Annotated in this window: 39 protein-coding genes and 9 pseudogenes; 26 read left to right on the top strand and 22 right to left on the bottom strand. The window is 68.4% G+C overall.

The features are described 5' to 3' along the window. The first annotated feature begins 29 nt into the window (after positions 1 to 29). The 4 genes from J7E97_RS29295 to J7E97_RS29280 all read left to right on the top strand — a co-directional run bounded on the left by J7E97_RS29295 (position 30) and on the right by J7E97_RS29280 (position 2,735). Positions 30 to 449, top strand: a complete 420-nt coding sequence (locus J7E97_RS29295) for a peptidoglycan-binding protein (RefSeq protein ID WP_215033575.1) — start codon at positions 30 to 32, stop codon at positions 447 to 449. Positions 450 to 513: 64 nt separating this feature from the next. Beyond that, positions 514 to 1,845, top strand: a complete 1,332-nt coding sequence (locus J7E97_RS29290) for a peptidoglycan-binding protein (protein ID WP_215033572.1) — start codon at positions 514 to 516, stop codon at positions 1,843 to 1,845. Positions 1,846 to 1,890: 45 nt separating this feature from the next. After that, positions 1,891 to 2,295 carry a peptidoglycan-binding protein gene (locus J7E97_RS29285; RefSeq protein WP_215033569.1) on the top strand — a complete coding sequence of 135 codons (405 nt, stop codon included), beginning with the start codon at positions 1,891 to 1,893 and terminating at the stop codon, positions 2,293 to 2,295. Between the two features lie 44 nt (positions 2,296 to 2,339). Beyond that, entirely contained in the window at positions 2,340 to 2,735 is a 396-nt protein-coding gene (locus tag J7E97_RS29280; protein ID WP_215033566.1) for a peptidoglycan-binding protein, read from the top strand. A gap of 382 nt (positions 2,736 to 3,117) precedes the next feature. On the opposite strand, the gene J7E97_RS36345 is transcribed toward J7E97_RS29280, so the two are convergent. Then, positions 3,118 to 3,414 carry a hypothetical protein gene (locus J7E97_RS36345; protein WP_251055336.1) on the bottom strand — a complete coding sequence of 99 codons (297 nt, stop codon included), beginning with the start codon at positions 3,412 to 3,414 and terminating at the stop codon, positions 3,118 to 3,120. Positions 3,415 to 4,105: 691 nt separating this feature from the next. Then, the gene (locus J7E97_RS29270; RefSeq protein ID WP_215033563.1) at positions 4,106 to 4,393 is read right to left on the bottom strand and encodes a hypothetical protein; all 288 of its coding nucleotides are present in this window, start codon (positions 4,391 to 4,393) and stop codon (positions 4,106 to 4,108) included. Positions 4,394 to 4,489: 96 nt separating this feature from the next. On the opposite strand from J7E97_RS29270, the pseudogene J7E97_RS29265 reads away from it, so the two are divergent. Continuing rightward, positions 4,490 to 5,748, top strand: a pseudogene (locus J7E97_RS29265) (IS256 family transposase). A gap of 48 nt (positions 5,749 to 5,796) precedes the next feature. Continuing rightward, positions 5,797 to 5,963 (top strand): annotated as a pseudogene (locus J7E97_RS36340) (transposase); the annotation flags it as partial. Positions 5,964 to 6,026: 63 nt separating this feature from the next. Here the strand turns inward: J7E97_RS36340 and J7E97_RS29260 are convergent. After that, complete coding sequence (locus J7E97_RS29260; RefSeq protein WP_215033560.1) at positions 6,027 to 7,007, bottom strand: methylglyoxal synthase; 981 nt, start codon at positions 7,005 to 7,007, stop codon at positions 6,027 to 6,029. A 425-nt stretch (positions 7,008 to 7,432) separates the two neighbouring features. Between J7E97_RS29260 and J7E97_RS29255 the strand changes: the two genes are divergently transcribed. From J7E97_RS29255 to J7E97_RS29240, 4 genes and pseudogenes are all read left to right on the top strand, one after another. Beyond that, the gene (locus J7E97_RS29255) at positions 7,433 to 7,597 is read left to right on the top strand and encodes a hypothetical protein (protein ID WP_215033557.1); all 165 of its coding nucleotides are present in this window, start codon (positions 7,433 to 7,435) and stop codon (positions 7,595 to 7,597) included. Positions 7,598 to 8,608: 1,011 nt separating this feature from the next. Beyond that, complete coding sequence (locus J7E97_RS29250; RefSeq protein WP_215033553.1) at positions 8,609 to 9,604, top strand: terpene synthase family protein; 996 nt, start codon at positions 8,609 to 8,611, stop codon at positions 9,602 to 9,604. 345 nt (positions 9,605 to 9,949) lie between these two features. Continuing rightward, positions 9,950 to 10,837, top strand: coding sequence for a hypothetical protein (locus J7E97_RS29245; RefSeq protein WP_215033550.1), 888 nt, complete (start codon positions 9,950 to 9,952; stop codon positions 10,835 to 10,837). 450 nt (positions 10,838 to 11,287) lie between these two features. Next, positions 11,288 to 11,908: pseudogene (locus J7E97_RS29240) on the top strand (helicase associated domain-containing protein); the annotation flags it as partial. A gap of 125 nt (positions 11,909 to 12,033) precedes the next feature. Here J7E97_RS29240 and J7E97_RS29235 read toward each other — a convergent pair. Further along, positions 12,034 to 12,579 (bottom strand): hypothetical protein, encoded by a 546-nt coding sequence (locus J7E97_RS29235; protein ID WP_215033544.1) that lies wholly within the window; start codon positions 12,577 to 12,579, stop codon positions 12,034 to 12,036. 136 nt (positions 12,580 to 12,715) lie between these two features. Further along, positions 12,716 to 13,441, bottom strand: coding sequence for a hypothetical protein (locus J7E97_RS36335; protein WP_251055335.1), 726 nt, complete (start codon positions 13,439 to 13,441; stop codon positions 12,716 to 12,718). Between the two features lie 143 nt (positions 13,442 to 13,584). Here J7E97_RS36335 and J7E97_RS29225 point away from each other — a divergent pair, with 143 nt between their 5' ends. The 5 genes and pseudogenes from J7E97_RS29225 (at position 13,585) to J7E97_RS29205 (ending at position 17,337) form a co-directional block, all read left to right on the top strand. After that, positions 13,585 to 13,719 (top strand): barstar family protein, encoded by a 135-nt coding sequence (locus tag J7E97_RS29225; protein WP_374224273.1) that lies wholly within the window; start codon positions 13,585 to 13,587, stop codon positions 13,717 to 13,719. Between the two features lie 12 nt (positions 13,720 to 13,731). Continuing rightward, positions 13,732 to 15,194, top strand: a pseudogene (locus J7E97_RS29220) (Helicase associated domain protein); the annotation flags it as partial. A gap of 989 nt (positions 15,195 to 16,183) precedes the next feature. After that, a complete protein-coding gene (locus J7E97_RS29215; protein ID WP_215033542.1) occupies positions 16,184 to 16,381 on the top strand; it encodes a hypothetical protein in 198 nt (65 codons plus the stop codon). Positions 16,382 to 16,639: 258 nt separating this feature from the next. Beyond that, positions 16,640 to 16,896 (top strand): annotated as a pseudogene (locus J7E97_RS29210) (leucine zipper domain-containing protein); the annotation flags it as partial. 147 nt (positions 16,897 to 17,043) lie between these two features. Beyond that, the gene (locus J7E97_RS29205; protein ID WP_215033539.1) at positions 17,044 to 17,337 is read left to right on the top strand and encodes a chaplin; all 294 of its coding nucleotides are present in this window, start codon (positions 17,044 to 17,046) and stop codon (positions 17,335 to 17,337) included. Positions 17,338 to 18,170: 833 nt separating this feature from the next. On the opposite strand, the pseudogene istB reads toward J7E97_RS29205, so the two are convergent. Together istB and J7E97_RS29195 are read right to left on the bottom strand one after the other, a co-directional pair. Then, a pseudogene (gene istB / locus J7E97_RS29200) lies at positions 18,171 to 18,958 on the bottom strand (IS21-like element helper ATPase IstB). Next, a pseudogene (locus J7E97_RS29195) lies at positions 18,958 to 20,316 on the bottom strand (IS21 family transposase). The pseudogenes istB and J7E97_RS29195 overlap by 1 nt, the downstream one beginning before the upstream one ends. A 563-nt stretch (positions 20,317 to 20,879) precedes the next feature. Here J7E97_RS29195 and J7E97_RS29190 point away from each other — a divergent pair. After that, positions 20,880 to 22,370: a dienelactone hydrolase family protein gene (locus tag J7E97_RS29190; protein WP_215033586.1), complete on the top strand. Its 1,491-nt coding sequence runs from the start codon at positions 20,880 to 20,882 to the stop codon at positions 22,368 to 22,370. 207 nt (positions 22,371 to 22,577) lie between these two features. On the opposite strand, the gene J7E97_RS36330 is transcribed toward J7E97_RS29190, so the two are convergent. The 8 genes and pseudogenes from J7E97_RS36330 to J7E97_RS29140 form a co-directional block, all read right to left on the bottom strand. Beyond that, positions 22,578 to 22,814, bottom strand: a complete 237-nt coding sequence (locus J7E97_RS36330) for a hypothetical protein (protein ID WP_251055334.1) — start codon at positions 22,812 to 22,814, stop codon at positions 22,578 to 22,580. A gap of 400 nt (positions 22,815 to 23,214) precedes the next feature. Further along, positions 23,215 to 24,753 (bottom strand): annotated as a pseudogene (locus J7E97_RS37125) (Mu transposase C-terminal domain-containing protein); the annotation flags it as partial. Positions 24,754 to 25,294: 541 nt separating this feature from the next. Further along, entirely contained in the window at positions 25,295 to 26,617 is a 1,323-nt protein-coding gene (locus tag J7E97_RS29165) for a PP2C family protein-serine/threonine phosphatase (RefSeq protein WP_215033526.1), read from the bottom strand. After that, positions 26,610 to 27,623, bottom strand: coding sequence for a SpoIIE family protein phosphatase (locus J7E97_RS29160; protein WP_308346838.1), 1,014 nt, complete (start codon positions 27,621 to 27,623; stop codon positions 26,610 to 26,612). Before J7E97_RS29160 ends, J7E97_RS29165 begins: the two co-directional genes overlap by 8 nt. Further along, positions 27,620 to 28,084 (bottom strand): ATP-binding protein, encoded by a 465-nt coding sequence (locus J7E97_RS29155; RefSeq protein WP_374224272.1) that lies wholly within the window; start codon positions 28,082 to 28,084, stop codon positions 27,620 to 27,622. Before J7E97_RS29155 ends, J7E97_RS29160 begins: the two co-directional genes overlap by 4 nt. Continuing rightward, positions 28,068 to 28,478: an STAS domain-containing protein gene (locus tag J7E97_RS29150; RefSeq protein ID WP_215033520.1), complete on the bottom strand. Its 411-nt coding sequence runs from the start codon at positions 28,476 to 28,478 to the stop codon at positions 28,068 to 28,070. The genes J7E97_RS29155 and J7E97_RS29150 overlap by 17 nt, the downstream gene beginning before the upstream one ends. Next, positions 28,475 to 29,353 (bottom strand): STAS domain-containing protein, encoded by an 879-nt coding sequence (locus tag J7E97_RS29145; RefSeq protein ID WP_215033517.1) that lies wholly within the window; start codon positions 29,351 to 29,353, stop codon positions 28,475 to 28,477. The genes J7E97_RS29150 and J7E97_RS29145 overlap by 4 nt, the downstream gene beginning before the upstream one ends. 421 nt (positions 29,354 to 29,774) lie before the next feature. Next, positions 29,775 to 30,275 (bottom strand): MarR family winged helix-turn-helix transcriptional regulator, encoded by a 501-nt coding sequence (locus J7E97_RS29140; protein ID WP_215033514.1) that lies wholly within the window; start codon positions 30,273 to 30,275, stop codon positions 29,775 to 29,777. A 94-nt stretch (positions 30,276 to 30,369) separates the two neighbouring features. Here J7E97_RS29140 and J7E97_RS29135 point away from each other — a divergent pair, with 94 nt between their 5' ends. The 5 genes from J7E97_RS29135 to J7E97_RS29115 all read left to right on the top strand — a co-directional run bounded on the left by J7E97_RS29135 (position 30,370) and on the right by J7E97_RS29115 (position 34,215). Continuing rightward, positions 30,370 to 31,539: a PP2C family protein-serine/threonine phosphatase gene (locus tag J7E97_RS29135; protein ID WP_215033511.1), complete on the top strand. Its 1,170-nt coding sequence runs from the start codon at positions 30,370 to 30,372 to the stop codon at positions 31,537 to 31,539. A gap of 116 nt (positions 31,540 to 31,655) precedes the next feature. Then, on the top strand, positions 31,656 to 32,081 hold the full coding sequence (locus J7E97_RS29130) for a DUF6003 family protein (RefSeq protein ID WP_215033508.1): 426 nt from the start codon (positions 31,656 to 31,658) through the stop codon (positions 32,079 to 32,081). A gap of 363 nt (positions 32,082 to 32,444) precedes the next feature. Further along, positions 32,445 to 32,852 (top strand): ATP-binding protein, encoded by a 408-nt coding sequence (locus J7E97_RS29125; RefSeq protein ID WP_374224271.1) that lies wholly within the window; start codon positions 32,445 to 32,447, stop codon positions 32,850 to 32,852. A gap of 319 nt (positions 32,853 to 33,171) precedes the next feature. Further along, complete coding sequence (locus J7E97_RS36735; RefSeq protein WP_285428834.1) at positions 33,172 to 33,306, top strand: hypothetical protein; 135 nt, start codon at positions 33,172 to 33,174, stop codon at positions 33,304 to 33,306. A 753-nt stretch (positions 33,307 to 34,059) separates the two neighbouring features. Next, on the top strand, positions 34,060 to 34,215 hold the full coding sequence (locus J7E97_RS29115; protein ID WP_215033505.1) for a hypothetical protein: 156 nt from the start codon (positions 34,060 to 34,062) through the stop codon (positions 34,213 to 34,215). An 8-nt stretch (positions 34,216 to 34,223) separates the two neighbouring features. On the opposite strand, the gene J7E97_RS29110 is transcribed toward J7E97_RS29115, so the two are convergent. Continuing rightward, on the bottom strand, positions 34,224 to 34,427 hold the full coding sequence (locus tag J7E97_RS29110; protein ID WP_215033502.1) for a hypothetical protein: 204 nt from the start codon (positions 34,425 to 34,427) through the stop codon (positions 34,224 to 34,226). Between the two features lie 222 nt (positions 34,428 to 34,649). After that, a complete protein-coding gene (locus J7E97_RS29105) occupies positions 34,650 to 34,925 on the bottom strand; it encodes an isoamylase early set domain-containing protein (RefSeq protein ID WP_215033499.1) in 276 nt (91 codons plus the stop codon). A 208-nt stretch (positions 34,926 to 35,133) separates the two neighbouring features. Between J7E97_RS29105 and J7E97_RS29100 the strand changes: the two genes are divergently transcribed. The 3 genes and pseudogenes from J7E97_RS29100 to J7E97_RS29090 all read left to right on the top strand — a co-directional run bounded on the left by J7E97_RS29100 (position 35,134) and on the right by J7E97_RS29090 (position 36,811). Continuing rightward, positions 35,134 to 35,334 (top strand): hypothetical protein, encoded by a 201-nt coding sequence (locus J7E97_RS29100; protein WP_215033496.1) that lies wholly within the window; start codon positions 35,134 to 35,136, stop codon positions 35,332 to 35,334. Between the two features lie 537 nt (positions 35,335 to 35,871). Continuing rightward, positions 35,872 to 36,115: pseudogene (locus J7E97_RS36325) on the top strand (helix-turn-helix domain-containing protein); the annotation flags it as partial. Positions 36,116 to 36,658: 543 nt separating this feature from the next. Then, positions 36,659 to 36,811 (top strand): hypothetical protein, encoded by a 153-nt coding sequence (locus J7E97_RS29090; protein ID WP_215033589.1) that lies wholly within the window; start codon positions 36,659 to 36,661, stop codon positions 36,809 to 36,811. Between the two features lie 21 nt (positions 36,812 to 36,832). Here J7E97_RS29090 and J7E97_RS29085 read toward each other — a convergent pair whose 3' ends face one another. Beyond that, entirely contained in the window at positions 36,833 to 37,048 is a 216-nt protein-coding gene (locus J7E97_RS29085) for a hypothetical protein (RefSeq protein ID WP_215033495.1), read from the bottom strand. A gap of 104 nt (positions 37,049 to 37,152) precedes the next feature. Next, positions 37,153 to 37,695 carry a ferrous iron transport protein A gene (locus tag J7E97_RS29080; RefSeq protein WP_215033492.1) on the bottom strand — a complete coding sequence of 181 codons (543 nt, stop codon included), beginning with the start codon at positions 37,693 to 37,695 and terminating at the stop codon, positions 37,153 to 37,155. A gap of 447 nt (positions 37,696 to 38,142) precedes the next feature. Between J7E97_RS29080 and J7E97_RS29075 the strand changes: the two genes are divergently transcribed. Further along, the gene (locus J7E97_RS29075; RefSeq protein ID WP_308346837.1) at positions 38,143 to 39,090 is read left to right on the top strand and encodes an ISL3 family transposase; all 948 of its coding nucleotides are present in this window, start codon (positions 38,143 to 38,145) and stop codon (positions 39,088 to 39,090) included. Positions 39,091 to 39,114: 24 nt separating this feature from the next. Here J7E97_RS29075 and J7E97_RS29070 read toward each other — a convergent pair whose 3' ends face one another. Then, the gene (locus tag J7E97_RS29070; protein ID WP_215033489.1) at positions 39,115 to 39,513 is read right to left on the bottom strand and encodes a M48 family metallopeptidase; all 399 of its coding nucleotides are present in this window, start codon (positions 39,511 to 39,513) and stop codon (positions 39,115 to 39,117) included. A 669-nt stretch (positions 39,514 to 40,182) separates the two neighbouring features. Between J7E97_RS29070 and J7E97_RS29065 the strand changes: the two genes are divergently transcribed. After that, complete coding sequence (locus J7E97_RS29065; RefSeq protein ID WP_251055333.1) at positions 40,183 to 40,965, top strand: IS5 family transposase; 783 nt, start codon at positions 40,183 to 40,185, stop codon at positions 40,963 to 40,965. Here J7E97_RS29065 and J7E97_RS29060 read toward each other — a convergent pair. Together J7E97_RS29060 and J7E97_RS29055 are read right to left on the bottom strand one after the other, a co-directional pair. Beyond that, entirely contained in the window at positions 40,931 to 41,422 is a 492-nt protein-coding gene (locus tag J7E97_RS29060) for a hypothetical protein (RefSeq protein ID WP_215033486.1), read from the bottom strand. The two genes, J7E97_RS29065 and J7E97_RS29060, sit on opposite strands and share 35 nt — an antisense overlap. A gap of 303 nt (positions 41,423 to 41,725) precedes the next feature. Next, positions 41,726 to 42,142, bottom strand: coding sequence for a CBS domain-containing protein (locus J7E97_RS29055; RefSeq protein WP_215033483.1), 417 nt, complete (start codon positions 42,140 to 42,142; stop codon positions 41,726 to 41,728). Between the last annotated feature and the right edge of the window lie 355 nt (positions 42,143 to 42,497).

The raw sequence follows: 42,497 nt of genomic DNA, 5'->3' as shown, positions 1-42,497 counted from the left end.
AGTCGGACTTAACACCCACTCATATCCACATGTCTTTCAAGAACCGCGCCGCCAAGAACCGCCCCGCCAGGGGTCTCACCGCCCTGGCGCTCGCCGCGGCCGCCGTCGGCTCCCTGCTGGTGTCGGCCTCCGCGGCCCACGCTGACGACTCCTACTACGCCGACTGCCTGTCGAGCGTCGGTTCGCGCACCTCTCCGAACGGCTACTGGACGATCCCCGCGCGGAACTTCTCCCAGGGCTCGTCCGGGGTGTGTGTGAAGTCGCTCCAGAGCAGACTCTCGTCGATCGGCATCGACGAGGCCGACTGGAGCGACGACTTCGTCGACGGACAGTTCGGCCCGATCACCGACCGCTACGTGCGTAGGTTCCAGCTGAGCGCGAGGCTGCAGGTCGACGGCATCGTCGGCCCCATGACCTGGGAGGCGCTGGTCGCCTCGACCAGGGGCTGAGAGCGCCGGAACCCGACCGCACGTTCCCCTCGACACCCCATCCAATGAAAGGGGTTCGGCAGTCATGCCCGAAACCACCCAACGGCCCGGGCCTGCGGCAGCCGCCACAGGCGCCGCATCCGGGCGCGGGTCCATCCACCTCATAGCGTTCACCCTCGCGTTCCTCACCCTGCTGACAGGCCTGATGCTCGGCCCGGCACAGACGGCGCATGCCGCGGACGTCCCCCTGCTCCAACGCGGCCTCGCGGGTCTCAGCTACCTGCCGATGAGCGGAGTGGACGGCGTCGCCGGTCCCCAAACGGCCGACTCCGTACGGCACTTCCAGCACGACAACGGCCTGGAAGTGGACGGCCAGGCGGGCCCCCTCACCATGGCCGCGCTCCTGGCCAAGGTCAAGAAGGTCCAGTCGGCGGCGAACACCGGCGCCGACGGGGACTACGGTCCCGCCACCCTCACCGCCGTACGGAACTACCAGACCGCCCACCACCTCGACGTGGACGGCATCGCCGGCCCGCAGACCATGGGCGCGATGAACATCGACCGCATCGTCTCCAGCGGTCAGGGCACCAGCCCGGACACCCGTCTCCTCCAGCGGAACCTCGCCGGCCTCGGCTACCTGCCCCTGAGCGGCGTCGACGGCGCCTACGGCCCGATCACCAAGAACGCCGTCCTGTCCTTCCAGAGCGACAACGACATAGAGGTGGACGGCATCGCGGGCCCGCAGACCAACGGCACTCTCGCCGCCAAGGTCAAGCAGGTCCAGTCGGCCGCGAACACCGGCGCCGACGGGGACTACGGCCCCGCCACCCTCACCGCCGTACGGAACTACCAGACCGCCCACCACCTCGACGTGGACGGCATCGCCGGCCCCCAGACCATGGCCGCGATGGGCATCACCCGCGAGATCGGCACCACCACCCCGGGCGGACAGCCCAGCGGCGGCACCCCCAGTCTCCCCCCGCTGTCGGGCAGCGTCCGCGAGAAGACCGTCCAGGCCGCACAGCACGAACTCGACCGGGGCGTGCACGAGTGGGGCAACAACTGCAACCCCTACGGCCCCTGCGAGGCGTGGTGCGCCCACTTCGCCAGCTGGACCTGGCAGCAGGCCGGGATCAAATACCACACCGCCTTCACCGGCGACTTCTACTACTACGGCCGTGACCACGGAACGCTCAGGACCGACGTCCGCAACTCCAACCCGCAGCCCGGCGACGTGGTCCTCTTCGGCACCGGCCCGGGGAGCACCAGCACGAGCACCCACGTCGGCGTCGTCGAACGCAACAACGGCGACGGCACCGTGACGACCATCGAGGGCAACTACCAGGACCGCGTCGCGCGCGTCCAGCGCCCCCTCGACGGCCGGATCTACGCGGTCGTCGCCCCGGCCGGCTCCTGACGTGCCGAGCACCGCTCTCCCCGAAGACACGAAAGGGCTCCACCCATGACGAAGACCCGCGCCACCGTGACGAGAACACTCGGAGCGCTCGCCGCGGCAGTGGCCATGTCGACCGTGCTCGCCGCCACCCCGGCCCACGCCGGACCCAACGACAACCGCCTGTACCAGTGCATAGAGGAGGTGGGCAGCAGCGACGGGGAATACACGCCCAACGTGGTGCTCGCCACCGGCTCGACCGGCATCTGCGTGGAGGAGCTGCAGTCGGACCTGCTGGCCCTCGGGGCCGTCCGTCAGCAGGACATCCCCGGCTTCGTCGACGGGGACTTCGGCCCCAAGACGTACGCGGCGGTCGTCACCTTCCAGCGCAGGGCGTCCGTAGCAGGCGGAGCCGACGGCATCGTCGGCCCCAACACCTGGAAGCGCCTCGTGAACGCGGCGTACTTCGATTGAGCACCCCGAGCGAGGGACGAGGCACAGTGAAGACGACAACCCGCATGCGCAGGTCTGCCGGCCGTACGGCTGCGGTCGCGGCCATGCTGCTCGCGGGGGTAGCCGCGGCCGTCCCCAGCGCGTCCGCGCAGGACGATCTGGGGACCTGCATGGCCCAGGAGGGCGTCCGGTATTCGTCGTGGAACGGCTGGGCGGTTCCTGACGTGATGTTGCGGCAGGGGTCCACCGGAGTCTGCGTCAGGGCCCTGCAGGAAGCCCTCATCACCGTGGGCTACGTGCACTCCTGGGACGTGGCCGGGTTCGTCGACGGCGACTTCGGTCCAAAGACCCTGGACGCGGTCCTGCGATGGCAGGCGTCGTACCCGACCGCCACGGGCGGGGCCGACGGCGTCGTCGGCGACAGGACCTGGGGCTACCTGCTGGCGAGCGCCCAGGGCTGAGGCCGGGCCCCCACCTGCCTGCGCCCGGCCCGGGGCGGCGCGGCAGGCTGGTGGGGGCCGGGGGCGCGAGCATCGCGCGGGCCCGGTGCCGGCGAAATGGCGCCGGGCCACAGTGCAGTTCACACCTCGGAGCCGGAGGGCCTCTCCACCTTCCGGGTGACGTTCACGCCCCCGCTCGCCAGGTAAGGGCCCGTCATGGCTGTTGTCGTCAAAGGTCCCTCGTGCAGCTGAAGCACTTGGAGGCCGACCCGGCGATGGCAAGGGGAGACGGCGGAGGCCGCCGCCGCTGCCACGGCCGGCCCGGGTCCCGGTCACTCCGCGGGGTGCTGTGAGGTCTACGGAGCCCGGTATGACGCCTCCAACTCGGGGACCATGAACGGGCTCATCGTGGGCCCGAGTGGTCCGTGGCGCACGTGACGCGATACGGCGGGGACACCAGCGCGAGGTGCTCGCCGACCTGCCGGGACACGTCCGGGCGCAGCGGTACGGTCCGGCCGACCGCGCGCAGCCGGCCGGCCGCGTCATAGCGGCCGAGGACGAGCAGTCCGGGACGGGTCAGGGTGCCGGTGACGGCGCCGATGATCGCCTCGGTGGTGTCCCGTCTCCGGATCTTGGTCCTTCTCTGCACCGACAGCGAGATCGAGGCCGTCATCGAAGCGCCGGCCGAAGACCTCATCACGTTCCGACAAGTCCTCACCCAGGTGCTCGGCTACGGACGTGCGGACGCCGTACCTACGCGTGCAGGCATCTGACCGGCCTCTCCTTGAGGCTCGGAAGCGCCCTGCCCAACGGGCCGGAGATGATGCAGTTGACACCCCAGGATCTCGCGGTTGGCCGGCCGCGCAGCCACACGGACCTCTACCACCCGCCCGCGCTTTCTATCTGTATCGCCAGCCACACGAACGGTACCGCTACCAGAACAATCAGCACCAGACAGCACGGTACCGGGGACGGCCCCTTGAGTGGCTCGGCTGCTACCTGCGGGGCCACTCGGCGCACGTCGTCGGCGTTATACCGCACCTTGCTGGCGTACCCCGTAGTGGTCGGCCAGCTCTCCGTTGCTATACCCACCCCATGGGCCACCGCATTCACATACACCGAGTGAGTACGGACGCCCGGCCACAAGTAGCTCACCTCGCGAGCCGTCAGCATGTCCTTCTCTTCGTGCGCCATATTCCGCCCTTCCCCCCGACAGCCGGTGACACGACATCATGAACTGTCCCATAACCAGGTGCAGTTCGTCTCTCCACCGCTTCCTCGGAGTTCCGACGCGGCGATCCGCTTCCGGGGCCCCGAACGCCTGGCGCGAGCGGGTTGGCCCTCGTCATCGAGAACGGGCGGTCAGGGTCTGACCGACGCCCCACCCCGAATCACGGCGCCGGGGCGTGAGCACCGTTAGTGCAGTCAACAAGCCACCCGCGATATCCCGTGAGATAGCGGCTGGTCAGGGACTTGATGACGATCCCCTCTACCCCGGACACATCGGTCCAGGACTGGAGCCAGTCCCGGGCCTTGGCCAGGTCCGTCGTCATCGGGCACAGCGTCCACGGGGCCGTAAGGGCGCGGGTGGTGAACAGTTCTTCCAGGAGTGCGCGCCGCTGCGCGTACGGGCGCGTCAGCAGCTCCTGACCGTCCAGCTGCAAGACGTCGAACGCCACGAATCCGAATGTGAGACAGAGCCAGACGTTCGGCGTAACTCCCGATCATGGAAGATGCATCGATGACCAGGAACAACGTGACCGAGGCCGAGACCGTTGAGCCGGTCTGAGGCGGCGCCGTCGAAGTCTGTGGACGACCGGCTGATTGATGAGCTGGTGGGCCGGGCTCAGGCTGAGGGCCTGCAGCTGACAGGCGAGGGCGGACTGCTCCACCAGCTCACCAAGCGGCTCCTGGAGTCCGCCCTCGAGAGCGAGATCACCGACCACCTCGGCTATGACAAGCACGATCCGGCCGGGAAGAACGCCGGCAACTCACGGAACGGCACCCGTGCCAAGACCGTACTGACAGACGTCGGCCCGGTCGAGATAGCCGTGCCCCGAGACCGTGACGGCTCGTTCGAACCGAAGATTGTCCGCAAGCGGCAGAAGCGCCTGTCCGGCGTGGACGAGATGGTCATCTCACTCTCCGCGAAGGGCCTGACCACTGGCGAGGTCCAGGCCCACCTGGCCGAGGTCTATGGCGCCGAAGTGTCCCGCCAGACGATCTCCACGATCACCGACAAGGTCCACGAGGTCATGGCCGAATGGCAGAACCGGCCACTTGACGCCGTCTACCCGGTCGTCTTCATCGACGCCATTCACGTGAAGATCCGCGACGGCGCGGTTGCCAACAGGCCCATCTACGTGGCCCTTGCGTCACGACCGAGGGGCGGCGGGACATCTTGGGCTTGTGGGCCGGCGACGGCGGCGAGGGCGCCAAGCACTGGATGCACATCCTCACCGAGATCAAGAACCGCGGCGTGAACGACGTCCTCATGCTCGTCTGCGACGGACTCAAGGGCCTGCCCGACGCGGTCGAGACCGTCTGGCCCCGCACCACCGTCCAGACCTGCGTGGTCCACCTGCTGCGGAACTCCTTCCGCTATGCCGCCCGCCAGGACTGGGACAAGATCGCGAAGGTACTCAAGCCCATCTACACCGCGGCGACCGAGGAAGCCGCGCTCGAGCGGTTCGCCGAGTTGGCCGCCGCCTGGGGCAAGAAGTACCCGGCGATCGTGCGGCTCTCGGAGAACGCCTGGGAGGAGTTCACGCCGTTCCTCCGCTTCGACACCGAGATCCGCCGCACCGTCTGCACCACGAACGCGATCGAGTCCGTGAACGCCAGGATCCGGCGGGCGGTCAAGGCCCGTAGGCACTTCCCCAATGAGCAGGCCGCCCTGAAATGCGTCTACATGGCCATCATGTCGCTCGATCCCACCGGCAAGGGCCAGGCCCGCTGGACCATGCGCTGGAAGACAGCCTTGAACGCCTTCAACATCACCTTCGACGGCCGTCTCTCCGCAGCCCGTCAGTAACTCCAAACACCTGAGTTACACCGCTCGTTTGACAGACCCCAACCCGGCATCCGGCGGGAAGCGTTCGCGGTGGCGTCACGCTTTCGGGACGATTTCTTCGACTGCCTGACCAGTCGCGGGGACACGCTGTTCGAGCTGACCGATGCGTCGGGCCGGTGACCACACCGGTGGACCTCACGCTGACGGCTGAGCAGCGACGCGGACACGGCGCGATGCAGTAGGGCCATTGACGCAGGCACGCACCACGCCCCACCACAGTGCCCCTGCTGGCGGCGTCGTCAGGCCCGCACTGCCACGGTGTCGGCCGGGCCGCCCTGGGCAGGCAGCACACCGCAGCTGCCGGTGAGGTGGGGTGAGTCGACGAGCCAGTCCGCGGTGGCTGCGTTCAGCGCGACGGGAATGTTGGCGAGGGTGGCCAGGCGTGTCAGGGCACGGATGTCATCGCCGTGCGGGTGGGAGGAGAGGGGGTCGGTGAAGAAGATCAGAAGGTCGATCTCTCCCTGGGTGACGAGGGCGCCGATCTGCTGATCGCCGCCGAGCGGCCCGCTGCGCAGCGCGGTGACGTCCAGGCCGATCTGGCGGGTGATGAGGGTGCCGGTGGTGCCGGTGCCGTAGAGGCGGTGGGGTTGGAGGGCGTCCGCGCGCCGGCGGGCCCAGGCCATCAGGTCGGCCTTGCGGGTGTCGTGGGCGACCAGGGCGATCCCGCGGGGCCCGGGGGTGGTGGGGATGTCGGTGGTGAGCCAGGTTGGGTCGGCCAGCGGGTAGAGGTGCAAGGCAGCCCGGCGTAGTTCCTGGCGGCTGATGCGGCCGTCGCCGTCGGCGTCCACCGCCGTGAAGGCCAGGGCGGCGGTGTCCTCGGACAGTCCCGTCGCGCCGAAGATCCGCCCGTACTCGGCGGCGTCGATGTGGCCGTCGCCGTCGCGGTCCAATGCGTCGGCGAGCGAGTCGACGGCGCGCAGGGTCGAGTCACGGAAGTGGGGGTCGGTGTCGAACGCGCCGCGGGCGGTCGCAGCGATGAACTCCTGCTCGCTGATCCGCCCGCCGCGGTCGGTGTCGGATACAGCCGCGAGCTGGGTCCACAACTCCAGATAGGCGTCGTAGAGGGCAGCGCGGCGCATGGTGTCACCGGGTGCCGTGAGTTGCTCGGCCAGGCGCCCCGCGTAGGCGATCAGATCCTCCCGGCCGAGCTGGCCGTCACCGTCGAGGTCGTACATGCGGAACATCGCCGTGATCCGGGGCAGCCACTGCTCATCGGTCATCTGGGGTCGTCCTCCCACTCCACGGCCCCATCCGGGTGAGGGGCCGTTGCTTCCAACGACCGGCCAGCAGAGGAGAAACGGCGGTAAGCGGTCTGCGCCCAGCAGACGACGAGCGTTCGCGTCGGCACGCTTCGGTGGCGGTCGGGCCCGGGTCGACCTTGAGGCGGAACCGGGCTATCGGCAGCGTGGTTGAGACGCGCTGAGCAACTGCCCAGCCGGGTAGAGCCGAAGATCCCGTGCCGCTCCAGTATGTCGCGCAGCGCCATCACCTCCCGCCGGATCGGCCCTACGTACGGACGAGCGCCTTGCTCCGACAAGCACAGCGGGCCAGACCGGAACGTTGCGGTTTGGAGGGTGGTAGGAAGCATGGATCTGCCAGGATTCGGCTGCACGCTTGACCAGTAACGCCTACCGGAGGAGAGCGTATGCTCGCGACCGAGCACTACCCCGAATTCCTTGACCGGCCTGACGGCAACTACCGGCACCCCACCAACCCCTCGAAAATGCTCTCGGTTGTAGGCCATGAGTACGTCTACGAGCAAGATCGCCCTGAGGGGATGCAGTTCGACGAAGACGGCGGCGAGATCTAGTCACGACCCACTCCGGCCTGATCCGGTGCAGGATCAGGCCGGGCCTCCGCCAAGGGCCGAAGCCCGGCAGCGACCTGCTGCTTCGTCTCGCCCTCCGCACAACCCAGCACGATCCGGCACCGCTGCGCCAATATCGAGTCCCCGGCCGTCGGCGCAGCGCGCGAATGTGCTGCTGGCCATCGGCCGCGAAGCAGAGGCCGACGCGGAGCAGCAGGCTGGGCGTGCCTCCTAGCCTCTGGGGGAGTCGGCCCAGGCTTTCGCCTGGGTGACCTCACCTTCACCGGCCCCGACAGTCCGCCGCGTGCTTGAACGCCGGGCTGACCAGGCGTCGTTGAATGATCGAGTCAAGAGCCGGGTCCAGTCGGTGAGTAGACCCGTCAGCAGCCGGCGATGGTACCGAAGAGGGTCGAGTCGTCAACCGGCGCGTGGAGTCCCAGGCGGAGGCGGGACGTAGTGAACCCTCAAGCATGACGATGAGCCCCGGGTTGGTAGTGGCTTGGGCAGCTCGGGCGCCTGCTGGTTCGCGGTCGTCGCGGCGGGTTCTGCCGCAAACCTCGACGCGCTCGTATTCATCGTATCGAGTGGAGGCCAGAAAGTTGCGGCGCCCGCGCGCGGTCACCAGCGGTTGAATGCGTCAACGGAGCCCCGAAGGCTCCGCGCTGTTCCGCCTCGTCTCCTGATGCTTCAGTCCGCTCGCCCGTTGATCCAGATAGAGACGTTCCCCAGTCCTTGTCCAGATCAGCTGGTCTGACCATGGTGTGGAAAAGGTCCCGAGCGGGCCGGCTGGCTGGTCCAAAGGATGGTCCCCCCGTGGCACGCGTACTCACGCTCGATGACCTGAGCTCCCCTGCCGTCCGCGACAGCTTCCCCATTCCCGCCGTACGCGGGCTTACCGTGCCGCGGGCAAGCCGGGAGGTTCCCGAGATCGTCTGCCCGTTCCCGCAAGTCGGGATCCACCCCGAGGCGGAGCGACTCAAAAGGGACAACTTTCAATGGATTGTGGAGACGGGGATGGCGCCTCCCTACCCGGGCGTGTCGGAGGAGGATGTTCTGGGGCGGCTGCGGCGGCAGCGCATGCCGGACCTTCACGCCCGCATGTGGTGCGACGCTCCGAAATACGAGTACCTGGCACTGGCCGACAAGCTCCTGACGTTCTTCTGGATCCTCGACGACTTCATGGACGAACCCCGCGGCGATGAATACCGCGCGCAACAGGTCGAGTACGTCCAGGCGTTCCGGCCGATCCTGTGGGCAGGGATCCCCGGCCCCTGCCGGGACCCGTGGGGCGCCCGCACCCTGAACACGTTCGCCGAACTGTGGGCCCAGGTGCGGGCCATTTCCCCCCTCGACCAGCTGAAGCGCCATGCGAGCGTCATCGACAACTGGCTGAACGTCTCCCTCGACGACAGCGGGGCGGTGCGGCATCAGCGCCGGATCCCCACCACGGCGCACATCCTCGGCAAATTCATCCAGGTCCACGGCATGGACATGTTCATCCCCTGGAACGAGATCGCACTGAACGCTTTCCTGCCCGAAGAGATTTACGGGCACCCGTCCGTGGCGGACACCCATGTGCGCTTCATGAACACCGTCTGCTGGTACAACGACATCTTCGGCTTCAACCGCGACATGGCATCGGGTGAGGTGTACAACCTGATCGCGGCCATGATGGCCCACGAAGGCAAGAGCTCCGTGGAAGCCGTCACCTTCCTCGTGGACCGCATCAATGCCGACATGACGGCGCTGGACTACATGGCGCAGTCCGCGGGCAAGGACGGCGTCGCGGACGACCGGCTGGAGAGGTACACGGCCGGCATCAAGAAGGTCGTGCGGGCCATGCTCGAATGGCACGTGACGTCAGGAAAGTACGACTGGCAGGAAGTCTTCACCCCCGGCACGCCCGCGCCAGCCTCCCCCTCCTGTCCCGGACAGAGACGCCTTCCATCCGGCCCCACCGGCCTGGGCACCTCCGCCTCCCGCCTGACATCCCACCTCGCCACCCGGTAGCCCCCAGCATCAGCCCGACCGCCCTCGCTGGGCCCGACCGCGCTGGCTGGGCGGCACACGTTCGTGGCCGGACAGCCCCGAAGCCTTCTTCGACCTCGCTGACGCGATCATCACTGGCCGCAGCCTCATCCGGCGAGCCTGGACAACCCGCCGCTGGGACCACCGGCCGAGGCGATGCCCGTTAGGGCCCCGCCCTCCGGACGCGGGTACGGAACGCCGACCGCGTTGGTGATCTAAACCTGGGCACACTCGACGGGGCTGCTGGATCCCATCCATGAGGAGGCATCGGACGGCAAGTGGAGCCAGGCCAAGTACGCGGCGGCGCAGTTCCCGTTGTTCGCCGCGATGGCCTATCCCGACGCGGACGCACGGAAGCTGGACCTGCTGTCGGACTGGTGCGTGCTGCTCTGGTTCGTGGACGACCTGTTCCAGAGCGCCTACCTCGCCTGCACAGATCCTCAGGAGCTCAACGACCGGATCGACCGGCTGATGATGTTCATGCCCGTTGACCCCGTCGTCATGCCGGTGCCCGAGCATCCGGCCGAACACGCCGTAGCTGATCTGTGGCTGCGTACCGCCGGAGCCATGAGCCGGGAATGGCGGCTGCGCTACACACGCCACTTCCGACGCTTCCTGGAAGGCAGCCGCTGGGCGCAGGAAGCCACCGGCGAGGACCGTTTCCCAGACCCGGTCGACTACATCCAGCTGCGCCGCGACTTCGGCGCCACACCCGCCACCGTCTTCCTGCTGGAACACGCCACAGGCACCGAGATCCCCCGACCAATCCTGGAGTCCCGTCCCTTCCAAGCAATCATCGACGCTGTTTGCGACGCAGCCGGCCTGCAGAACGACGTCATCTCCTACAACAAGGAACGGGCGCAAGGCGAGGCCGACTCCAACGGCGTCAGGATCTTCCAGCGGACGATGGACTGCAACCTGCAGAAGGCCGTGGACGCCGTCGACCGGGTACTCACCTCCCGGGTGCACACCCTGCAGGCCGCAGCTGATATCGACCTGCCGCGGACCCTTGAAGAACTCGGCACCGACCCCCACGCCCGCGAGGCCCTGTCGGGATACGTCTCCGCGCTCCAGTCACTGCTGGCCGGTATGTACGCCTGGCCCTATCACACCGCCCGCTACGGCTTGCAGCCCGCCGCCACCGAACTCCGCGTGCCGACCAGGCCGACCGGCTTGGGCACATCGGCCGCTCACCTGGCGGCCAACGCCAGGTAATCGAGTGCTGACCTGGGTGTTCCAACGGCGAGACGCTCCACCTCTCCTGTATCGGAGGCCTCTGCAGAGGTTCGCTCTGAAAGCTGTTGGTCCATCTGCACTGGTCATCAGGTCGGGTCGCAGAGCGCCCGCCGTCCTGATCACCGGACCGTGAGTGCCAACCCTCCACCGAACAGAGCTGCGCCCCGAGCTACCAGGGGGTGAGACGACGTACTACGTCGCTTCCGCGGACACATGCCTGACCGCGGCCGAAGCTCGGGAGCAGTCCCTGCCCATCCTGTTCTGAAGCCGTTTCCTCCCCGACGGCGAGGAAGCCATCGGTCGCCCCGAGCGAGAGCGGCGGGCCGGACGCGAGGTCCGGTGCTCTTTTCCGTACCCCGTCCTTCGGGTCCCGGAGGGCCAGGAGTCCTGCAGTTTGCTCGCGGGGCGGTCCGCCCTCGGGACGCCTCAAAGAACGCGCGGGTCGCCGTACGGAAGGGGCTGGAGATCGAGCAGCGGCGGGCCGAAGGCCTGCCCGTGGAGTCGTCCGCCGGTGCGATGACGCGCAAGCGGCGCGAGCAGCTCGAGGTCATCGACCCCTCCTGGTGCCCGAACTGGCCGGTGACGTGGCAGCGGTGCTTCCACCTCGTCCACCAGCACCTGGACGCTGGCCAGACACTTCCCACCGTGGTGGGCGAAGCCGTGCGCCAGGGCGGGGATCTGGGCCGGTGGGTGACCTCGGTCCGGCACGGATGGGACCAGCTCACCCCGGTACAGCAGTGGATGTGCGAACAGATCCTCGGCATCACCCCCGCGACCGAGGCCGAGAAGCCGAAGGCGCGCACCAGCCAGGCCGACAAGTGGGCCATGCACTACGCCGCCGCCCAGCACTTCTACGCCCGAGAGGGCCACCTCACGGTCCCCCGCAAGCACATCGAGACCATCCCCACCGGCGGCGACGGCGACGGCCAGGCGCAGCAGGACGTGGCGCTGAAGCTCGGGATGTGGATCGACAACCAGCGCCGGCGCGGCGCCGCGCTGGCACCGGAGCGAGTGGAGCAGCTGTCCAGGGTCGGGATGAGGTGGGCCTAGCTGGCCGGCGCCGGGTTCCGCCAGATTGGATACGGGTGGGGCTGGACAGCACGTGCTGTCCAGCCCCACCCATGTGACCTGCCTCAGTCGTACGACCCCAGCTGAACTGCCCGAGCTGGTCTGGTCTACCCCTGTGCTTCGGCTTCCTCGAGCTGCGAGTCCGGCGTGGCGCCGATCTGGCTGATGAAGAGGCCCGGCATCAGTGCCCCTTCCGGGCCGGTCATGAGGGAGACCAGCTGGTCCTTCTCCTCCGGCGTTCCGTGATCGTCGTGCTTGATCTGCTGAAGGCGGTCACGTGTCGCTACGAACACACGGGCGAAGACGTCTTCAAAGAGGGCTGGCCCCTGGCCGTCGTCGTGCTCATTGGCTACACGAGCTGTTGGGCGCCCGCGGTAGACGAAGCAGAGAGCCTCGGCCCGCTTGGTTGGCATGGCCCTGCCGTCTTTCGTGTGGGTCATGCCCGACTCGTTCGGCAGATTCGCCTCCACCCAGGCCAGCGTCTCCTCCTTGGAGAACGCTTCGCGCAAGATCCGGTCGACACCGGCCTGATCATGGACGGCTGACGACGACCAGGCCGACATCACACATTCAAGTTCAATAGCGCGACTGGGACTCGACGAAGCGGCGCAGGCCGCCATGACCAAGACGGCCTGCATGCTGCGCTCCGCCATGTAGGCAACGCTCGCCCGCCCCAGGCTGACCGGTTGTGCCGGGCCGGTGGACTCTGTCGGCCGACTTGAGCAGAGGCATGACCCTTTCGGGGCTGAGCTCGATGGTGGTAGACGGCCGGGCGCTGATCGAGGCTCGTCAGTCGTTGGCCGCCGAGGATGCGAGTGCGCCACAGGCGAGCACGGTGGTCGCCGTGGCGTCGAGGAAGAGCATGAACGTCCAGGACCGGTCTTCGGTAGTGATCTCGCCGATGCGGATCGGCTCGTCTGCCGCGCGCTGGAGGATGTCGACGGTTTCGTCGAGGGCGAGCGTCTGCTGGCCGCGTAGCCGGGCGCGTCTCAATCGACTGCGGTATGTGTATCCCAGTCGACGTGCCGGGACCAGTCCCTCCGAGACCGCGAAGCGGCCCCCGGCCAGGAGGGCCGTCCGGGCCGGTCGGCATGCGGTGGTGTCCTTGTCCAGGAGAGCCGATAGCTCGTCACGTGTCATGCCGGCCCCCGAGTGGTCTGCACGAGCCGCCGGGTCGGTTCTGGTCGGTGCCCTGGCGACCACGTCGAGTTGTGTGCGGGCAAAGTGCCAGACCTGCTCGAAGGTGTCTTCGGAGATCTCGGATACTCCTTCGGCTTCCCCCCAGCTGCCGAAGTTGTGCTCCGCGAGGATGCCGTACTGGCGCTCGTACGCCGACGGTTCCTCGAGGTCGGCTTGATCCCTGAGCCGAAGGACCTCGGTCAGGGTCGCCGCCGCCACCGGCTGGTGGTCAGAGCCTCGAAGGCAGGCCTGGCGTCGAGCCCACCCCTTGTCGTCGAGTTCGAAGTACGACCAGAGGCCGTACTCGGTTTCGTGAATCCGGATCCACCGCGTCATAGCCTTATGATCGCCCGCCCGTTATCCGTCTCCGGCGTCGCGGTGGTGATGCGCAGAACCCCGCATGTCCGGCGACCCGTGCGAGGTCCTGCCTGAACAGCACGGGTTCGAAACGGATGGGCAGGCGGCAAGCGGGATAGAGGCTGCGGGCGCAGGCAGGTCAAGACGCTCCGGACTTCTGGCGGGTCGCCGGCGAGAGCATCGGCTGCGGCGGCTGCTTCGGCCGGAACTTCGATGCCTTCGCCGACTGCCTGCGCGGCGGTGATGAGGGTCTTTGAATTTCCCCACCCGTGCTTGGGGAGGGTGTCGACGTCACCGGCGAACACGGCGTCGAAGCCATCTGCTTCGCCGACACCCGCAGCTCCCAAGTCGAAATCGTCCAGAACATCGGCCGAGCCCTCCGCCCCAACCCCGACGGCACCACCAAGATCGCCCGCATCATCGTGCCCGTCTTCCTCGAGCGGGGTGAGGGCCTCGAGGACATGGTCGCCAGCGCTTCTTTTGCGCCCCTTGTAGCCGTCCTCCAAGGCCTGCGCTCGCACGATGAACGCCTCACTGAGCAGCTCGCCTCTCGCGCCCTCGCCCACAGCCAGCACGAACGACAGATCCACATCCGACGCGACGAGGACGGCCGGATCTTCGAAGCCAGTGCCGGCGCCAGCGGTGAGAGTGACGGCGAGGACCAGGAGCCGGACGACACCCAGGCCGCCGCCCAATCCGCGCTCCTGCACTTCTCCAGCCCGCGCGACGCGGCGACCATCGCGGGGTTCCTTCGGACCCGGGTCTACCGGCCGGAGTCGCTGGTATGGCTGGAGGGCTACCAAGCCCTCATCCGCTGGCGGACAGAGAACGAGATCACCGGTTGTACGCCGTCCCCTACGACACCGGGACCGAAGTCGGCGTCACCAAGGCCTTCCCCCTCGGACGGTGGGTGCACCAACAGCGGAAGACGCTGCGGGCCGGAGAGCTGGAAGAACGGCCCAAGACCCTGCTCGACGCCCCAGAAGCCGGGATGGTCTGGGAGCCCGGCGAAGAAGCATGGGAGAACAAAGTCGCCTCGCTCCGCTCCTACCGGCGAGCCACCGGACACCTCGCACCCCGCCAGGACGCACTGTGGGGCGACGGCGAGGCCATGGTGCCCATCGGGCAGCACATGGCCAACCTCCGGCGCGTGGGCGAGAAGAACGGGTTGGGCAAGGACCCGGAGCGGGCGCAGGAACGCGCGAAGCAACTGAACGCGATCGACAACGACTGGAACTGCCCATGGCCGCTGGACTGGCAGCGGCACCACCGAGTGCTCGCCGACCTGGCCGACGCCGACGGCAGCCTGCCCGACATCCAGCCAGGAGTGCTCTTCGAAGGCGACGACCTCGGCAAGTGGCTCCAGCGACAGAAACACCCCGGCACCTGGGCACAACTCTCCACCGAGCAACAGGACCGGCTTACCGCACTGGGCGTACAACCCGCCCAGACGCCGTCTCCCGCCCCGGCGGCCCCCCGTACGACGACGGACCCGACCAAAGCGCAGCAGGCGTTCCAACGTGGCCTGACAGCCCTCGCGCAGTGGATGGAACGGGAAGGCGCCGACCGGCCGGTACCACGCAGCCACACCGAGACGATCACCCTCGACAGCGACACCGAGCTGGTCGTGAAGCTCGGCGTCTGGGTATCCAACACCAAAACCCGGCGGGACAGGCTCGCCGCCGATCAGTTCGCTGCGCTCGCCAAACTCGGCATCGACTGGGCACAGTAGAAGGCTGGAAGTGCGAAGTGCCGCCCCCACGACAGTGAGGGTCACGGGAAATCACTGACACGAAACCGAGATCGCAGCCACTGAATAACCCACCTATAGACAGCCCCGAACACCCGATGGGTCGGCGCGGTGGAATCCGGTGCCCAGCGGGCGGCGGCGGTTGGTGCTCACCGGCCTGATTCTCCGCTCTGCCCGGCGGCCATCCGGTGGCGGTCTTTGCGGAACTGGTTCTGCTCTCGCTCGTTGAAGGGACGGGATGCACACCGCCCCGGGAGGGTCCTTCGGTTCCCCCGGCCTTCCCGGGGCGGCCCCGGGTCCTGACACCTGACACGTTCTGCCCCCGCCTGCCCGGTCCAGGGGGTGATGTCGCCGCGTACGGCGGTGTCAGCGTCAGGACCACCCGCCCCGCACCCCGGTAGCGTCACAAGAAGGTCACCCGGTACATCTCCCGAACGGGGCTGGCATTCGCGGTAGGCCCTGGTCCGGCACTTCGGCGAGCGGCTCGTGGACCCGAGCACCCAAGCTCGCGCCCTCCGGCCAGGGCGGGGTGAACAAACCTTCAGACCGGCGCGTCATTCAAGGTTTGTTCACACCCCCTGAACAAGCTTTCACGCGACGGGCCGGACGAAGGTCTGTTCAAGACGAAGCCCGACCGCGCCGCCATGATCGAAGAGATGGGAAGACGCCTGCGTGAGCAGTGACCAGCCGCTGACGCCGGCGCCTTGCCGCCCGGCAGCACAGGGGGTGGGCGGGCACCGGCCTCGCTGATGGCCTCGAAGACCGGACGAACTCTGCCGAACCTCCAGTCCGGAAGACCGGACGGGTCTGCCGGACCTCCAGTCCTGGGATCCCCGCGACGACATGCCGCGCTCACAACGGCGGGCTCGGCCATTTTGGCTTGAGATTGCCCGTGTCCGGGCAGCCGGCGAGACACCGAGGCGGCTCCTCCCTTCGAGGGTGTTCCTTCCCCGCTCGAAAAGGTGCGATCTGTGCGTTCTCTCGTCACCATCCTCGCCGCCGGCATCGTCGTCCTCGGCGGTGCGTCCGCCGCCAGCGCCGACGTGAATGTCAACTACCAGCCTCAAGACTCGTACACGTTCGTCTTCGGCGACCGGACCCAGATCGCCGGCAGCGACCTGGTCAACGCGGGCCACGACAACACAGTCGGCTTGAAGTTCGGCTCGTAGTACTGACAGTGGCACCCCGCAATGCCCCTTGCCGGACGGCAAGGGGCATTGCGCTTTGTGCTGCTTCCCGGGTCCTGAAGAACCAGTGACGGAGCCGGCGCAGGGGGCCTCGGCTCCGGGGCCCCGGAACAGGCCATGCGGTGTGGCCTGTCGACAACCTGGCGGTGATGCGGTTTGTGTTCTGTCCAGGGAGGTTGTGGACGGGTGATGCAGGTCTCGGCTGGGGGATCTTGAACGGGTGAGGGCCTTCCGGGTTCGGTGTGGAGTGCGACATCTCCACCGACCAGAAAGGCCCTCGCGGCACACCGTAACGCCCCCCGACCGAGACCGGACGCCTGCGCCCGGCCCGCCGCATGGTCGAGGAAGGCCGGCCGCTTCGCCGGGCCGTCGAACGCTTCCAGGTCTCACCCAACACCGGCGAACGGTGGACCGCCGGCTACCGCAGCCTCGGCGAGGCAGGCATGAACGACCGGTCCCCCCGCCCGCACCACAGCCCCCGCCCGACCGCGACCCGCCCCGCCCCGCCCCGCCAACAGGACTGGAGAGGCGGCCTGAGGTCACCGGTCCGGCCCAACGGCCGTAACCGGCTGCTCGCTCGTGCCGTTGGAGGGGAAGCACGTGCCGCACTCCCTGCGGCAAGTCCACTTCTCTAGGAGATTTTAATGTCGCGTATCGCAAGGGCCGTAGCGGTTACCGCCTCGGCCGCTGCCGTCCTCGTCGGCGGCGCTGGTATGGCGGCCGCGGACGCCACGGCCGAGGGCGCTGCCATCGGCTCCCCCGGCGTCCTGTCCGGCAACGTCGTCCAGGTGCCCATCCACATCCCGATCAACGTCTGCGGCAACACCGTCAACGTCGTCGGTTTCCTCAACCCGGCCTTCGGCAACACCTGCATCAACAACGGCGGCGGCGGCGGCAAGGACTACCACCACAAGGGCGACCACCACGGCGAGTACTGAGCACCACCGGCTCCTGACCTGCGAGCAGCCACAGTGCCGGAGCCAACAGAGCACATCCTCTGAACCAGCCGCAGGGCACACGCCCTGAGCGCTCCGGCCTCCCCCACCTCCTGGGGAGGCCGGAGTGCCAGCCGAGCCGAGTTCACCGGTCGGGCGATGGTCGAGATCATCGGCTTCGTTCACACCGGTTCCAACGATCCTTCCGCCATCCGGGGCATGTGAAGCAGCGTCCGTGAATCGCGGGCGAGCAGCAGAACGAAACGAACTGCAAGCCGAACCGTTTGCGTCACGTATGTCTGCACGCCGCCGCACGCACACCGGGTTTCGCCGCTGGACCTGCCCCGATGATCGACATCGGTGCAAGGCTCAAGATTCTTTGCCGGCCAGGATCCTGTCGGCAAGGTAGTGCGGACACGTCCTGGCATGCCAGGTGACGGTCAGATGTCCCTCGTGGGTGGCGAGGGTGCGCGCCGCCTTCCCTGCGGGGCGCACCTTGCAGTACGAGCAGGTGACTGTCTGCGGCCGAAGTACATCCACCGGGCCGCCCCTTCCTCCTTGCCGGCACCCCGCAGGCTCATGACCACGTCTATCAAACTTTGCACGTGATCCGGATCCATACCCGCCGGTACGGCCCAGGAATCGCAGGCAGGCCGCCCGCCGGGAAGATCCTTTGGCGCGCCATCAACCGGTACCGCCTACTCCCTGAAGCAACGGGATAGGACTGTCAATGGCCTGTCGATCTTCCCCGCGGGCGGTCAGACAAATGACGCACTGGCGGCCGATAAGTCCTCCCCAACGGCGGCCAGATACTTTCCCCGCTGTTGGTGGGTGGGTCAGCGCAAGGGGATCACCCCCTGACCGCTGGTAGCTTGGTTGAGCCGGAAGGAATCACCCTGGGTGACCACGACGTGAGCGTGGAGCAAGAGCCGGTCGACGGTCGCGGTGGCGAGGGTCTTGGTCATGATCTCGTCGAAGCCGGACGGGTGGAGGTTGCTCGAGACGGCGAGTGCGCGTCGCTCGTAGGCGGCGCCGACCAGGCGGTAGAAGCCTTCGGCGGCGTCCGGGGAGACGGGCAGGAGACCGATGTCGTCGACGATGATCAGGTCGGTGCGGATCAAGCGGGCCATGGCCCGGGCGAGCGAGTCGTCCGCGCGGTGGCGGCGGACGAGGGCGCCGAGGTCTTCGATGGTGAACCGGGCGACCGTCATGCCGGCCTCGATCGCGGCCTGGCCGAGCGCCTCGGTGAAGTGGCTCTTGCCCCTGCCCGAGGGCCCGCAGATGCAGAGATTCTCCTTGCGGGTCACCCACTCGAGCATCTTTAGGGAGTCCTGGGTCGGCCTCGGGATCGAGGACGCGGTCTCGTCCCAGTCACCGAGAGTCTTCCCGGCCGGGAACCCGGCCCGCTTGCGGCGAGTACGGAGGTTGGCCGCGTCACGGCCGGCGGCTTCCTCGGCCAGCAGGACACGGACAACCTCGGCCGGGTCCAGCGTTGGGCCTTCGCGGTGGGAATCAGGTCGGTCAACGCCCGACGCATGTGCGGGAGTTTCAGCCGCTTGGTCAGCTCGATGGCCTCGGCCAGCGGGTTCCCGTGGGTGCCGGTAACACGGATCGGGGTGGCCATCAGAGGTCGTCTCCTTCGTCGGTGATGCCGAACTTGGACCAGGCGGAAGTACCCGGCTGCAGGCTGTGTTCCTCGGAAGCCCTGGTGGGCTCGATGGTCTCCAGGCCGGCTTGGTAGGTGAGTATGCGGATCAGGTCGTTCTCCGCGAACCGCCCGGCGACCGCCGCCGCCCCGAGCGCCCGGTCGACCTCGGCGGCCGAGTGCAGTTTGGCCAGCGCGACGGCCTCGGCCATCTTCGGCTTGACCCTCCGGGCGCCTGCGGCCCCGGCCTCGACCAGCCAAGACGCGGCCCCGGGACCGATCGCGAGGAAGGCCGCTTCCTCGGCGGAGTTCGCACGCGGAGTGCGGTCGGCCTCCTTGTCCTCCCGTGGCGGGTAATGCTCGGCGACGATCACCGGGTTGCCCGGAGTGGACCGCGGATGCCGGGCGACCTCGGCCGGACCGGCCTCGCCGACGGTGGTGACGATGAGCTCGTCTCCGTGGAACCGGGCCCAGACCCGAGTGTCGATCAGCGGGTGCGGGACCGAGTAACGCACTCCCTCGACGGAGATCGTGGCGTCCCAGCAGACCCGGCGGGTGGCGCCGAACGCAACGGTGAACGGCTCCTTCGGCAGCGGATGAAGGCGGGCCTGTTCCTCGACGAGCATGTCGGCCGGCTTGCGGCGGGTCTCGCGGTGGACGCGGTCGTTGACCTCGTCGCTGAACTGCCGGCAGGCCGCCTCGAGCTGGACGAAGGTCTGGTACTGCTCGAGGAGGTTGGTGTTGGTGGGCACCAGGTCGGCCTTCGCGATCCGGACGGTGACCTCCGATCCGCCCTTCGTCTCGGGGTCGGCCGGCAGACAGGTACGGATCGTCATGCCGTAGTGCCGCCCGACTTCGACGATCTCCGGGTTGCGGACCGCGATGTTCGCGACGTGTGTCGTGGTGACCGTCTTCTCGTTGTCGGTCAGCACATAGGTCGGGACCCGCCGAAATGCCGCAACTGGTCTCCATGCAGGCCCCGATCGTCGGCAGCGTCTTGTCGAACACCGGGATCACCACCCGGAAACGGGACCAGGCCACCCACGCGCACCGGTCCGTTCCCCGCCGGTGAAGCCCATCGCGGTGATCCGACGGTGGACGATGTCCGCGCGCATCTTCCCGCGGGACTGCACCACCAGTTCCTCGATCTTCGCCAGGTACTCGTCGATCGGCCGGGCACGGTGCTGCCGGGCCACCGGACCTTCACCGGCCTCGCGCATCCGCACATACCGGGCCACCGTGTGGTGGTCGCATCCGGCCAGCTCGGCCGCCCCGCGGTAACTCCCCGTGAGGTCGTAAGCCTCAAGGATTTCCATGATCTCCCTGCTGTTCTTCACACCAGCCAGCCTCGCCGACCGGTTATCCGTCCAGGTGCGGGGAGGTATCTGGCCATACGTGGGGAAGATCGTGGCCATGAGTGGGCCGATAAATGGCCGCCTACGGGGAGTACCTACTGGCCGCTATCACGGTAGGCGATGGATGTCCTCTGACATCGAAGTTGGACCGTTTGCCGCTGAAGTTGGACTGATCAGGCAGTCGTGGCGAGTCGTTCCTTGAGGGAGTACGCAGCACGCCCCAGCCGCGTGACCGAATCGCCGACACCGCGTGCAGCCGGAGCCGTCGGGTACAAGGAGCGCACATCCCGCGCTCCCCGGCGTGGACTGCGGCCACGGTGCACGCGAGCACGCGAAGCACATGAATCCACCGTCTGATGGCACCGTGCCTAGGTACGACCGCAGGAGGAGCCCCGCTACCTTCCGCGGTCACAAAGCGGCCTTCACCTCGCGTGCTCGATTGCGACTCCGGTTGCACAGGCAAGATGCCTGGATGCGACTCTGGTCGCACAGGGGACATGCCTCAGATTGCGACTCCGGTCGCATCCGATCGCGACCGGAGACTGATGTGGCATCGGGTGCCCCGCGCCGAGGATGGCCGGGTGACCGAGATCATCGCGGGGCTGTACATGTCCCCTCTGGAATTTCTTGCCTTGCTGGGTGGCGTCGCACTGGTGGTAGCGCGCTGGCTTCCCCCCGCTGTCCGCCCACGCGTCACGATCGCGGCGGGGGCGGTTCTCGTACCGTCCGCGATCGTGCTGAGTGTGGTGGGGATCCGCTGGCAGATGCTGCCGGTGCTGGCAGGCGCTGCCGTCGCGTTGCCGTTCGCCTTCTCTCCCCTGCTGCGACGCCGTTCCGGCCGGCCGGCGTGGCGGGCCCGATGGTGGCTGGCGTTGCCGGGCTCGGTGGCCTGCGTCGGCCTGATTGCCACGGGTCCGGTGGCCGCATGGGCCTTTCCTGTACCCGTGTTCCCCGAGCCGTCCGGCCGTTTCGCGGTCGGCACCGGCGTGGTGCAATGGACCGACCCACGCCGCCCCGAGAGTTTCACCGCCGATCCGCACGACCGGCGGACGGTCGTGGTCCAGTTCTGGTATCCCGCGCAAAAGAGCCCCGCAGGCGCGCAGCCGGCCCAGTACCTCGGACGCACGGAGCACGAGGCTCGCACCGTTTCCGATGCCCTCGCCCGCCAAGTCGGCTTGCCTGGCTTCCTGGTCGACGGCGTCCCGCGTGCCCACACCCATTCGGTCTTCAACGCCCCGGTGGCCGGCGGGGGCGAACGGTTCCCGGTCGTGCTGTTCTCTCCCGGGTCGGGCGGAGTGCGTACCCAAAACACCGCCTGGGCGGAGGAACTGGCCAGCCACGGCTATGTGGTCGCCGCCCTCGACCACCCCTACGACTCCGCCGCCGTCGTCCTCGCCGACGGCCGAACGATCCACACCGAGATCGCCTCCACCGGAGACCGGGACAAGGACGACAGTCTGGCGGTTGACTGGACGGCGGTTCGGGCCGCCGACCTCAGCTTCGCCCTCACCCAGCTGGACCATCTGGACCGGGGTGCAATGACCGGCCCGCTGACCGGACGCCTGGACACCAGTCGGGTCGCGGTCACCGGCCATTCCATGGGTGGCGCCGCCGCTCTGCAGGCAGCCCGGCAGGACCACCGGTTCGACGCCGTCATCGATCTGGACGGCTACCCCCACGGCCCCACCTCCCCGTCCCTCCACCAGCCGACACTCGCGCTCACCCAGGCCATCACCCCCGGAACCGACCCGCACTACATACCCCGCCTCACCGAGGCCCTCAAGCTCAGCACCGCGACGAGCTACCGGCTCACCATCCCCGGCGCCGCACACCTCACCTTCATGGACGGCCCCCTGTACCTGCCGCCTATGCCCTCGATCGTCGGCTCCCTGGGCCGAACCGAGAGCCCCCACGTCGTCGCAGCAACCACTCTCGCCTTCTTGGACACCACCCTGCGGCACAAACCCGGTGACCTGGCCCGCGTTCTGTCTGCCTACGGCGACCTCAGCGTCTACGACCCGGACAACAGCCGCTGATCAGCTGGGCCACGCGGCCGAGGCATCCGCAACGCCATCCTGGGCTGGTCCCGGGCCGACCCGATCCCCGCCCCGGCTGCGACTGCTGAGGCTGAACCGAAGCCACCGGGGCGAAGGTCCCCGGCGAGCGCACATACCCAGGGAGGGGCATGACCCAGATACGCCCAGAAACCCGCCACGGGATGATCTTGGAGCCCGGATGACTCGCTACGGGGTGTCGCCCGCGAGGGCGCTGACCCGGTTCGCGTACTCGCGGCGGGCCTTGCGCTGGGCCGGGACCGCCGTGCTCCCCGGGGTGCCGTCGAGGGGCTGGCAGCGGGCGAGGAGCTGGCGGTGGACTGCGGGCACGGCAGTGACGCGCAGCGTGTAGCCCTGGCCCAGCGCGGTCTGCTCGGCGGGCTCAAGGTCGGCGGTGCGGAGGAAGTCGGCGACCTTGCCCGGCATGTCGAGGACGACCGGCAGTTCCGGGGCCAGGGTTCCCGGGTCGGCGGCTGTGTACTCGGGCAGGAGGTCGGCGACGGCGGCGCGGATGGCGCCGCGGCTGATGTCGTGGTCGCGGGCGAGGGCGGCGATGGACCGGCCTTCCAGGTACGCGGTGCGTACGGCGTCGGTCTTCGCGGCGGGGACGGCGGGTCGGCGCCCGCCCTTGTTGCCCTTGGCCTCGGTGGCCCGCAGCCCGTCGTAGGTCAGTTCTTCGTCGACACGATGGAAGCACCGGGCAGATCAACGTACTGATAGGTCGGCGCGGTCACCGGACACCACCGCCAGGCCTCTGGTCTCTCACACCCGGGAGAACACCGTCTTCCCGTTCACCGGAGGACGGCTCGTCGTCGGACGCGGGCCGGGGCGGCGGCCGGGTACGTGCTGCGAGGGAGGGCGGGGTCCGCCAGTGAGACGGAGGCGCGGCTGGCGGGACGAGGTCCGGCAACGCGAGCTCCGCCAGGTCCCCGCGGTCCCCGGCCGCCAGTTCCAGACCCGCCTCCACCTCGGTGACCGACCCCAGGCGCTTCGGCTGCTCGGCCCGCGTGACCGCCGCGTAGCGCTCTCGGCGGCGTCGGCTCGCCGCCGTCAGAGCGCGCGTCAGGCGTCCGCGGCCCGGGTTCGGCGCAGCGCGGCGCGCTGCTCCGGGGTGGCCGCGTCCGCCAGATGGGCCGGTCCCAGGTAGGCGTCCGTGACCCCGTCGAAGACCTCGATCTCGTGGTCGTGGTGCGGAACATGACGTACGCGTACTCGTAGCCCGGCACCGGCCAGTCCGGTCATCCAGTCGCCGACGTAGTAGCGACTGCGCCAGCGCACCCCGCTGGTGGTGAGCGCACGTATGCGGCCGTCGCCCTCCAGCGTGAACGCTCACAGTAGGGCGGGATCGGCTTCCTGGAGCCGTGTCGGGTCGCTCTGCCATGCGGCCAGCGGCGTCCGGCCGTCCAGCGCCTGCGAGGTGTGCTCGGTGTTCCACCAGGCCACCCAGTCCAGCAGGATCTCGACGAACGCGGTGAACGACAGCGGCCGGGTCGTGTCCTTGGACCGGTCCGGGGACGCGGCGTGTCCGTGGGCTGGTGGGCGTAGCGGGGCAGTGAGGCGAACAGCATGCGCTGCGCGCACCGGTTGAGGTTCTCCACCGTGCCCTTCAGGTGCGGCTGGTAGGCCGCCACCGGGTAGACCGGGACGGCGAACGTCGCGAGGGCTGAGGTGACGGTGCGGGAGAGGAAGTCCTGCCCGCGGTCGATCCGTACCAGCGCGGCAGGCCGCCGATCGGCCCGTACGGGCCGTCGCCATCCCGGGACAGAGCGATCCTGAGCGCGGCCAGGATCGCGTCCCGGGACGGCTGGTGCGGGGTGACCGCGGCTCCGGTGATCGCGTTCGTGGTGCAGTCGATGAACCAGGTCACCCACGGGAAGACCAACTCGCCGTCCAGGTCGACCTCGACCGGGACGTGCTTGTGGTCGCCGTCCCAGCACGCGTTGCGCCACGTCTGGGGCCGGCGCAGGTGGACATCGCTCCGTCGCCTCGCCCGTTCCCCGCCCGACAGCGCCGCCCTCTGCCCCGGATTCAGATCCCTTCGGACCGTCCGGTGCAAGGTCGCCAACGACGGCACACCCGCCAACCGGCGCGCAGCATCCGTCTCTGTACCCGCTGCGGCGTCCGCCTCGGCCAGCAACTCCCGCTGCACCGCCGCCGCGTTCCCGCACCACCGCGCCAGACGCGCATGAACCTCCGGCGTGATCGTGAACCGCGCCCGCTCCCGTGCCCCCGTACGGCCCTCCTCCCGGGCTGTGGCCAGCCACCGCCACACCGTCCGCAACGACACCCCTGCCCCGGCCGCCACCAGCCGGGCATGGTCCGTACGGAGCTCACCCCGCGCCTCCAGCACCAGCAGCCGCGACACCGCCTGCCGACGCGCCAACACCGGCGGCACCACCGGTCCAAGACCATGATCTTCCGGCATGCGGCTCCCGCGCATACCGCCTCCCGCCTACCCGGCCATCCTGTACGACCGTGTCTGTCAGCGGTCTCCCCCTATGAAGCCCCGATCCGCAGCCCGGTGACACCGCAATCCGCATTCCCCGGACACCAGGCGACCTCATTGGGTAAAGCCCCCGGGCGACGAACCCCGCCGCTGCCGAGCTCGACCGCCGGCTCCCAGCCCGGCCAGCAGTCTAGGAATCTGCACCAGGCTGTCCAGCAAAATCGTCACAACTTGTCACCGCTAAATCCGCGGCAACCTGGCACCACCAGAACCGTTCAAGCCCGTCACCAGTGCAAATGACACACCGCGGTCAGTGACACATCCCCGCTCCCCCAGTGACAACAAACCGCAGATTTGCAAGAGCCTCGGCGGTGATCTGACCGAGCTGGGTCTCCCGACGCTGCGGCCAGCGGCAAATAGGCGGTCCGTTGGAACGCGAGGGGGACATGGCATTCGACCGTCATCCGTCGTCCCGGGCGCTGCTGTGAACCCGGATCCGGCCCTGGTCTCGATGACCGGCCCGGTCCGCTTCGCTGCCTGTCGGCGCGATACGGATGGCGAGGGCGAGGGTGTCGTCGGAGTGGAGTATGACGGTGTGCATCTCTTTGGCGATGGCTGAGGGCAGTTCGGCTGTGGGCATCTTCAGGAGTCGGCGGGCCGAAGCCAGGAGTCGGGCTTCGCCTTCCATGGTGTCTCTGCGGCTTTCAGTGAGGCCGTCGGTGTACAGGACGAGCAAGTCGCCCGGGCCCAGGAAGGCGTGTCGCAGCTTTTCGCTGCCGGCCATCGGGAAGCCGATGCCCCGTCCACGGAGTTCCAGGTATTCGGCCGTGCCATCCGTTCGTACGAGGAGTGCCGGCGGGTGACTGCCGTTGGCGAGGAGGAGTTCGCCTGTTGCGGGGTTGAGTCGTGCGAGGAGGACGGTCGCCATCAGCTTACGGTCGAACGCCATCAGGATTTCGTCGGTCCGCGCGACGATCGACTGCAGTGGATGCCCTTCGAGTGCGAGCGTGCGCACGGCGTGCGTGACATTGACGGCGCAGCGGGTGCTCTTAACGCCGTGTCCGACGGCGTCGACGACGGTGATGTGAACCGTACCGTCAGGAAGCGGGAACCAGTCGTACAGGTCTCCGCCGGTGGGGGTGTCGGCGCCAGCTGGTTCGTAATGGACAGCGAGTTCGAGGCCCTCGATGGTGAGGGGGCGCGGCCTCAGGGCGTTTTCGAGTTCCCGTAGGACTTGGCCGTGTGCTGTGCGCAGTTGCTCGTCGCGTTCTTCGAGCTGGACGTAGAGGGCCAGGACTCCGCTGTTGGTCTCGGCGAGTTCGTGTTTGAGGCGGCGGTGCTCGGCGGCGAGGGCGTCGGCGCAGGCGAGAGCGGCCCGCAGTTCCTCCTCGATGGCGTCGGTTTCTGTCAAGTGCGGTGCCCGGTCGCCGGGCGGGCTGCCAGTGGCGTTCTTCCACCGTACGGCCGCGGGGACGGGGACGTGCCACGTGGCGGCGTAGTCGGAGATTGGTTGAGCAGGCAACGGCAGGTCGGCCAGGGGCAGGGGGCCTGGGGACTGGGGGGATCTGAGGGTGATCGCGAGGAGAGCGGTGTGTTCATCGTCGTGGCCTGGCACATAGGCACTTCCGAGGGTGAGGGGCCGGCCGGCTTGGAGCTCGTGGCGGGCCACGGCACTGAGGGATAGCACCAAGCGGGCCCGGAGATCGGTGGGCAGGTGATGGTCCACGGCGAGTTGTCGGACAGCCCGGCGCAGTGGCGCGAGTGCCCGGTAGTGATCAGGCATGGGGGTGTCTTTGGGCCCTTGCTGCGAGGAAGGTGGCGTCGTCGCGGTTGCGACGGTGGTTGTGGACAACGGCCGCGGCAAGTAGTGCTGGGGGCAGCTGGTGAAGAAAGGGCGAGGGGGCGTGCGCCCATCTCTCGTCGATGCCGTCTGAGTGGAGGACGGCTGTGGCGTCCGGGGACAGGGGAATGACGTGTTGCCGGGGTGGGGGTATGTCCCAGCCGACGACGCCAGGCTGTCCTGTGAGGCGGTGGTGCACGGTGTCGTGCGAGAGGACCAGCGCGCGAACGTTGCCGATGCCGCAGTACTGCGCACGGTCCTGATGCAGTCGCATGATGCCGACGGCTGCGCCGCGGGTGCGGCGCAGGGCGCGGTGCAGCGCGGTGATCAGCACCGGGAGGGGCTGGTCAGGTGCGCGGTGGAAGGCCCGCAGTGCTGTCTGTGCGGCCTCGGCGGCGCGGGGGCCGTGTCCGAGGCCGTCCACGACGATGGCGGTGCGGGCGGTGTCGGTGTCGGCGATGGCCCGGGCGTCACCGCAGTGCTCTTCGGTGTCGACGGCCAGGCAGGCCGATCCGATGTCCTGGGATGTTTTGGGTCGCTCGCCCGGCGGGGTGAGTTGGGCGCACGCCACGGTGCCGGTTCCAGGGAGGCTGCGGATGGTGAAGTCGGTCGCTATCCGCCGGATGGCTCCCAGGCCCGCGCCCAGCGTGGCCGTGGTGGTATATCCGTCGGTCAGGGCCTTGCCGAGGTCAGGGATGCCGGGGCCCCGGTCGACGGCGAGGATCTCCAGCCCCTGTCCCAACACAAGCGGCTGCAGATGGATGGCGCCGTCCCGCGCATGCTTGTCGAGGTTGCTGGCCAGCTCCGAGGCCAGAACGGCGGCACGATCCGGCAGGGAGCCCAGCAGCCCGCACTGCCGGGCCCTGGTGCGGGCCGCCTCGGCGGCCCGGTGAACGGCGCTGTGGTGGTCGATGCGGATCTGAAGAGTCGAAAGGTCGGAAGAAGTCACGATGTGGCCCATCGGGTGATGGCCACAGTGGTCCCCGCACCGGGTGTCGTGCAGACTTCAAACTCGTCCATCAAGCGGCGGGCGCCGCCCAGACCGTGGCCCAGACCTGCTCCGGTGGTAAACCCGTCGGTGAGGGCTTGCTCCAGGTCGGGAATACCCGGGCCTTGGTCCCTTATGGTCAGTCGCAGTCCGCGGCCGCGCGGCTGCGCCAAGTGTTCGATGGTGAGCGTCCCACCGCCGCCATGGATATAGGCATTACGGGCGAGCTCGCTGGCCGCCGTGACCACCCGCGTCTGATCGATGATGCCGAATCCCACGGCGAGGGCGGCCGCGCGTACGGCGTGGCGAGTTGTGAGCAGGTCCTCCTCGGTACGAACCGCGCACGTGGCTGGTTCGCCAGAGGTGGTCTGGGGTTGTGGGGCTGCGTGCTGGGATGTGGCGGTGTCACCGGAAATCGTCACGTCGCGCCCCTTCGGGGAGCTGTAGGTTTTGATGCCAGCCCAAGGACGCCATGCCGGCCTCCGCGTTGAGGGCGGTTTCCACGCCCGTCAGTTTCAGGCCGAGTTCGGCAAGGGTGATCGCCACGGGTGGCCTCATACCGGCCACAATCACCCGCGCTCCGAGGAGGCGCGCCATGGTGGTGAGTTCCATCAGGGTGCGGGCGACGAACGAGTCGATGATTTCGAGGCGCGAAATGTCGATGAGGACACCGCGTGCCGCGTCTGCGGCGATACGTTCGGTGAGTTCGTCTGCGAAGGCCAGGGCGGCCTTGTCGTCGAGTTCGTTGAGCAGTCCGGTGATCAGCACGTCCCCCAGGCGCAGGATGGGGACGCCGGCCTGCGGTCCGACGCTCATCGGGCCGCCAGCGCGGTGGGGCGCCCCGAGGACGCTTCGGTGATCTGCATGGCGGCTGACAGGGCGTCGGCGAGGGTGGCCCGGGTGAGGATGGTGGAGAGGTCGATGCCGAGCTGGGCGATAGTCATCGCGATCGGCGGTCGGATACCGCTGATCACACAGTCCGCGCCCATGAGCCGCACGGCGTTGACCGTTTGCATCAGGTGCTGGGCGACAGCGGTGTCCACGGTGGGAACGGCCGTGATGTCGATGATGGCGACCAGCGCCTCATGTTCCTGAATCGCCTGGAGCAGGTTCTCCATGATGACCTGTGTCCTGGCGGTGTCGAGGGTGCCGATCAGCGGCACCGCCAGCACGTGCCGCCACAGGCGCACCACTGGTGTGGAGAGGTCAAGGAGTTGCCGGCTCTGTCGGCGGATGATCTCTTCCCTGCCCTGGACGTAGGTGTCGAACGACAGAGCGCCGGCAGCGTCGAGGAGCCGGTTGACGAGCAGTGCGGCGGAGAGGAGTTCGTCGCTGTTGTCGACGGTCTCCTGTATGGATTCCAGCAAGGCTTCCTTCAGCGCCAGCACCGCCAGAGAGGTGTCGGTCGGCGACGCCCCACGACGAGCTCTGCGCAGCGACAGGTCGATTACCGCCTGCCTCAGCGCGGGATACGAGATCACCACCCGGTCCACGGGCAGGCCGGTCGCCAGGCTGGAGGCGAGGGCGGCCACCAGGGAATCTGCTTCTTCCCGCAGCTCGGTCTCGGTGAGGGATGAGCCGGTTTCGCTCTGCGGTGACTGCAGCTGAACCCACCGGTCTGCGATCTTGTCGGCGTGCTGGGCCAGCGCCCCGCTCACTCGCTCACGCACTACGGTCTCGCTGATACTCACGCAGAATGCCCTTCACTTGCCACGCCACGGCTTCCACCCGGCGGCAGCGTGCCCCCGACTGCACCGTAGGAGGAGCGCCGCCTACACCCGATGATTATTGTCGTCCGACAAATGTTAGCGAGTCGCAGGACGTGAAGGAACCCTGGGCTTCCACGAGTCTCGCAGCGTCGTCAGCGACAAATCGGGGCATACCGGGAGATTGCTCAACCTGTCACGAGACTGAACCGAGTCTCCCCGTTCCAGGGTGCGGGAGTGGACTCTTTCCATTTGACAACTGTGTACGGTGCGTAACATTCTTCGCTCGGCTCCCGTATTCAGGGATGCCTGTCACGGCGCCCCTTGCGTCCGGACCCAGACAAAGAGGGGTGCGATGAGGCGGACGTCGCTGCGGTGGGAGTTTTCCCCGGTCGTGACGGCCGAGTCAGGCCGACTGCGTAACGTCGCGCGTTTGCGGATGAAGGAGATCGGACTCGCCGACCGTCTCCCTGAAGCCTTCGAGTCCCTCGACCAGCGCATGGCGCGCCGCAGGCGGCATCGCGGATATGACGGCAAGAAGCGACTCTTCACGCAGAGCGCGAAGCTCGTACAGGTGGGACCTGCCCCGGCTGGTGAGTTTCAGCTCCAGCTCCCTGCGGCTGACAGGGCTCGGGGTTCGTCTGACGTAGCCGAGCGCTTGAAGGCGGTCACACAGACGGCTCACCGAGGAGGATGTTGCCCCCATCACCTCACCGAGGGTGCGGAGGTTGATGCCTTCGTCGCGGTCCAGGATGTACATGACCCTCAGTTGCGAAGGTGACACGGGTCCTGGGGAGGCGGCCTCGCGGCCTCGCTCCCACAGGATCTCCAGGAGCTCGACAACCTCTCGCGCCGCCTCGGCCGCGTCATGTGGTTCTCTACGGGAGGCGGTGGGTTTCACGCCCATACTCTGACACTCCGAATCTGGCTTTGCCAGCCCCAGGACCCGAAGCGCGTCCTGTTCCCCTTATTACCGCTCTTCGAGAAAGCGATCGCATACGGTGGACAGATTTTCGGCTGCTGAACGCGCCCTGCGCACGGCCGCCCCCCATGAGCTCCTCGACGCGGTCCGTCACGTCTTGATGAAGCACTACCAGGCAACCTCGGTGGACCTGCTGATGGCCGACTACGCCATGACCATACTCCAGCCGGTCGCGGCTCTCCCGCACACCGCGGAGCCCGTCTCCGTCCACAACAGCGCCCCGGGCAGGGCCTTCGGAGCGCAAGAGGCGTATATCCGCACCTCCTCCCACCCGCCGACTGTCACGGCACACCTGCCGGTCACCGTGCGCGGCGACCGCCTCGGCGTGCTGTGCGTCACCCTGCCCGAGGAGACAGGAACGCCCGACGTCATACGAGAGCTGCAGGACGTCTCCGAGGTGCTCGGCCACGAGATTGTCGTCGCCGAACGCGATACCGACCTCTACCTCCAGGCCCGACGCGCCGACCGGCTCACCCTCGCCGCCGAAATGCAGTGGCAGCTCCTACCCGGCCGCTCCTGCTCCCGCCCCGAGTACGACCTCGGCGCCCAGCTCGAACCCGCCTACGCCATCTACGGCGACAACTTCGACTGGTCGACCTCGGCCGACCACCTGACCCTCACCGTCAGCAACGGCATGGGCGAGGGAATCGAAGCGGCGCTGCTGACCAACCTCGCCATCAACGCCCTGCGCAACGCACGGCGGGCCGGACTGAGCCTGGAAGACCAGGCATGCCTCGCCGACCAGGCCATCTACGGCCAGCACCACGGTGCGGTACACCTGTCCGTACTCCTGCTGCGCTTCAACCTCTCCACCGGGCAGGTGGAAGTCATCGACGCCGGCTCCCCAAAGATCTGGCGGATCCGGGACGGCGTCGTGGAGCCCATCGAACTGGAAGCCCAGCTGCCGCTGGGTATGTTCGAGGAAACCATCTACACCCCTCAGCACCTGCAGGTCCTCCCCGGCGACAGGCTCCTGTTCGTCAGCGACGGCGTCTACAACGTTGCCTCGCCCCAAGGCGAGCGTTATATCCAGAACGCACTCGCCCGCGCCGCCACGAACACCCGTCTCCTGCCACCCTCCCAAGTCCCCCGTGCCATCCTTCAAGAACTCACCGGACACCGGGGCCCCTCCCAGTCCGAAGACGACGCCATGGTCGTGTGCCTCGACTGGCACGGCCGCGAACACTGACCCACATTCGGCGCGGGGCAGAGCAGTGGAACTGCCCGGCCGTCGCCGTCGCCGCCCCCAGGCTGCGCTGACCTCAGTAGCCCCCCGAAGTCCCATAGAGAAAGCAGTCCCCCGCAATGGCCGATGACGCACATCTGTTCCTGCTTCCCGACCGGCACCCCCGGCTCGGAGCGGCCCTCGCCTCGGTCGGGGCCCTAGAATGCGCGCGCACTCCCGCCGTACACGGATGGCTGCAGGCCCACGGGGTCTCCGCATCCTCGGAACAGGTCAGGATCCTGCCCGCAGGGTCCGAGATGTTCATCCCCGAAGGTGCCGAGCGCCTGCCCGTACCTTTGAGCGAAGAGGAAGCCACACGCGTACATCAGGAGTGTGCACCCGCATCGGTAACGGACGTGGAGAACGAGCTTCTTGAGTTCAAGCACACCACCGAAGGCTGGGAAGCCCTCGTCCAGCGCGCGTTGACAGCCGGTATCCCCGCCCCTCGCATCGTCCATCTCGCCGGCCTGGACCCCCAGGACATCAGCCACCTCACCCAGCCATGACCACACCTCGCACAAGCTTCCATTGAGGCAGGACCGAAAACCGACGAATCACAACCTTGACGCGTGCTTCCCGTAGGCGGGGAGCCGCCCCTCCCCGCCCGTCTCTGACTCCAGCCAAGCATTCAGATGCCTGGGCCATGGTGGGAAGGCCCGGCTCTGGTCAGCTTGCCCCGCATCCTGCTGCCCGAAGGCGAAGCCGTCGGCGAATGTTCAGGGGCCTGCGGGCGCGGACGGATCCCGCACCGCAGGTTCACTGCCTGGCCGCCCGCTTGCACGCGACGGCACGGTCACTGTGTGTGAAGAAAGGTAGAGCGGGCACAAGCATTGCTCGACGGTCCCGACAGACAAGTGGGGTGTTCGCGCATGAACGACATGAACAGCACGTCAACCGCCGCGCCACTCGTGATCAAGGACGACAGCAAGGCCGGTATCCGCCGTGCCCGCGACATCGCGCGCCACTTCGCCGAAAATCTCGAACCCGCACCCCGCCCCGATACCGCGGACACGCTCGCTCTCGTGGTGTCGGAGCTCGCCACCAACGCACTTCGCCACGGCGGCGGCTACTACACTCTCGAGCTGAGTGCCGACCGCGATGGCGTCAGCATCGCGGTCAGCGATCCCAGCCCCGCACTGCCACGCGAGCGCGAGCCCGACCTGAACGGCGGCACTGGCGGCTTCGGTTGGCACATGATCCGCAGCCTCGCCCACAGCGTGACCATCACACCGGGCCCCGAATGCGGCAAGACCATCCACGCCCTCCTCCCGCGATAGACGCGCCGGGTGACGCACGCGCCGACTCCAGGCGCCCACCGCGAACAGAAGGAAAACCAGCGTAGGGGGCAGGACGGAAGGGCACCCCAGCCCTGCAGGTCAGCGCTGGTGCCGGCACGAGAAGCAGCCGTGCGCACGAGGCCGTCGCGGTTCATCACCAACACGATCTCGGCGACACCTGCGGCCGCCAGGGCGACCTCGACCATCTCGGCCACCCGGGCCCGGATCGCGGCGGCCGCGGCGCGGGCGCGCTTCAAGAGCACGCCCACAAGCTGCACGCCGAAGTTCAAGATCCCCCAGCCAGGCCGACAAGTGGGCCATGCACTACTCCGCCGCCATCCAGTACTTCGAGCGCGAGGGACACCCCACGGTGCCCCGCCAGCACGTCGAGGCGATCACTCTGGGCGGGGAGAGCGAGGACCAGGCCCAGCGGAGCGTGGAGCTCCCCGCGTAGGTGCCTCAGAGGCGGGCCCAGATCCACAAGACGCACCGCGAAGTCATTGCGGAGCGGGCGGCGCGGAATCACGCGGCTCTCAAGCCGCTGCCGGCGACTCCGTAGCTGGTGGCCGAGCGGCAGCTGCGGCACGGGAGAACGGCTGGAGGCGCGTCCGCTGGGACGGAACGGCCATCGGTGTCGCTCCACAAGCCGTCCGACATCGCCGCCTTCCTGGGCCGCGTTAATGGCCAGTTGGCCAGTGGTGCACCAGGCGGTGACCGGCGCGGCCCTCTCGTCACGGGCCGCGCCGGCGCGGCAGGATTGGGAGGGTGACGGCTGAGTTCAGGGCAGAGACCGTCGTGTGCCCGTACTGCGCGGCGGGCCCGACCGATGGCCAGGCGCGTACGGTCGCGGTTGCGGCCGGGTGTCGCCTGACGGTGACGTGGCATGTTCTGTCTTGCCCGCACTATGCGGCTGATCGTGTCCTGGCGGGGAAAGAGGACTGAGCCCGGGCTCTTTTCGTCTGAGCCGCGCCGAGGCCGAGGGGTACTGGCAGGCGGCCTGACCCCCGTGCAGGCCCCGCCAAGCCTCTCGATACCGTCGGCGGGCCGGGCGTGATCGTAGCGCGTGGCCTGCCGTTTCATGGCAGTGGTGACTTGCGACTACTGCGATCCGTTGGGGGATGACATGACGGCAGCGCACGGGTTCCCCAAGGAGTGCCGGGGTGGCGGCCCGGTCAGACATGGCCCCTCCGCGGCAGGTCCGGCGGGTATGGAGCCCCGCGCCCGCGAAGCGATCGAGGACATCGTGCGGGCGGTCCGTGAGGGCGATGACGCCCGCATCCGCACGCTGCTGGCCACTTTGGCCGCCGTCGCGGACACCGCGGCCCTGCTGTACCTGCGCGAGCGGCTGTACACGCCGCAGTGAGGATGGGTTCAGGCACGGTGGAACAGGTCTCCGGTGTTCACCGGGGGTCGGCCGTCCCACGCCAGGTCCGGACGGCGGGGCACCTCTCGGCCCTCGGCGAGCCACTGGCGCTCGACGGCGTCGTAGATCGGCGCGTCGGACACCTGCCAGAACTGCTCGGCCAGCCGGGCGAATCCGGCTCGCTCGGGTGGCGAAACGGTTTTTGGCTCCATGCCCGGGTCCAACGAACCGGGGTGGCCGATGTGGCGGTACGTGACCGTTCCGTCATGAACCGACGCCGTGAAGGCGGGGCCCGGGAACGACGGCCCCTGCCGCCGAGGGGCGGGGCAGGGGGCCGTCACACGGATTCCGGCCCGGGGGGAGCAAAGGACCGGGGGCACGTGTCGCCGCTCTCAACGCCTGCCGCTTCCCCGGGTCACGCCGGTTGGGCCATTTCAGGTGCGTACGCGGCTGTTGAGGCCGTCGTGGCTGTCTGCGCTCTCCTCACCGAACCAGTAGTCGCCGGCCGCGAGGTAGCGGAAGGAGTGCTCGCTCTTGCCGGGCAGGGCGACGGTGACCGCCCGGGTGCCGTCGCCGCGTGGCGTGAGCGTGTGGGTGCCGGGCTGCCAGTCGTTGAAGTCGCCCACCACGCTGACCGGGCCGGGCGGGGTGTCGGCGGGCAGGACGAAAGTGACCTCGGTGCGGTCCTTACGCGGCTTGCGCTCCAGCATGGCGATGCACTCCTGACAACAGGCGGGCGGGGAATCTCGCTCATCCTCGGCCACCTCCGGCACGGTCCGCATTCCGACGCAGCCGCACCCCTTCGTAACATCACCCATGCGCCACGATCCGTAGCGGAAATGGTGCGAATCGTAACCATCCGTGTGAGCGTGAGAACGAGGAAATCCTCAACCCCCCGCATCAAGAGGAGTCGCCGTCATGGGCGGTACGCAGGACAAGCGCCAGGAGCCGGGCAAGGGCCGCGAAGAGCAGCAGCGCCCGCAGCGACCCGGCCAGGACCCGGTCCACCCCCAGCAGCCGGGCCAGCCGTCCCGCGGCAAGAGCCCCGAGGAGACCAAGCGGCGCCGCGAGGACACCCCGCTCCACGAAGAGCGCGACCTGCGCGACGAAGAGCTCTAAGCAGAACAGCACCCCACGCACGCAGAGCCCGGCCGGTTCCAGTCACCCCGGCCGGGCTCTGTCACGTCCCGCCCACCGCCGACCGGCAGGCCCGCCTGCTCCGCCTCCGGCGAGCGCCGGGAAAACGAGAGGTGGTTGCCCTGCTCCGTGCCGGTGAGCGGGCGTGGGCGGACGGCCGGGGGCGGGCACGGCGTGGGCACCGGAAGACGACAGTCCGGAGCCCACGCTCAGCTGACCCGCGCCTCGGGATGCTGAGGGAATACACCGCCAGAATGCACGCCGTCGCACCCCCGGCCCCGGGCGGCTCGCCGTAGGGCGGCCAGTCATTGCCTTACCCGCAGGGAGCAGTCCTCCTGCGGGTAGGGGGCCGCACAGCCGACTGCCCCTGGAGGGCTACCTGGGTGAGCCCGGCTCGCGCCGGGTGACGCCGTGCAGAAACACTCGTTGATCATTTCTGCACGGCGAATGCGTTCGCCCCGCGGCCGGCCGTGGCATTTGTGCGGCTGGTAGGTGGTCCGAGCCGGAGGTAGACCACCCGTGGCGGTGAACGCAAACCCCACCGTCACAAGACGCCGGCTGGGCGCGGAGCTGCGCCGGCTCCGTCTGGCCAGTGGCCTGACGAGTACGCAAGTGGCAGAGCAGCTGTTGATCTTCCAGCCCAAGATCAGTCACTTGGAGAACGGCCGCCGCGTCATCAAACCCCGTGACGTGATGTGCGGACCTGTGCCGCCTCTACGAAGTCACCGACCAGAAGGTCATCGACTCGTTGATTCGGGCGGCGGTGCCACAGACACCGACATCGTCCCGAGGCCCGTCGGCAGCCCCGGTCCGCACGGTGTCCTTCGGAGTCAGGATGCCGACCGCCGGGGCGCCTGGGGTCGCCCCGGTGCGGAACCGGAGATTGCTGGAGGGGCAGCCCGCTCCGACCATCCGCGGACCGGCGTACGGTTCGCTGTCCAGCGCCTGACCTGCCGCAGCCCGCGATGGCGCGGGTGGTTGGATGCGGGCGTAACGGGGCAGCTGCGCTCGACCGCCTCCCGCGCGGCCGACTCCTTCGCCTCCAGCTGACCTGAGAAACAACCCGACGCCCCAACGCTTCCACGCCGATGCAGAGTCCACTCCTGACCAGCAGAAACTCAACGGTCACGACCGGAAAGACAACGGCCTCTCACCTGCCTGCCAACTTTCCGGGCTCGCTGGCCAAGCGTCGATCAACGTCTCAGCTGACTGGGTTGGTGCCGGAGCGTCAGCGAGCCTCGCACCCGTCCGGGGGAACGCCGCGCAAAGATGGGGCCCCGAGGGCCCCGGGCGGGAGGAGAAGGCATTGATCACCACGGACGTCGCGGGCATCCGCGGGCGCGGCTCGGCCACCGGCGAGCGGTACGCCGTGGCGGGCTTTCGCCGGCTGATCGAGGAACGGGCGCAGCGCGCACGAGACCTCTCGGGTCTCGGTGCCGGTGGGCTGTCCCGCGTCTAGCGAGACGGCGCGGTCAGTTGCTCACATGGACGGTTCCCACTCCTCGGGTCCGGCGCCTCTCCACTCCACGAGGTCGGGGTCGGTGGGGTCCGCGCCCTCGGCGTTCTCGAGCCCGGCCTCGGCGAGGAAGCCGCGGATGTCGGCGGGGCGGTGCGCGACGCCGATGGCGGTGCCGTCGTAGCGGACCTGGCGCCAGCCCTGCTCGTCGGGCGGGTAGACGATCAGCTTGGCGGACATGGGCTCAGCCTCTGCCCCGCTGGCTCCGGACGGCACCTATCCGCACCCGAACGGGTGACGGCCCCGGTGTGTGACGGGCCAGCCCTGTGGGACTCGTGGAGCGGCTAGTGACTTCCTTCGGCGCGGATCGCCTGACGCCAGATCGTGGCGTCGAAGGTGAGGTAGGAGCTGGGAGCCTTGGGGTCAGGCAGTGCCCGGATCTCGATGAGTCCCACGTTGGCCTTGTTGACGACACAGAGCTGGGTCCCTGGAGTCAGCTCGGCGACCTCTAGCCTCCTGACGTATCGGGTGTCAGAGGCGCAGACATCCAGCGAGCCCTGTTGGCCCGGGTCCAGGCGCACCACTGTGCCTCCGGTCGAGTTGATCTCCCCGTCCCCGAGAGCGAAGAAGTTGAAGTCTCCCTCCCCTTCGCGGGGTGTGACGGGATCCAGGGAGAAGGACAGGTAGTACCGGACGGTCATGTGGATGTTCGTCTTGCGAATGGGTTCGACAGTGGCCGCAGGCGACTGGGTGTCGGCCGGCCCCCGGCTCGAGGGCGGAGGTGTCGCAGTTACGGTGACGGTCTCCCGGACGGTCCTGGCAGTGGGCGAGTTCACGATCGCGGGCAGGCCGAAGAACCCCAGCAGCAGTCCGAGAACCCCGGTCACCGCGGAAATCAACGCCGCCCATTCGGCAATGCGGCGACCTGACGGTCCGGATCGCGGATGCCCGTCGGGCCCGCCGGGATCGGGAGACGATGTCGCCGGCCGGTCTGGCGGAGGAGGGACCATGGGAGGCACTCCGGATCCCGACGGGGTCGGGGACGCTCCGCTCATTAACTGCTCCCTCTGCCTCATGACGAAATACGCGCGCAGTGTCAACTCACCGTGAATGCAACCACGTTGCAGTTATTCAATCCTACCCATACCCACTGAAGGTAGGGTTCTGGCACAGATCTTGGGGGTCGTCGCGGAGCGTTACCTCGATGTTCGATTGAGAGGAGACGGTTCACGTGAGACCGCGTACGCCGTGTCGTCCGACGATCAGAATTGACGCACCCTCAGGTGTCGGCCGGCCGTTGCTGCGGTCGGTTGTGGGCGGTCACGGTGCTGGTCGTGCAGACCGATGCACCGTTCTGGGACTCGCTGGTGTTCGCCGAGGTCGACGATGTGGATGTCGAGGCGGTCACGGCCGCGTTCGGCACGGTCGAGGTGGTGGCGAGAGGCCGCGCGGCTGGCTCTGCATGTCCGGGCTGTGGCCGCTTCTCGGACCGAGTCCACGACCGATACCAGCGCCGGCTGAAGGACCTTCCGCTCGCTGAACAGGCCTTCGTGATCCGGCTGACCGTCCGGCGCTTCATCTGCGGAACGGCGGACTGCCCGCGCCGGACATTCGCCGAGCCGTTCTCCCGGCTGGCTGCCCCGCACGCACGGTTCACCATGCGGTTCAACCACGCCCTGGAGCGAGTGGGGCTCGCGCTGGCCGGGCCGGCCGGAGCTCGGCTGGCTGCCCAGCTGGGCTTCGGCGCCGGACGGATGACCTTGTTGCGCAGGGTCATGGCATTGCCCGATCCGGGGTTCAGTACGCCGCGGGTGCTGGGTGTGGACGACTTCGCGATCCGTCGCGGCCAGACCTACTCCACGATGTTGACCAGAGTCGAAGACCATCGCGTGATCGACGTACTCCCAACCCGTGAAGCCGGGCCGCTGGCCGCATGGCTGATCCATCACCCCGGCGTGGAGGTCATCTGCCGGGGACCGAGCGGGCGCCTACGCCGAGGGGCGCGCCGCGGAGCCCCCGACGCTTTACAGGTCGCCGACCGGTTCCATCTGTGGCAAGGCCTCGGCCGAGCCGTGGAGACCTGCGTCGCCGCCCACCGCGACTGCCTGCGCAATCCCTCGCCCAACGGCATGCTGCCGGAACATCGCCTCGATCCTGTCGTCCAGGCCCTCCCAGCGCCCGGCCGAGACGTCGAGCTGCAACCTGGTCAGTCGGCCATCAGCAGCTGGGTGTGGGTGGCTTCCCTGGCGGGCGGCTCGGTGACGGGCAGCCGTGCGGATTAATGCTGGAGCTGGCTCGCCGCGCTTCTACGCCTCAGAGCATCCGCTCGGCCGTCGCCGCACGTGCTCGCAGCGTGTCAGCCTCGTCGTGCTGCCCCCGGGCAGCCAGGATCCGGGCCGGTACTCCATCGCATGTCCGTCGCCCAGTTCCTCGGCGCGCAGGAACGCCGGCATGGCCCGCGCCAGGTCACCGCAGTCCCGGAAGGCCACGCCCAGTGCAGTGATCGGAAACGCCTCGTCCTGCGCGAGGATCACCGGCGCCCAGCGCTCGACACCGACCACATCGCCACGGTCGAGGGCCTGCTTGACGAGGCCCAGCATGGCGTCCGGATCGCCGAGCGCCGCGGCCTTCTCCCAGACCACCTGCGCGCGGTTCGCGTCACCGGCCACTATGTGCAGCATTCCCAGGTTGTAGCCGGCAACCATGTTCCCGACTGCCCCTGCCCCGCCCCGCCCAGCGCGACCACCGCGGCGGTAGGCCGCCGGATCGTGCCCACGATGCCGATGAGTCGCGCTCTGCCCGTCCGACATATCAGGACTGCGGCAGCACCGTCACAGCAGTCGGTCGCATCAACTCCACAAACGCGCCCATAAAGCCAGAGTGCGCTACAGCTAGCCCGACCACGCTTCGCCTGACGCCCTGACGTCAGGCAGTGACATCAGCGAAAGCGGCGCCAAGACCACCGGTCAACACGGGCCACATCTAACCGATAACCGGCACGAGCCGCCCGCTGTTGCGAGCGCTACTGAGACACCTTCGTGGTCTCTGGAGAACCGTCGTACTTCGGTTCCGCCGCAGCCGCTCGCCAGGACGCCGGAGCCTGAGTAGCCGTTGCTCTATCGATCAGGGTGGGCGTGAGTTCGAGTGTGGTTGCCCGGCCGGGTGATCTTCCAGTGGTCTGGGCATGAAGGCAGGGCCTCCCGAACAGCTCGTGGGTGTCGAATCCATCCGAGCGTCAGGAGGCCCTGGTGCTGCAGTCTTTCGTGCTGTCCACCACGTCGTCCAACTCGTCTTCCCGGTCGTGTGACTGCCTCGCGCACATGTACGGGAATGCGGGCGATCGTCCGAGCCGGGAGCCCCGATATCCGTCGGACATGACGGATGCGGAATGGGCCGAGGTCCGTGGCGTTCTGCCGGTTCCGGGCTCGCTGGAGGGCCGGGGCGGGCAGCCGGAGGGCTATTGCCACCGGCAGATGGTCGACGCGGTCCGCTACCTGGTCGCGGGCGGTATCACGTGGCGGTCGATGCCCGCGGACTTCCCCGCGTGGGACCGCGTCTACGCCTTCTTCCGACGCTGGCGCGACAAAGGTTGGACGGTCGAGTTCCACGATCGGCTGCGGGACCGGATTCGTGAAGCGGCCGGACGCGACCGGGAGCCGACGGCGGGCATCATCGACGCCCAGTCGGTGAAGGCGGCTGCCTCGGTGCCGGCCGCGACCAGGGGCTTCGACGGCGGCAAGAAGGTCAACGGCCGCAAGCGCCACATCGTGGTGGATACCCTCGGTCTCCTGCTGGCCGCCGTGGTCACGGCGGCGTCCGTCAATGACCGGGAGGCGGGACAGACACTGCTGGCCCGGCTGCGCGAGCGGCACTGGCGCATCACGCGGGTCTGGGCGGACGGCGGCTACACAGGTCAGCTCGTCGACTTCGCCCGCAGCGTGCTGCGGATCGCGCTGACGGTGGTCAAACGCAGCGACGACACCACCGGCTTCGTCGTCCTGCCGAAAAGATGGCTGGTGGAGCGAACGTTCGCGTGGTTGATGCGCTCGCGCCGCCTGGCCCGCGACTACGAAGCCCGCACCGACAGCGCCGAGGTGATGATCCTGTGGTCGATGAGTATGGTCATGAGCCGCCGCCTCGCCCGGCGACGGCACTGAACACTCCCGGACGCTTCTCCATCAGCCAGCCCCGCGCGGCCAGGCGCTTGACCTTCGACCGCACGCCCTCCACCTTCGCGGGCACAGGCTCCAGCCCTACCGCCACCGCGAGTTCCCGACAGTCCATCGCCACGGCATCCACCCCACTCCCACCCGCGAGAGCGTTCATGAGCTGCTGGTAGTCCGGCGACAGCACCGCAACGGAGAGGTCTTCGCGCCACACCGGCACCACCGAACCGGGCACCGCACACACAACCCGCGCTGGCCGCTCGCCGACCACCTCGTCCGGTGGCCCTTCCACACCGCGCGGTTCCGCCAGGACCTCGGCCACCGCCTCACGGGCGATCACGAACCGCTCCCACTCAGCCTCGGCCTCCCGCAAGTCGGCCTGAAGGGCGTCCACCCGCTGCCGAGCGGCTCGTTCACGCTCCTCCAGCAATCCCATCACCGACGGCATCCGGCACCTCCACCGAAGAGACGACACGACATCTCGTCCCTGCCACCTGAAGCCCCGCCCCATGCCTGACCAGCAGAACGCATCCATCGCTCTCGGAAAGACAACGGCCTCTGAGACGGGTACGGCGGCCTGGGCGAGCATCGGCTCGAAGGGCGGGGACCACTTGGGTTGGCCTCCTTCACTACCGCTTCGAACCTGCAGCCTTACCCGCCGGGCCGCGGGAAAGCCACGGCGAAAGGCCAGAGGGGTCCGCCCTTGGTTGGTCGAGGATGTGGCGCTCCGCAGTGCGCCTGTGCGGGCCGGTCAGTTCTGCGAGATCGCCTCGAGCAGGTCGCCGACCTTGGTGTCCGGCAGGGCGCGGGCCACGTCGGCCAGGGCGACGATACCCACCAGCGTGTGTCCGTCGATGACGGGCAGCCGGCGCACCTGATGCTCACCCATCGTGCGCAAAATCTCCGCGGCGTCGTCGTCCGCGCCGATGGTGACGGCCTTGCCCTGGGCCAGGTCACCCGCCTTGACCTGGCTGGGGTCCTTGCCCTCTGCGAGAACCTTCACGACGATGTCCCGGTCGGTGAGCACACCCTTGAGCTTCTCGTCCGTGCCGCAGATCGGCAGCGAACCGACCTTCAGCTGGGCCATCTTCTTCGCGGCTTCGAGCACCGTCTCGTTCGCTCCGACGCACGTCGCGTCCGCCGTCATGATGTCGCGAGCCTTCGTCATCTGCCGTACTCCTTCGTCCTCGTCTGCACGGGTGCGAGCCACGCCCGCTCACACCGGGCCGGCCACGGGCCTATGGGTGCCCCCTTGCCCCCGCCCGTTAACGGTATTCATCCCACAACCACCCCCCAGGCCATGGACCGCCCCCGCAGTTCGGTCTGCTGGAGTAGCCGCCCATCATCACCCGCACGTGGCGTCACTCTCACGTGGCTCAACGTGCGCCCTGGTCACGGCTAGGGTTAATCCGGCGGATCAGGCTGTACGAGGTGGGCATCACCGGAAATCGCAGATATGCATGCCAGCCCCCGCGACCGCGGCATGATCCGCCGGACACACCCTAGTGCTGCTCCGCGGAAGT

Origin of the sequence: Streptomyces sp. ISL-66, from assembly GCF_018614135.1 — a bacterium.
In the GTDB taxonomy this organism is placed as follows: domain Bacteria; phylum Actinomycetota; class Actinomycetes; order Streptomycetales; family Streptomycetaceae; genus Streptomyces.
The sequence above is the reverse complement of the archived record's forward strand: the minus strand, read 5'-3'. Positions and strand labels throughout refer to the sequence as shown.

Coding starts and splice junctions, on each gene's coding strand:
- J7E97_RS29190 (WP_215033586.1), top strand. CDS start 20,880: ATGTGGCATCGGGTGCCCCGCGCCGAGGATGGCCGGGTGACCGAGATC.
- J7E97_RS36735 (WP_285428834.1), top strand. CDS start 33,172: ATGCACTACTCCGCCGCCATCCAGTACTTCGAGCGCGAGGGACACCCC.
- J7E97_RS29205 (WP_215033539.1), top strand. CDS start 17,044: ATGTCGCGTATCGCAAGGGCCGTAGCGGTTACCGCCTCGGCCGCTGCC.
- J7E97_RS29250 (WP_215033553.1), top strand. CDS start 8,609: ATGGCGCCTCCCTACCCGGGCGTGTCGGAGGAGGATGTTCTGGGGCGG.
- J7E97_RS29065 (WP_251055333.1), top strand. CDS start 40,183: ATGACGGATGCGGAATGGGCCGAGGTCCGTGGCGTTCTGCCGGTTCCG.
- J7E97_RS29070 (WP_215033489.1), bottom strand. CDS start 39,513: ATGGTTGCCGGCTACAACCTGGGAATGCTGCACATAGTGGCCGGTGAC.
- J7E97_RS29100 (WP_215033496.1), top strand. CDS start 35,134: ATGGGCGGTACGCAGGACAAGCGCCAGGAGCCGGGCAAGGGCCGCGAA.
- J7E97_RS29290 (WP_215033572.1), top strand. CDS start 514: ATGCCCGAAACCACCCAACGGCCCGGGCCTGCGGCAGCCGCCACAGGC.
- J7E97_RS29285 (WP_215033569.1), top strand. CDS start 1,891: ATGACGAAGACCCGCGCCACCGTGACGAGAACACTCGGAGCGCTCGCC.
- J7E97_RS29260 (WP_215033560.1), bottom strand. CDS start 7,007: ATGACCGATGAGCAGTGGCTGCCCCGGATCACGGCGATGTTCCGCATG.
- J7E97_RS29140 (WP_215033514.1), bottom strand. CDS start 30,275: ATGGGCGTGAAACCCACCGCCTCCCGTAGAGAACCACATGACGCGGCC.
- J7E97_RS29110 (WP_215033502.1), bottom strand. CDS start 34,427: ATGGAGCCAAAAACCGTTTCGCCACCCGAGCGAGCCGGATTCGCCCGG.
- J7E97_RS36335 (WP_251055335.1), bottom strand. CDS start 13,441: ATGACGCGGTGGATCCGGATTCACGAAACCGAGTACGGCCTCTGGTCG.
- J7E97_RS29150 (WP_215033520.1), bottom strand. CDS start 28,478: ATGAGCGTCGGACCGCAGGCCGGCGTCCCCATCCTGCGCCTGGGGGAC.
- J7E97_RS29235 (WP_215033544.1), bottom strand. CDS start 12,579: ATGGCGGAGCGCAGCATGCAGGCCGTCTTGGTCATGGCGGCCTGCGCC.
- J7E97_RS29105 (WP_215033499.1), bottom strand. CDS start 34,925: ATGCTGGAGCGCAAGCCGCGTAAGGACCGCACCGAGGTCACTTTCGTC.
- J7E97_RS29055 (WP_215033483.1), bottom strand. CDS start 42,142: ATGACGAAGGCTCGCGACATCATGACGGCGGACGCGACGTGCGTCGGA.
- J7E97_RS29060 (WP_215033486.1), bottom strand. CDS start 41,422: ATGCCGTCGGTGATGGGATTGCTGGAGGAGCGTGAACGAGCCGCTCGG.
- J7E97_RS29255 (WP_215033557.1), top strand. CDS start 7,433: ATGCTCGCGACCGAGCACTACCCCGAATTCCTTGACCGGCCTGACGGC.
- J7E97_RS29085 (WP_215033495.1), bottom strand. CDS start 37,048: ATGTCCGCCAAGCTGATCGTCTACCCGCCCGACGAGCAGGGCTGGCGC.
- J7E97_RS29245 (WP_215033550.1), top strand. CDS start 9,950: ATGGCCTATCCCGACGCGGACGCACGGAAGCTGGACCTGCTGTCGGAC.
- J7E97_RS29125 (WP_374224271.1), top strand. CDS start 32,445: ATGAACGACATGAACAGCACGTCAACCGCCGCGCCACTCGTGATCAAG.
- J7E97_RS29165 (WP_215033526.1), bottom strand. CDS start 26,617: ATGCCTGATCACTACCGGGCACTCGCGCCACTGCGCCGGGCTGTCCGA.
- J7E97_RS29130 (WP_215033508.1), top strand. CDS start 31,656: ATGGCCGATGACGCACATCTGTTCCTGCTTCCCGACCGGCACCCCCGG.
- J7E97_RS36330 (WP_251055334.1), bottom strand. CDS start 22,814: ATGCCGGGCAAGGTCGCCGACTTCCTCCGCACCGCCGACCTTGAGCCC.
- J7E97_RS29280 (WP_215033566.1), top strand. CDS start 2,340: ATGCGCAGGTCTGCCGGCCGTACGGCTGCGGTCGCGGCCATGCTGCTC.
- J7E97_RS29295 (WP_215033575.1), top strand. CDS start 30: ATGTCTTTCAAGAACCGCGCCGCCAAGAACCGCCCCGCCAGGGGTCTC.
- J7E97_RS29115 (WP_215033505.1), top strand. CDS start 34,060: ATGGAGCCCCGCGCCCGCGAAGCGATCGAGGACATCGTGCGGGCGGTC.